Genomic DNA, 52,782 nt, shown 5'->3' with positions numbered 1-52,782 from the left:
TACTATCGGCAAACCCATGTGCCACTACACGCTGAAAAACTCCAAATCAGCCGCCAACCCGCGCCACTGCATCAGCCAATCGCCTCAAAAGGCCTTCGTGAGGGTGTGAACTGTCGAAGTTGGGAGGTCCTGGTATCGAATCCGGCGATGGGTACCTACCTTTGAGAAAGGAAGCTCGCCCCGCTCTAGAAGTTTGACGAGATGCGGCCGGGAGACATTGAGGATGTCTGCCGCTTCCTGCGTCGTGAGCTCTGCGTGGGTCGGCACGATCGTCACCGCATTGCCCTGGGCCATCTCGCCAAGCAGGTCACGCAGCAGCGCGAGCGCCTGGCGCGGCAGCACCAGATCGGTGCCGTCGAGCTGAACCCGGGCCCGGTCGGAGTCAGGCTGCTGAGCCAGAAGTCTGCTCAGCTCCGTCGCGCTGGCACGGGCAAGTGCAGCAGCCTCATGATCGGGGAGCTGGTTGTCGCCACTGGGTGTCTGCATCGGGTGCTCCGGAGTGCGTGTGTGCTCATTCGACAATAATCGCAATAACCGTTAAACGCAACAAACGAAACACGGCTTGCAACGCTAGACGCCAATACAGCGCGTGGCCCCGTCATGATCGATGCTTAACATCCCACCCTCTGCGGAGATATTAAGCCATGACCACCGCCAACCCGGCCCGCCAGCAGACAACCGAACGCACCCCTTGGAACAAGGGCCACCTGATTGGTCCGAAGCCCCCGCTGAAACTCCCTGAAGTCTGGGGAATTCGCATCCGACTCCAGCTCGACCAGAACACACGACAGCTCGCTCTGTTCAACCTCGCGATAGACAGCAAGCTCCGAGGCTGTGACCTCGTCAGCCTCCAGGTCCGTGATGTCGTGCATGGCGGGAAAGCAGTCAAGCGGGCCGCCGTCATCCAACAAAAGACGGGGCGACCTGTTCAGTTCGAACTCACGCCGAATACCCGACGAGCTGTCGAGGAATGGGTGGCCGAGGCCCGCTCGCAATTCGGGGATTACCTTTTCCCGAGCCGAATCCACGGTTCGCCGCACATCTCCACCCGACAGCCATGCCTCCCTGATCTCATAAAATCGAAACATTGTTGCGCTGCAACATTTCTTTTGCTATATTGCATCGCATCAAAGGCAAAACGTCTTTGCAGCATGTTCGACCCAAAGGATGATTGAAATGAGTAACGAAACCGTAAACCAGATGCAGCAGCAGTTTGACAGCACCTTTGCCGCCCCGGCTCGCACCTACGCCAGCATGATGCTTGACCACGTCGAGCAGCTCGCCAACCTGCAGTTCGAAGCCACCAAGGCCTTCGCTGAGACCGGTGTGAAGCAGGCTCGCGCTGCGCTGGAAGTAAAGGATCCGTCGGATGTACGCGCCTACATCGAGAGCCAGCAGAATGTGGCCAAAGAGCTTGGCGAGCGCATGAAGGGTGACGCCGAGAAGGTTGTCTCTCTGAACCAGGCCTTCGCAGAGAATGCGCAGAAGGTCACTCAGGAGAGCGCGCAGAACGTGTCCCAGGCCGCCCAGGACGTGACAAAGACAGCCAAGGAAGAGGCTAAGAGCACGACCAAGGCCGCCAGCCAGAGCAAGTAAGGCTCAACGCTGACGTTGTACCGAAAAACGCCACTCTCCGGAGTGGCGTTTTTTTTGTATCCATTCCCTGCGTGAAGGAGCCCCCAATTCAACCGGACACCTTGTTCGTTGACCTGCACGTATAGGCATGGGCTCAGTGCTTGGGCCAGCACCTCATCGCGTCACCGGTCAAGGCCCGAGAGCCTCGACCGGCGGGAACCATCCAAGAGGCTTAACGGCTCGTGACCGGCCGAGACATAGAGCTGCACTCAAGGGAGTGCCGTGGTTCATTGCCACTTCTTGATAAAGGCAACCGTTGCACGGTTGATCGCATGCGGATCAGACGCACTCAGGAAGTGCTGACCTCCATCGACAACGCTGAGCGAGGCGTCCGCAGCGCTGGTGAACAACCTGATCTCTTCCTCGGCGTTGGCGACCGAGTAGACCTGGTCCTTCGTGCCGTGCATCCATAGGACTGGGCAGTGCACACCGTCCAGGCGACCGTGCAGACCATCCCGATCCCGAAGGTTGATTGCGCACATACGAAGGCGCTTCCTCCCGTCATCCCCGCGGTAATGCGCCTTGTGCGCGGCGCGCACCCGGTCCTTTTCCTCCTGCGGGATATCGTCACCAATGCCGACACTGACGATAAAGTCGGAAAACGCGTCCTCCGGAACCCAATCATCACCCAGAGGCTGCGACAGCGAATCGATCACGGGCGAACACGCTTCACGGCCGTCCCAGCACCCCAAGTCCCGCGTGCGCTGACTTTCGTTATCCATGGAGGTGCCAAGGGGGATAATACCCTGGATCCGCTTGGGCTCGAGCATGGCCATGCGGGCCGCTATCCACCCGCCCTGAGAGGTCCCGAGAACAAACGCGGAGGAGATTCCCAGGGCGTCGAGCACCTGCAGATTGCCTAGCGCGGAGTCCCAGTAAGTGAAGTGCTCGTAGGCGGTTCGCGTCTGGCCGTGGCCAAACGGCTCAATGGCGAGCAGGTTGGCGTTCGCGCTCAGTTCCTCATCCGCGAACTGCGGACGGTAGAGTTCTGATGAGGTGCTAAAGGAGTTGACCATCACAAGCGTCGGTAGCGCTGGATCGTACGCCCGCCCAAAGCGGTACCCCATACGGGACTGTCCGAGATGCGGTATCGATACCGTCTGTACATCGGTCATCGCGAGACCCCTCCAAGAGTTCTATTCCCCGCAAGATAGCGGTCGTTCGAGTCTGCGCCGACCCTGCCGACCACGCAACATGGCTGGTCCCCTGTACGCTCGATCGGACGAAGCCGGCGAATGGCTTCGTCGTGGCATCCGCTATTGCCTGACACCGATAATGCACGCCGCCACTCGCTCTTCAATCGGGGAGGTCAGCTTGAGGCCCTTCATTGCCTGGCTGATCGTCTCGAAGGAGAGTTGATGCGACCCCGTCAGCGGCTTGCGCAGGTCTTTCAACAGTAATGGCCGGTTGCGCTTGCGCTGCGCCAGTTCGCTGTACCAGGCCGGGCGGATGAGATCGAGCCAACGCTCTGCGAGATCGTTCCAGTCCGGCACCTCGCCCTCCCTCGGACGCTCGACCAGATCAATCAGCCGACCGTAGAAATCGGCTTTCTCCTGTTGCTGTACCCGCGATGCCTCCTCGCGATACACACGAACAACCCGGACCAATTCGTCCAGAGCACGCTGCTTCTTCCTCGGGAGGAGCCTTTTCTCCGCATCGTGCAACCTGCCGAGGAACCTATCCAGAAGCTGTTGCGCCCCCTCATCGAGATCACCCGACTCCACGTCCGGGCCAAGGCGCGCACGCAATCCGTCGCATACCCTCCCCAGGGACGTTGTGGGAGTCGCCGTTGGTTCCTCGAAGAGCAGCCACTTCGGCGCACCCGACGACGACCCTCTGATGCAGAAAAACGCCCATGGGTGCTCTGCGCGAACCAGACTCACGCGTGACAGTACCGTCGCGTTGACTCCGCGGGTCGATTCATAAAGCGCCTCGCCGATGATGGCCTCGGAGCCAAGGACAAGATTTCTTACCGGCGCGAAGGCATCCTCGATCCCATCCCATCCGCTGTCGTTGAGCGATTCTTCGACCTCCCTGGCCATCTCCAACGGCTTCACTCTCGCGTCGTCGCGCTCGGTTCGCCCCTGGATGTATTCAGGCAACGGCAGGTTCGAACCGAGCAGCGCATCCACCTGCTCATAACGCTCGATGAAGCGTTCATCCGTGCGCAGTGCGAACTCGGACGCATCCTCTGGCCACCAGGCCTCGATGTCCTTGTGGGGGCTGTCCATGCGATCGACACGCCCCACCCGCTGCTCCGCGATTCTGATCACGCTCGGCATGTCGAGCAGGAACACGCACGACGCGCTTTGCAAATTGATCCCCTCAGACATGCTGTCGGAGCAAAGAGCGACCATCGCCTCCCTGTCCGCGGCTTCAGCCCCAGGCCTGAATTTCTGCGTCACCTGATCCCGGCCACCTCGCTCGCTGCCCGTTGCAACAACCGCATCGACTCCCCTGAGTTCAAGCCGGGACCGCATGTCGGCAAGCGTGATCGGGCGGCTGTCAAACGCGACAATATGCGCATGCTTCTTCGCAAGGGCCGCCAGTTTGTCGGCTTTGGCGTCCTCCCGCCCGCTCGACAACTTGTTCGCCAGACGCCCGATCTCCATATAGATCTCGATTTCTTCCCGGCAGGCTTTCTCGTGCTCCTTTTCATCGCTCAACCAGGAAGGAAGCGGGATGCTGAGCCTGTTCGTCGGTGGCTGTCCTGCGCGCTCCTCGAGCTGACCCAGGACGTTGCCGGTCGCGTTCTTCCTGAGATGCTTTGTGGCCGGCACGTACTGCTGCGCCCACTGGGTACCCCGGAGATGTTCCATGAGCGCGACCCATGACGACCGCAGCGTCGCCATGACCAAATACGCAGGCAGGCGCGCTGCACTCTTCAGGCGTGCATCGAGGTACTGCTCTTCGGTCATGCCGTCGGGGCCTCTGAGCACCTGCGGCATCTCGATGGGTTTGACGAGGTAACTCAAGCCTCGGAGTTGGGCCGCCAGCCCCCGAATCTCCCTGGCGATGGCCCGGTCCTCGTCCGACTCGGCCAGCCCGTAGGCGAGTGGCTGGTGGCGCGGAAAACGGCACCGGTTGCCTGCACCATCCAGATAGCTATCCGGGGATTGATCCACAAGTCGATTCAACGCCGCCTTGGTTCGCCGGACCGTGAACGTCTGAATCTCTCCTCGGAGCGCGGAGAACTCGCCCTCGGTCAGCGAGCGGTCCAGCTTATTGCTGCGCAGAAGCGTCTCGAACATGTCCAGCGTCTGCTCGCTGAGGTTGTCTGCACCCAGCATGTCGGCCAGGCGTAACAGGTCGGAGACGCCGCGGTTGATCGGCGTGGCAGTAAACAGAGCGGTGTGATCCGCCATGTTCCCAAGCAACAGCCGTGTCCGGTTCGAAGCCAGGTTGAGGAAATTGTGCGCTTCGTCGACGGCGAGGACCTGCGAGCGCCGCAGTGCTTCAGTCGCATCATCGCGGCGACTCGATCCCGCATGGCTCAGAGTCCCGTGCGAGTAACTCTTCAGCGGCAAGTTGCACAGGTTCGCCTCGCGCTCCCACGCGTCCACAACAGCAGGCGGACAAACCATGATGGGCCGCCCTTTGCGCGCCCGTCCGGAACTCCAGATGCGATCGAGCGTGGCCCGGATCAGATGCGCGCCCATTCGGGTCTTCCCTGACCCCGTTGCATCTGCCACCAGCACACTGCCCACGGTGTCGAGGAGCCACAATGCCTGCGCGATGCCCTGCCTCTGACTGGGCCACAGAGGCGCATCGGTTGGCATTAGCTGTTGCTCGATATAGGCCTGCGCCCACTCCCCGTCCAGCAGCTCGGCCGCCGCCCGTGCGATCGCCTCCTGCCACTCGACCAGTCGCAGCAGCTGCTCCAGGAGCGCTATGAGCTGCGCGTTGAAGTCCTCGCCGTGCTCCCAATAACGCTCCGCGAGCTGCCAGGCCTCCTGGTGGCGTTGATCGGAGGCCACGAATCGCGCATTCCCCTCCAGTTGTCCGCGCAACCCACTGGCGGAGAAATTACTCGACCCCAGCGTCACCGCCTTCTCGGTGCAGTACATCTTGGCGTGCAGCCGAACGCCTTCGACAAAGCGCGCCCGCACCTTTCCCGATCGCAAGAGATCGATCACGGAGACGATTGTCCCGCTCAGGCGTAGCGAGATCCCCCTCTCCAGCCAGTACTCCATCATTTCCTCGGAGTACGTCTGCTCTCCCATGGAGACATGTCCACGCTGAGCCGGGTAGGGCTCACTGCCCAGCAGCAGGCGTATCTCGTCGGCAGCCGGCCCAGCCTTCGCCAGGAACGGGATCAGCTCATCCAGCGACGCATAGCCTGTGATGATTAGCGGCCTGTACGCCGCGTAGAGGTCGCTGAGGACGGCCTCCCCTACTTTCCTTCCGCCCGCTGTATAGGGAAATCGCTCGTGTGGGGGCCACAGCCCGGACGTCATACGCCGCAAGCGGTCTTCGGGCTGGTCGAAGAGCCGGAACTGCTCCATGTCCTGTTGTTGTTCACTCATCGAGCAGCTCCGGCTCGCCTGTGCTTCAGATAAGCAATAGCACGCCCATCGAAAGTCAGAGCAGATTCAGAGTTATGGCAACGAGTTGTGTGCCACCACCCCACCCGGGCGCTGATGCTTGTCCAGCAACAGCCTCAACACCAGATGCGCCAGCTTCACCTCGTTTTCCGGCGTTTCCATCGCCTTTTCCGCCATGTCCTGGTGCTCGCTCATGTCATCCAGCACGAGGTCCTGCAGCCTCTGCGCGAAGAGCGAGCCACGCATGATCTGGTTAGGATCGTTATTGAGCACCTGGGTCATTACCGACTCTTCCCGCTCCAGGCGCCCCATGAGCCCTTTGGCGTAATGGAGCTGATCGTCCGCCGTAGTATCGCTGCCGAAGATCTCGTTCAGTGACTCGATGATCTCCGAGAGGCGCTTGGTTTCCGGATCATGCGCCTTTCCTGAGCCCACGTCGCTGACCGGCTTCAGGGTGTACTCCCCCGGCTCTTCACCAAGCTCAAGGCGGTTCTCAGCCTGTTTGGTCAGGCGGTAGTGGGTCAGCTCCAGTTCGGATACGTCGATGTCTTCATCCAGCCGCTCAATACGCAGCAATGGATGGAGACTCCGGGCAAACACGCAAAGCTGCTCCAGATCCCGGTCGTCGTAGAAGACGATCTGCGAGAGGAACTCGTAGGCGCGCACAAAGCTCTGCAGGTCCTTCCGGAAGGTATCGAGCGCGTCGCGCTGCTCACCGGCCTGTTTGAGGTCGTGCTCTGCTCGCTTCTGACCACGCTGGTCGCCCTTTCTCTCAGCTTCCAATGCCTGGCGGCGTGCCTCGTGCAACTGATTCTGGGCATCGTCATAACGGGCCTTGAAGCGATCCTTGGCGGGCTGGCAGGCGTTGGTGAGGCGCGCTGACTTCGCCTTGGGGTCGAAGAACGCCCTGGCGAATTCCTCAACCTCACTCCAGGTGTAGATGTCCGCCTCGTTGAGCTTGTCGAACAGGTCGTACACCACCTGGGCGTCGGAGACGTTGGCCAGCTCAGTCTGCTGGTAGTAGGGCTCAAAGGCCGCCTGGATGTCGGCGACGTCGTTGACGAAATCAAGAATGAAGGTCTCTTTGCCCGGGAAGACGCGGTTCAGGCGGGAGAGGGTCTGCACGCACTCCACACCCTGCAGCTTCTTGTCCACGTACATCGCGCAGAGCTTGGGCTGGTCGAAGCCGGTCTGGAACTTGTTGGCAACCAGCATCACGTTGTAGTCGTCGGTGTCGAACGCGTCGGAGTGGTTGCGGCCGTGGAGGCCGGGGTTGAGCAGCTTGCCGGTCTCGGTCACCGACTCCGGTATCACCTCATCAGCGGGCACCTCACCGGAGAAGGCAACCAGCGGGAACACATCCTGATAGCCCTGCTGCTGCACATACCGGCGCATGGCGAGCATGTAGCGCACGGCTTCCTGACGGCTGGCGGTGACCACCATGGCCTTGGCCTGTCCGTCAAGCAGATGCCGCACATTGGCGCGGAAGTGCTCGACGATGACCTCCACCTTCTGGTTGATATTGTGGGGATGCAGGCGCACCCAACGCGCCAGAGTGGCCGAGGCCTTGCGCGACTCCACTTCCTCCTCGTCGCCGTGGGGATGGGCCAGCCTCCAGGCGACGTTGTAGGTCACATAGTTCTTGAGCACATCCAGAATGAACCCTTCCTCGATGGCCTGGCGCATGGAGTACAGGTGGAATGGCTCGGGGAGGTTATCCTCACTCTTCGGTTCGCTCGGGTTCGGTGGCCGGCCGAATAGCTCCAGCGTCTTGCCCTTGGGCGTGGCGGTGAACGCGTAGTAGCTCAACTGGGTGGCCGGCTTGCGTGACGACACCGCTGCATCCAGCACGTCCTCAGCACTGACCTCGTCTTCGTCGCCCTCCCCGTCCCCACCGCCCAGCAGGGCTTTGAGTTTGGTCGCGGACGCGCCGGTTTGAGAGGAGTGGGCCTCATCAGCGATGACGGCGTACCGACCCTGGGCGAGCGCCTTATCCTTCTCCAGCGCGTCATACAGCGCCGGAAAGGTCTGGATAGTCACCACGATGATGCGCGTCCCCTTGCGCAGCGCATCCGCCAACTGCTCGGACTTGCTCTGGGAGGTTTTTTCATCCCGGGTGATGGCCCGGACCATACCCTCGGTGCGCTCGAACTGGCGGATGGTGTTCTGGAGTTGGCTGTCGAGCACCGTGCGATCGGTGATGACGATCACCGAGTTGAACAACTTAGCGTCATCCTCATCGTAGAGCCCGGCAAGCTGGTGCGCCGTCCAGGCAATGGAGTTGGACTTACCCGACCCGGCGCTGTGCTGAATCAGGTAGCGCGCTCCGGCACCCTCTTCCCGCGTCGTCTCGATGAGCCGGTTAACCACCTCCCACTGGTGATAGCGCGGGAAAATGAGGTTTTCCTTCGTCGTGATGTTGCCGTGGAAGTCTTCCTCCTCTTTCTGCTCCAGGTGCAGAAAGCGCTGCAGGATCCGCAACCAGGCATCCGGGGCAAAGACCTCATTCCAGAGATAGCCCGTGGCATAGTCGTCGGGATCCGTAGGGGTCGGGTTGCCGGCACCGCCCTCTGGAGTGCCCTTGTCGAACGGCAGAAAGCCGGTGTCCTTGCCGGCCAGCCGAGTGGTCATGGCCACCCGGTCCTGGCTGACGGCGAAGTGCACCAGCGCGCCGGTCTTGAACGCCAGCAGCGGCTCCACCTGCTTGTTGGTGGGCGCCTTCAGCGGCCGATCGTGCTGATACTGGCGCTTGGCCCGCTCCACAGACTGCTTGAACTCGCTCTTGAGCTCCAGCGTGGCCGTAGGCATGCCATTGACGAACAGCACCAAGTCCAGCCGGGGGTTGTAGTTCTGCCCGGCATGGGGCGAGTAGGACACCTCCGGCACCACCCGTAGCCGGTTGGCGTGGTAGCGCTGATCGGCCTCCGGGTTCATGCCGTGGTCCGGCTTGAACGCGCAAGTCTCGATGACGTGGCCCGGCAGGCGTACGGAATTGCGCAGGACAAAGAGCGTACCCTTCTTGCGCCGCTCCCGGTCCACCGCGACGCACAGCTGGCGCTCCGGATCAGCGGGATACGCCTTGGCAAACTTCTCCCAGCGATCCGGATAGGCCTCCTTGAAGAAATCGACCAGATCCTGCGTGTAGAGCGCCAGCTCGCGGTCGTAACCGTCGGCTCTGCCGGTCTGCCACCCCTGGGCCGTCATCTCGTTGATGATGTCCTTCTGGAACTGGTGTTCTCGCTCGTCAGCCATGACGTTACGCTTCGCCTAAATCGGGATCGTGGCTTTGCTGGCTGATGATCTCATCCTGCCAGTCGCTGTAGCTCTTCCTGGTTCCCTCAACGAACCAGCTCGTGCGCCCATTGGCATTTCGGCCCGAGACCACGGCAGCTGCGGCACTTGGGCTGGAGAAGCTGTGGTCCTTGGTGAACCGGCGCTTATCTGTCTCATTCGACACCAGCACGCCATCCTGAACCAGTTGCTGAAACAGGTCGCTGTAGCCCTTGTGCTCCGAGACCCAGCTGTCACGAGCCAGTGATCCCTCAAGCACCACAAACTCACCGTCGATTTCCCGCGCCCGTGCATTGATGCCGTACTTGGGAATCGCCATTTCGAAGACCGGCGACTCCGGCGAGGCAGGTGTCTGCTGGGTGGAACCCGTCTCAGCAGGAGCCTTGAGAAAATCAAAGCCAAGCACCGGCAGGACGATCCGGATCTGCTCTGCGAAGAACGCCATATCCGACTGATCCGCCTCGGGCAATACGCCATACTCGTGCGCGGTACCGTTGACCAAGCCGCAGCGCCCCGCGTGCTTGGCTTGCGCCATCAGCCGACTCTCCAGGTACTTCACATGGGCCTTGGTCAGGTTCTGATCCTTGCTGGTCACCAGACAGACCTTCTCCCAGAAATCCTTGCCGCCTTTGCCCTCTTCGCGATTGTGCTGCTTGAGCCGTGCCGCGACGTCGTCGCTTTCGCCAATGTAGACCAGAGGCCGCATGCTGTTGCCCGGGTCCGGCCCGACGAGAAAATAGATGCCGGTGCGGACACACTCCGGCCGCTCTATGATTTCAGGCAGCTTGCTCCGCGGGCCGGTGAGCACGTGGCCGGTCCAGTTCATGATCTCGGCCGTAAGCAGGCCGTTCGGAGCGCCATCGACCAGGAACAGGCGGATGCTGCGGCCCTGGGTCATGCGGTGGCCCCTTCGCTTACCGTGGCTTCACCGAAAGCCTCTGAGGTTGGTGGCAGCCAGTCACGGACGTCGATTTTGCCGGTTACGGTAGCGGAGATAAGAGCAGAGCGACGCTCCTGAAGATGTCCAATCGCCTTTTGAGCTTCTTGCGATAACTGATCAATCTGACCTTTCGCCGCATTAATTCTATATGACAACTCTCTCTGCTCAGAAAGTGGAGGAATTGGAAGCAATATCTCCCTAAAACGCTCCCATTCCAAACGCCTTGTGCCATGTGCGGATGAGTCTACAAATTCAAAAGCAACATCCTTAATTCCAGACAGGAGGTCAAACAGGTATTCTGAATCCATGAATTTTTCTGTCTTAAGAGCTTTCATGTCCTGATTTAAAGCGACTTTAGAAGCCGTGATTGCCAACGGTAAGGAATGCGCCAAAATCATCCCTCTTACAACGACCAGAACCATCCCGGGGTCGGCCAACGAAAGGTTATTCTCCAGGACTGCTTCCTCTGTGATCTGATCAATCGTTTGGTTGATTACTTTTACCTTCATGTCTTTGGGTGACACCCAAGGGATAGATCCATCCCAAAACTCGGGTCGGTCTTTAGAGGGGGTCGATCCACCGATGGCCGAGGTTATGTGTTTCAAGCGTTTTACTTGCCAGTGGGCTGGCAGCTCCCCAAACCACTCCACCCCGGAATCCCTCATCGGCACATCCGGATCCAGCCCCTTGGTCACGGCATGGGAAATCACCGCCTGGCGCTTTTCCTTGAGCAACTCGATCAGGCGCTGCTGTTCGGCGATCAGGGCGTCGATACGGGCGGTTTCGTGGTCGAGGAAGCGGGCGATTTGGGTTTGTTCTGAAATCGGAGGTGCCGGAATCCGAATTGAGGCAATAGTTTCTTGGTTGATATTTGGCTGTCCCCCACCCGTCGCAAACATCTCTATGATCGGGGCCTTGAATACTGAGAACCAATAAAAGGTATATTTAGGATCAAGCTTTATCGGGGAAGATAGCGCGCAACACGCTTGGTTTGTTGTTGCATGAACCCCTAAAACCCCCATTCGGCCAATCGTCGCTCCATACATGGCTATTAGTAATGAGCCGGGTGGGTGGACCCTTAATGAGGAAAGGCGAGCTAGAGCTTCTTTGGTAACGTAGCTTTGCGTATCAGAAATGGTGTTTTCCCGGAGTTCGCTGGTCGTGACCCACGGGATAGTTCCATCTGTATACCAATCGGCCTCGTTGCTCGGTGGAGTCGTACCACTCCCAATCTCTTTAAACGCGTGAGATATTTTCCAAGTTTCCCAATATGCTGGGATCGCTCCCACCCACTTGATCCCTGATTCCGCGTACTCCGGATAACTCGGATAGCTCATACCGCCATCTCCTCGATCATCCGCTTGATGGTGTCCGTGCATTCCTTGAGGTCAGCGTCGATTTCCTCCAACGGCCGCGGCGGCTCGAACACGTAGAAGTGGCGGTTGAAGGGGATTTCGTAGCCGACGATACCGACTTCGCCGTCCTTCTCATCCTTCTTGGACTCATCGATCCACGCATCCGGCACATGGGGCAGGACTTCGCGCTCGAAGTAGTCGTAGACGGACTCGCCGAGCGGCACGTTCTCGTTGTCGCGCAGGCTGGTGTCCGGCTCCGGGTTGCCCTTGTTGTCGGTACACGGCTCGGCCTCCGGGTCGCGCTCGGACAGAGCATTGAGCACAGACTTGAGGTGCGGGGCACCGAGCTTGACGTCCCTCGCCTTCAGCGCCTGCTTGAGGGCCTTGGTGAACGCCTCCCGGTCGCGGTAGACGGTTTCTCCGTCCATGGCATCAACCGCGGCGAGAATACTCACCTGGGTGTCCTCGTCGAGCTTCTGGATCGGTTTTTCCTCCAGGATGCGGCGGATGCGGTCCTCGCTCGCCTGGAAGTTGAGCCGAAGAGGTCGCTCGACGGTGATGCGCCGGTAGCCGAACGCCCGGGTGGGGAAGATCTTGCTTTCGTCGGTTTCCTCAAATCGACCGTAGAGGCGCACGATCTCGTCCTGGTCGGACTCGGGGATGTAGTTGCGCTTGCTGCCCAGGGATTTGCGCATCTTGGCGTAACGGTCGGCCGCGTTGATGAGCTGGACCTTGTTGCGCCGCTGCTCGGGCTTGTCGTTGGACAGCACCCACACGTAGGTGTTGATGCCGGTGTTGAAGAACGCATCCGACGGCAACGCGACGATGGCCTCCACCAGATCCTTCTCCAGCAGATAGCGCCGGATCTCGGATTCACCGCTGCCGGCGCCACCGGTAAACAGCGGCGAGCCGTTCAGGATGATGCCGATGCGCGAGCCACCCTTCTCCGCCGGGCGCATCTTGGCGACCAGGTGCATGAGAAACAGCAGTGAACCATCCGAGACCCGTGGCAGCCCGGGGCCAAAGCGCCCTTCGTAGCCGCGCTCCTTGTGTTCCTTCTGGACCTGGGTCTGCACCTTCTTCCAGTCCACGCCGAACGGCGGATTGCTGAGCATGACGTCGAACGTCTGGCCGCGCAGCTGGTCGTCCGCGAGGGTGTTGCCCAGTTTGATGTGCTCAACCTGCTCGCCCTTGATGAGCATGTCGCCGACGCAGATGGCGTAGGACTCGGGGTTGAGCTCCTGGCCACTCACCGACACATCGACTTCATTGCTGATGGACTTCACGTAAGCTTCCGCTTCGGACAGGAAGCCACCCGTGCCGGCTGTTGGATCGTAGATGGTGAGGATCTTGCCCGGCTGAAGCTGATGTTCCTCGCCGGTCATCACCAGCGACGTGGCCAGATGCACGATGTCACGCGGGGTGAAGTGCTCGCCGGCGGTCTCGTTGGAGCTCTCGGCGAACTTGCGGATCAGCTCCTCGAACACACTGCCCATGCCGAAGTTGGAGATGCGCTGTGGGCTGAGATCGACGGCGGCGAATTCCTGCACCACCTGATACAGCAGATTGCTGCTCTCCAGCAGCTGCACGAAGTCTTCGAAGTTGAAATGATCGAAGATGGCCCGCGCCTGGGGACTGAACGCATGCACGTAGCTCATCAAATCCTGCCCGGTCTGGGTATCGGACAGCGCCGCCAGGCTGAGCGGGGAGCTGTTGTAGAACGGCTGCTCCGCGGCGCGATGCAGCAGGCGATCCTGCACGGTTTCGGATTTGTCCGCATGCTGTTTTGCGGCTTTCAGCACCGCGTCCTTGGTGGGCTCCAGAACGCATTCCATCCGGCGCAACAGTGTGAACGGAAGGATGACCCGACCGTATTGAGACTGCTTCAGATCGCCGCGCAGCAGATCGGCGATGGACCAGATGAAGGAGGCAATTCCGGAGTGGTTTTCCGTGTTCATGGATGCGGTGTTCCTTCCTGCATGACCGTGCGGCAATGGAAGCTTGGCAGTGGTGGGCGACAAGTGGTGTCGTTGGGCGCAATCGTGCCCGGCTCCCGCGCATATCTTTCGTATTCTCCTGACAGGGTGCCCAACCATCCAGTCAGCGACAACAGTTTGTGCAGTGCTTGCCTTTGGAGCGCCGCCTGAGCCGGTTTGCAGAGTGGTATGGCGATTGATTTACGGCGAATCGCAATTGAGCCAGTATCTGCCGCAACAAGCGCGTAATGACAAGGATCAACGATGTCCGACACCCTTCTGCGGCAGTGGACCATGCTCCGACATATCCCCCGCCACCCGCGCAGGATCTCCGTCCACGACCTTCGGGCACATCTGGCGGAGCAGGGATACGCCACGACGGAGCGCACCATTCAGCGGGATCTGCTGGAACTCTCGGGCCGGTTATTCGGGCTGTCGGTGGACGACCGCTCACGCCCTCATGGCTGGTTCTGGGAGCGTGATGCGGCACAGTTGGATATCCCGGGGATGGAGCCGCAGACCGCGCTGGCGTTCAAACTCGCTGAGCATTTCGCAGGCCCACTGATGGCTCCCGCGACGCTGAGCGCACTCGCCCCCTACTTCCAGCGGGCCGAACAAGTCCTCGGGGACAAATCGAGCCCGGTGAGCGCCTGGCCGGGCAAGGTGCAGGCCGTCACTCGCGGCCAGACGCTGATCCCGCCCAGCGTCGACGCAGCGATCCTGGACACCGTCTACAGCGCCCTCTTCGACGACCGCCAGTTCCATGCCCGGTACCGGCGCCGTCACAACGGCACCGAGGCGGAGTACGTGGTCAACCCGCTCGGCGTGGTCTTCCGCGACGGCGTGGTGTATCTCATCTGCACGATCAACGACTACGACGACATCATGCAGCTCGTCCTCCACCGGCTCCTCGCTGCAGAGCCCATGGAGACACCCGCCCGGCGGCCGGACGATTTCGATCTCGTTCGCTACGTTGACGAGGGTGGTCTGAATTTCAGGCTGAGCACCGAACCACTGGGATTGGAGTTATTGCTGGAAGAACAAACGGCGTTCCATCTGCGGGAGACGCCGCTGAGTCAGGATCAGGCTACACAGGTCGAACGCGACGGCCGCGTGCGGCTCTCCGCCACTGTTGCCGACACAGCGCAAGTGCGGTGGTGGCTCCTCGGGCTTGGCGCGAACGTGGAGGTGGTCAACCCGCCGCACCTGCGCAATGAGATAGCACAGGCACTTCGGCAGGCTGCCTCCCGCTACGACTGACGCAGGCCGGGCATAAGCGAAGCGGCGAGACGCCATCCGGCGATGCAACGTCGCGACCTTGCGTGCCGCAGACCTGGCATGTCTCGCGTGCGGTCACGCACAGCGCGTGAACGACTCGCGCACACGCCTTGCGTTCAGCCGCCGCCAGTCCATCCATGCGGCAATGCACGACAAGGCGCCCGGGCCGCTCGCGGATCACTCAATGCGAAGCGACGCCGCTGCGCGCCGCGCCAGCGAAACCAAACTGGGCTGTGAACCTGCACGCCCTCGTACGCCGCGTTCTCGATCATGATTCACCAGAAAACTGTATATTTATACACTATCATGATGAACGCAAACCGCTCGGACAACCACCCCCGCCCCCGAGCCCGTCACGACACGACGCGTCACACGGCAATGCAATACTGCGCGCCGACAGACAGGAGAACACCATCACCGTACGCGGCTGTAGCAGGGTGGAGTTGACCCGCTTCGATGGACATCTGACCCTTTGAGGAAGAGCAGGAGGTCAAGATGCCACGAAGCCGACCACCGTATCCGCCGGAGTTCCGGCAACAGATGATCGATCTGGTACGCAGCGGGCGTACGCCCTGGGAGCTGGCCCACGAGTTTGAGCCCTCGGCGCAGACCATCGTGAACTGGGTTGCCCAGGCCGACCGCGATGCCGGCGTCCGGCATGATGGTCCCACGTCGGCCGAGCAGGATGAGCTGCGGCGCCTCCGCCAGGAGAATAAACGCCTGCGTGAGGAGCGGGAGATCCTGTCAAAGGCCGCGGCCTGGTTCGCTCGGGAGACCGATTCTGTGCCACCGAGATCTTCAGGTTCGTCGAAGTGAACCGGGCCTTTCACAGTGTTGCCACCATGTGCCGGGTGCTGGGCGTCTCCCCCAGCGGCTACTATGCGTGGCGCACCCGTGTGCCGTCCCAGCGGGAGATCACCGATGCGGTGCTCACAGAGCGAATCAAGGCCCTGCACAAACGCTCTGATGGCAGCTACGGGGCACCGCGGCTCCATGAAGATCTCAAGGACGAGAACTGGCGCATTGGCCGTAAGCGGGTTGCCCGGTTGATGCGTGGTGCCGGAATTCAGGGCGTGAGCCGTCGCAAGGGGGTGTTCACAACGGTGCGCGACGAAGGCCGCCGGGGTGAGCCGGATCTGGTTGAGCGGGATTTCTCGGCCGATGCCCCCGACGAGCTCTACGTCGCCGACATCACCTACATCCCGACCTGGAGCGGTTTTCTGTATCTGGCGATCGTCCTGGACGTGTTCAGCCGCCGTGTGGTCGGCTGGGCGATGGCCACGCACCTGAGAACGGATCTGGTGCTCGACGCCCTGGAGATGGCGCTGTGGCAGCGTCAGCCTGATGGAGTCATCCATCACAGCGACCAAGGTTGCCAGTACACCTCGATTGCGTTCGGCACTCGTTGCCGGGAGAAAGGCGTCCGCCCTTCGATGGGCTCCGTCGGTGATTGCTTCGACAACGCCATGGCGGAGAGCTTCTTCGCCACGCTGGAGTGCGAGCTGCTGGATCGCCGTCGATTCCGCAACCCCACGGAGGCACGGCTGGAAGTGTTCCGGTTCATCGAAGGCTGGTACAACCCGCATCGGCGTCATTCCGCAATCGGGCAAATGTCACCCGTGAACTACGAGCGACTGCATGCTGAACGTGTCCACGAACTCAAATCCGAACCTGTCCACTGAGGCGGGATAACTCCAGTTTCGACCTGGCCCGCTACGTCGATGAGGGTGGGCTGAACTTCAGGCTGGGCAATGAGCCCCTGGCGTTGGAGCTGTTGCTGGAAGAGCAGACGGCGTTTCACCTGCGGGAGACGCCGCTAAGTCAGGATCAGATGACCCAGGACGAACGCGACGGCCGGGTGCGCCTCACCGCCACTGTCTCTGATACCGCTCAAGTGCGCTGGTGGCTCCTGGGGCTCGGTGCGAACGTCGAGGTGGTCAACCCGCCGCACCTGCGCGACGAGATTGCACAGGCACTTCGGCAGGCTGCCTCCCGCTACGGCTGACGCAGCCCGGGCATAAGCAAAGCGGCGAGACGCCATCCGGCGATACAACGTCGCGACCTTGCGTGCCGCAGATCTGGCATGTCTCGCGTGCGGTCACGCACAGCGCGTGAATGACTCGCGCACACGCCTTGCGCTCAGCCGCCGCCAGTCCATCCATGCGGCAATGCACGACAAGGCGCCCGGGCCGCTCGCGGATCACCCAATGCGGCGCGATGCGAAGCGACGCCGCTGCGCACCGCGCCAGCGAAACCCAACCCGGGCTGTGAACCTGCACGCCCTCGTACGCCGCGTTCTCGATCATGATTCACCAGAAAACTGTATATATATACACTATTATGGTGAACGCGAACCGCTCGGGCAACCACACCCGCCCCCGAACCCGTTACGTCACGACACGACGCGTCGCACGGCAATGCAATACTGCGCGCCGACGGACAGGAGACCACTATGCTCGGAGCCATCGCTGGCGACATCATCGGATCCATTCACGAGTTCGGGCCACCGGCCGTTCCCGGGACTCCCCTTATCCAGACGCACAGCCATTACACCGATGACACGGTGCTCACGCTTGCAACCGTCCGTTGCCTGCTCGACGGCATCGATTACGCCAAGGCGTATCGGGAGGCCTATCAGGCAAACCGGGAGCAGTCGTGGGGGCTTCGCTTCAAGCAATGGGGAGACAACCCGGAGATGGGGCCTTACAACAGCTTCGGTAATGGCTCAGCCATGCGCGTTAGCCCAATCGGCTTTCATGCGCCCACGCTGGACCAGGCTCTCGCGGAAGCCCGGCGCTCCGCCGTCGTCACACACGATCACCCCGAGGGCATCCGCGGTGCCCAGGCAACGGCTCACGCTATCTTCCTCGCCCGCAATGGCACCTCCGGCGACGCCATCCTGCATGCGATCCGCACTGATCATGGCTACCCACTGGATGAGCCTGTGCCCGTCATCCAACGCACCTCACGCTACAACGAGATCTGCCAGGGCACGGTGCCACCAGCGATCCGCATCGCCTGTGATGCGACGAGCTTCGAGGAAGCGATGGCCATTTGCATCACGCTGGACGCCGACACCGATACCCTCGCTTGTATCGCAGGCGGGATCAGCGAGGCCCGATTCGGCGTGCCGGACTGGATCAAGGCGGCGGTGAAGCATCGCCTGGAAACGCACCAGTGGGCATTAATTGAGCGCTTCTACAAAACCACCCGCATGGGAGAGTCAGCCGGGGTATCGGTCGTGTGACGCGGCTCCACGGGCAACGCATTGGGATGACACTATGCGGCGCTTCTTCAACCTGGGCAGCACAGACGAATACGGCCGGCAGCGGCGGATTGAGCACCGCGGCCGCTATCTGCGGGCAAGCCAAACCGGGGGCGTGGCGCTACGAGCGCAAGCGAAAGCCGCGGGCGTGAGCCTCACCGGCAATACACGCCGCGGCGTGCGCGTGTCCGCTACGCCACTGAACAACACGCAGCTTGCCTTGCAGAACGGCCGGTTCGTATTGAAAGGCCGGTACGGCCAGGGCCCCACCCGCCTGAACGTCTCCAAAACAGGAGCAACCATCTCCACCCGCAACCGGCTTGGGTCGTTCAACTGGATCAAACCCAACCGCTCCTCCGCTCGCATCGCCGGCGTGCAAGTCCGGGGGAGAACGGCTGCGCAGCTGCAGCTGGTCTACATGGCCTTTGCCGCTGCAGGGATGGCGGTCAAGGCAATGGTCTGGCTGCTCATGGGGTTCGCACGGATCACCACGACGGTGGCAGCCGAGCTCTATCGAATCAGTCTCACCACCCCGCATATTCTCAACGGTATACGCCGCCGCCTTCGCAACCGCCAGCTGGCACGGCAGGTTCCCGGTTTCGAGCGCGATGAGCATCGTCCCGCCGCCGACGAGAGCGGTCTCAAGGCCGCATTGGTTGTGGCCTATTGCGCCTGGGGGCGCGGACAAGACCCTAGCACTGTCACCTCCGCACTACAGCAACGCCTGGGCGCAGCCGGCGGGGACTTCCCCCGGCTGCAAGACGCCATGGGACGACTGCCGCATGCCATGGGTGCCCTGGAGCGACAACGCAGACAGGCCGAGGCGCCTGCAATCTGGCCACTCCTCGCCATCGCCGGCACAGCAAACTCTCTCGCGCAAACGATGCCCACTGAGGCGCTCGCCGCCCTACTCTACGAGCTCGACGAACTCACCCTGATGGACGGCCATCGCACCCGTCTGCAGCAGGACATGGTGGAGGTCTTCGCCGACTTTGCGGGCCTTCGGGTCGAAGCCGCGCCCGATGATGAAGCCCCAACGCACCCCGAGGAAGGTGGCGACTCCACCAGCAACCCCGAAGACGCGCCGGTAATCGATCTCAACTCCGCTTCCTTAGGCGCACTGCAGGCACTGCCGCATGTCGGACCGGAGCGGGCCCAGCAGATCATCACCATGCGCCCCCTCAGGGACGTCGCGGAGCTATGCGCCGTCGACGGAATCGGGCCGAGCCGTCTGGAAGACATTCGAGCGTACGGGGTGTACTGCTCGACGCATTGACCGACGCCGGCGCGTCTGGGTGAGGGTGCAGCAGAGCGGGTGCTCCATGTGTTCCATATGTAGCGGAACTCAGTATCGCCCATGACACGAAGATGCGGGCTTTCGTCACGATCGTACGGTGTTCCCAGGGTGTTCCATCCCTGTTCCGACGTTGCCAGAGGTGTTTCCAGCGGCTCGTTTTCCTTACTCGCGAGGCGTTATTCCAAAGCGACACGATGTGTCGTACCAGTCAATACACTGGACGTCCATACGCTGAGGAGTGACGACCATGCCCTGTCGAAAAACAGACGCTAATGAGGGGCTGTTCCCGTCACCCGCCGAGCCAGGGGTGGTGAGAACGCCCGACGGAGGACGGATCGCGATGACCGGGTATCCGCTGGTGACGGGTGATACCAGCAACGAAGGGATTGACCGCGGCCTCGCCCACCTCCGCGACAGCGGCGCAACGTGCCTGGTTACGGTCGCGGAGGCACACGAGCTCAAGGATCAGCAAGCAAACGACCTGAGCAGTCGAGCGAAGGCCCTATTCGGGAGGCACGGATGGCTTCATGCGCCCATTCAGGCCGGGCAGACCCCCGACGATCTGTGGGAGCTCTACTGGTCCGGGCTCGCTCCCTTGCTCCTGCACAAACGCCTTGCCGCGGGCGAGATGGTGGTCGTTCAAGGGCTCCGCGGGCGCGGCCGCACGGGCGTTGCGACATGCCGCCTACTCGTCGAGTCCGGCGTCCCGCCTGAAACTGCCCTTGCAACGGTGCGAAAAGTCAGGCCCGGCGCGGTCAGAACCGCCGAACAGGAAGCCTATGTGCAGGGGCTTCTCGATCACCAAAGCGTGATCGACCAGATCAATACCTGCCCAGAGGTGGCGAACCGTCTTACGGCGACGGCTCGAAGAACGCAGTCCTAAGCGCCCCCATCACAGCGTGGGCGGGCCTCGCCTCACCTGGCCTTATGTCCCTGGACTGAACGGCCAGTCACGACCCGAAGCCGCCGGTAACCCAACTCACGCGGATGTCCGCTTTCGCGATGCGCTTCTCTATTCCATGTCTCCCTTGGCCTGGCACGGGTGAATTGGATACGTGCAGGCGTTCTGCAACTTCATGACCGGAATTGCTTGGGAGGGCTATTGATCGGGTGCGCGACCGCACTGACAAAGCGTTCGCCTCGCCCCATGCTCAGATGGCATTTCCTCCAGCCGGGAACTGCGCTCTAGTCCGTCCTGAATAACCCGTCACGCGACGGCCCGCATTGAGGGATCGAAGTCCTGATCCTGGATTCCGGCACCGATCATCGCCAGGAGCCGGCGGAGCAATTCGCGCAAAAGGATGGCCATGGCCCGGAGCAGTAACCGGATGTTGTGTCCGGCAGCCACCAGCACGGCATTGAGCGCATCACCCAGAGCGCCTTTCAGCCGGCAGCGGTCCATTCGGCCATCGGTTTTCATGTGTCCGATCACCGCCTCGACGGCACTGCGGCGTTTGAGCTCCCTCTTCAGCGTTCGGGTGTTCACACCACGCTTCTGGCCAGAGCGGAAGATCTGGACGCCGGGGATCGCCGCGCCCTTGTAACCACGATCCGCATAGCAGCGCTTCGGTGCCACACCCCTCAGGATCTCGGTCTGCTCCAAGGTTTCGGCCAAGGTGTGGCCGTCGAATGGGTTGTTCGGCATGGAGCGGCAGCCAACGACAAAGCTCTCCTTGTTCGTGACAGCAACGGAGACCTTCACGCCGAACTCCCAGGGCTTGGCCACCTTGCCCCTGCCGATGACCTCGACCTCCGGGGCGTGCCAGGACAGCAGCTTGTTCTTGCTCTTGCGGGTCTGGCTGAGCAGCCTGTTTGCCCGGTGCAGCGGTTCCTGGAACGCCGCTTCAGAATGCCGAGAAACACCACAACCTACGCTGCATCAGCGGGTTGCGATTTTTTCAGGACCAACGCTCTAGACTCAAGAGGGTCCGGCAGCCTGCCGTTTGACAGAGGAGAAACAACGATGAGCAACGAAACCGTTAACCAGATGCAGAGCCAGATTGAGAAAACCGCCGCCGGACCTGCGCGCACCTATGCCAGCCTGGTGCTGGATCACTTCGAGCAGCTAACCAGTCTGCAACTCGAGACCGCGAAGGCCTGCGCTGAAACCAGCATCCAGCAGGCCCGGGCGGCACTGGAAGTGAAGGACTCGGCCGACCTTCAAGGCTATGTCGAGTACCAGCAGAAGGTTGCCAAGGACCTGAGCGAGCGCGTCAAGGGTGACACCGAGAAGGCCACTTCTCTGAACCAAGCCTTTGTCCAGAACGCGCAGAAGCTCACGCAGGACAAGTGCCCGCGAGATGTCCAAGTCCGCAGAGGAAGGCACGAACAAGGCGACTCAGGGTGCGGAGAAAGTCACCAAGAAGGAGGCTCAGGCCGAGGCAAAGAGTCAATAAGTAACGCGCCGCCGCTTTATCGTAGAGAGGCCGCCATTCCGAGTTCGTCCGGAGGGCGGCTTTGAACTGCTATCAGTTTCGTGATTCTTCCCGTGTGGCCCGATCTCGTCACCTCGGTGACGGGACGTTTGCATCTGTAGAGTTATCGGAATCGGGATCGGTGTGCCTTCATGCTCCGGGGCGTTGTCCCCGTGTAGCGCGGGATGGGACTCCACATGTGCGCTACCAAACCGTCTCTGCACTCGTCCATCAATAGCGAATGGCAAAGGAGCGTCTACGAGCGCTGTGCACGCTCGACAAAGACCGCTTGCGGGTCCTCTCGATGACTACTCCTGCGACATCAGGTGCAGCGAAGCCGAGATCTCGGCACTGCTCGAACGCTTCGATCTTCGCTACCAAGGCGGGTGCTTGCCGCAACAACACCCAACGAGCCTCCTGAACCTGGGACGACGTGTCCCCGCAGAACATGGTGGCTGTGACAGCCGTCGAGTGGTTAGTCCATCACGCGCACATGCCCGAAATCGGCGGCCTCGTGGCAACCATCACCAACCGGCCATAATCGGTGCCATTGGCCGCTCAGGGTGGTCGACATCAGTTTCACCATGCCGTGTGTTCTTTTCCCCGTTCTGGGCGGCAGGCCGCTTAAGGAACACGAGCGTGTCGACACCGCTCTCGTTGCGCTCGCGCAGTTCTTTTGCCACCTGCCGCTGGTTCAGGTCATGGCTTTTGGTCGTTTCGTGGCTCATTGATTGATTCCCCGCTGCATGACGGCAGTCTGCCGGACCCTCTTGGGTCTAGAGCGCAGTTCCCGGCATTAGGAAATGCCATTCGAGCATGGGGATGAGCGAACGCTTTGTCCGTGCGGTCCCGCACCTGATCAATAGCCTTCCCAAGCAAATCGGATCATCTGGTTACATCCGCGGCGATCAATTCGAAACACAGGCCGAGCGTCAGTGTCGGCTCTCATGCGCAGAGTGTCGGTACGCTGGGGCTGCCAGGGCCAGCCGCGGTATCGTCTGTGATCGAGAACGCTGTCTTGGTCGCTCCGAAGATCAGACGCTCCCGTCGGAGACCCCATTCTTCCGACGGCAACGAGCCGAAGTGCTGGTGATAGCACTTAGTGGAGTGCGGTGGTGACGCCCGAGGTGCTCACGAGGTTCTTTAGCGCCCTTGGGCGCCCCGGCGGAGCCAGTCGTGCACGAAGGCCAGCTTGCGGCGCGACGCGTCCGACAGGGCGAAGGGGTAGAGGTCTTCCAGACCCATAGCGCGGTTGACGTTATTGACGCCGACGGCGATGGAGGCTGCCACTTGGATCAGGCGGTCGGGATCCGATTCCGCGTAGGGGTCCCAGCCGCTGACGGGCAGTTGCGGCGTGGACAGGCCGGCGGCGACGAAGCTGTCGGCAATGTCCGTCAGGTGCAGCAGGTGCGCAGCGGTCTCGGCCCAGTCCTCATGCGGGTGGGCAGACGCATAGGAGGTCATGAAATGTTGCCTCCAGTCGAGCGGCGGCCCGTAAAGATAGTAATGCTGGAGCGCGGCGGCGTAGTCGGCCCGTTCGTCACCGAACACGCTGCGGAAGGCGTCGAGAAAGTCAGCACGTAGGCTGAGCCGCCACCACAGCATGTGCGCGATCTCGTGGCGCATATGGCCGACCATGGTGCGGTAGGGCTCGTCCAGCGCCTCGCGGCGGGTGGTGCGCAGCACCGGGTCCGCCTCGGCCACGCTGATGGTCACAATCCCCTCGACGTGGCCCATGAGTACGGGCGTGGGGCCCTCCGCGAGCATGTGGAAAACGGGGGGTGCCCCCGAATCTTCGGGCCGGAACCATTGCCAGCGCCCGAGATTGTCCAGCACCCAGCGCTTGGCGGCTTCCGTCTGCGCCCAATTGGGAATGGCGTCGGGCGCCGAGGGGTCCGGGGCCAGTGCGGTCATGGCGCAGGACCGGCAGAAGGCGCCCTGTTCAGGGGCGATCCAGTTGCAGCCGATACGCTCGCGATTGACGCAGAAGGGCGGCATGGGCAGGAAGGTCCGTGCCTGCGGATCGTAGGCAACCGGGGTGCCGTCGGCCGTGGCTAGGTTATCGAACCAGAGCGACCCTGAGCCGACGGGATTAGCGAAAACGCGCATAGGGCGGAGCTCCGGAAGCGCAATGGATCAACAACTGTGGAGCTAGCGTCGGATGGTTCTCTTCTGCCAGCCACGGGTCGAATCAATCGTAATAGTCCGTGACTCCGAGGCTTTTCCTCAGTGCGCCTGCGCACAGACGCCCGAGCGGCCCGGCACCGAATCCGCCTCCTCGGTGCACTGCCCATGGCAGCGTCCGCGCAGTCCACGAGTTTCGGCCCGGAAGAGGGTGATCGGGAATTCTCCATCTCCGGTACCGGCAGTAGCGACCAGAGTTTCGATAGCGGCAGCTTCGGCGTGACCGGCGACCTGGGCTGGTATCTGCGGAACAACGTCGTTGCCGGTATCCGGCAAAGCGTTAATTACGCCAGCATCGAAGGCGAAGACATCACGGACGATTTCTGGAACGGCACAACCCTGGTTACCTCAACTATCAGTTCAACCTCGATCGTGCCCGGCCGTTCCTCGGCGCCAGCCTGGGCGGCATCCACGGCGACGGCGTCAAGGACAGCGGCTTCGGTGGGCTGGAGCTGGGCTTGAAGTACTACGTGCGGACGAAAACCTTTTTCCTCGCCCGGGTTGATTACCAGTTCTTCTTCAGCAGCACCAGTGATGCGTCCGATGCGTTTCAGGACGACGGAGCATGGGCCTACTCGGTGGCCCTGGGTTACAACTTCTGAGCGACAGCAACGCTGACGGAGAAGAATTATGCGTCCCACGGGTTCCAAGCCGGCGGGACGCAGATCCTCGTGTCTCCCCATTGTGTCTGAAGCGTATGAGTAAGGTTTTGATGGTGGTGCTGACTCGATCATGACCTTTGGGAAGCTGCCAGAGAGGCTTTCGCGTGTACGTTGCCGGACATACGCTATTCGGTTTCGGAGATAAACTAATGGTTTCCAGATAAGCATATTGGCACGAGTGTTACGCAGATGGCTATTTCAATATTGACCACAACGGAAGAAGAATTCTTGCAATCCCAGAAGGCTCTTTCGAGATGGGACAACGAGGGTGGCGCGCTTCCAGACAACACACAAGCTGACACCCACGAAATGACGAACGCCGAAATGGTGCATCTGCGGGTTCGTGTGATCGCACTGGAGAACCTGATCATATCGCTGCTCGCTGCAGGGTCCGATCGACAACTCGAAGTTGCCCGGGAAATGGCGACCTATATCTCTCCGCGAATAGGCTTTACCCAACACCCGCTCACCATCAAAGCGGCGGAACAAATGAAGGATATGGTTCATCGGGCTGAACATTTCCGGGAACCGCCTTCATCATGAGTGCCGCATCTATCTCTCCGCGAATAGGCTTTACCCAACACCCGCTCACCATCAAAGCGGCGGAACAAATGAAGGATATGGTTCATCGGGCTGAACATTTCCGGGAACCGCCTTCATCATGAGTGCCGCATCTCCATACAAGTGCACGCCGGTATGCGGCATTATCGATTCATATCGCCGACGAAGTAATGCAACCATGAATCACGTCAGTATTGCCCGCCGTCTGGCCGTTGCTGTCGCCCTGGTGACGCTTGCCGGGTGTACAACGCAGCCCCCGACCGCTGCTGACCGGATGCGCGGGCACGCCTCCGACGAACGCGCCCTGGCCGATAATCAGTCCGAGATCGCGTCGGATTGGGATGATGGCCAGAAACTGGTCGATTCCGGCAATCGGAAAATCCTGAATGGGGAAAAAATGGTCAAGGAGGCCCAAGAGAGTCTTCGTAAGGGTGCGGCGCTGATTGATGAGGGCAACAGCGAGGTGGCCGAGGGGGGACTGCTGTTGCGCGATGCTGAAAGACGTTTTCGAGCCGCGTATCCTGAACTCGAAATCGATACTGATCAGTAGTAATCCAGTGACGGAATCATCGCTGGGGCGTGGGCTCGACTCATCCGTTTCTGCACGTGTGAGGCGGCAGGAAGTATTCGGTCTGGCGTTCCACGGGGGCGAAACGGCTCTGGCAACTTTCCTGTCGCACTGGAAGACAAACACTGTCTCCCAGTGCGCGGCCAAAAATCCGACAGACTGCTAGGCGCGGCAGAGCCCGGTGCGTTGCACCACGGCAAGGGCGTATGTTTTCCCATTTTCACGCGAACCGGGGAACCATAATGCCCGCAGACGTGGGCAAGCGCGCCGGCGCCAAGGACGCCTTGAGCGTGTTCATGGCGTTCTTTTCCAGTTGACGGACTCGCTCGGCGGACACGCCGTACTTTGTGGCCAGGGCCTGCAGCGTGGTCTTACGCTCTGCCAACCAGCGCCGCTCGACGATGTCGCGGCTACGATCGTCCAGGCGCTCCACTGCTTCGTGCAGGGAATCCACCTGGTGCTCGTCCCAGTCATCCGCCTCGATCTGGGCGGCGGGATCCATGCGGCTGTCGCTCAGGTACTGCGCCGGCGAACGGGTGATGTACTCGTCGTCGTTGTCCGCGTCCGGCTGCGGATCGAACGCCGTGTCCTGACCGCTCAGGCGCGACTCCATCTCCAGCACCGTCTCGGGCTTGACGCCGAGATCACTGGCAACATTCTGTACTTCCTCGTGGGTCAGCCACCCCAGGCGCTTCTTGGAGCTGCGCAGGTTGAAGAACAGCTTGCGCTGGGCCTTGGTTGTGGCCACCTTGACGATGCGCCAGTTGCGCAGGACGTATTCGTGTATCTCGGCACGGATCCAGTGCACGGCGAAGGACACCAGGCGCACCTTGACGTCCGGATCGAAGCGTTTCACCGCCTTCATCAGGCCGATGTTGCCTTCCTGGATCAGGTCCGCCAGCGGCAGGCCGTAGCCGTTGTAGCCGCGGGCGATGTGGACGACGAAGCGCAGATGCGACAGTACCAGCTGCCGAGCGGCATCGATGCTCTGGTGGTCGCGATACTCCACCGCCAGCTCGTTCTCCTGCTCGGCGCTGAGAACAGGAATCTGCTTGACCGCCTGTATATAGGCCTCTTCGCTGCCAGCGCGCAGCGGCATGTTGTGCAGAGTCACCTTAACGGGTTCCTTGCTCATCGCGTACATCCTTTGGGTCCTTCATCCTGCGTGGGAAATTCTGCCGACAATGCGTTTTAGAAACGTTCTGAAGACGCATTTCTTTATAGCGCTTGTGACAAAGCTCAAGACTATTCCTGATACATCAATGATGTCTGTACGCTAGCGACCACGTGGTGTTCCGTGAAGCAGTTCCCGACCTGTTGCGACCTTCGGCCGATTTCAATGGCGACAAGAGGTTTAGCGTTTCTGAGAGTGCTTAATCCGACGAAAGCAGATGTTTCCAGCCGTAGGTCGAAGGTCCGCAAAGGGCGTTCGCGATCCCCCGTTCCAACTCTACCATCGCAATAGGATCTCGGGCCCCGTCGGCAGGCCGATACACCCTATCGCCGCAGGCGCTCACTGGACGACTACTGGGGATGTCATGGTGTGGTTCGTTGAGTGGCGAAGGGGACGGTCGCAGCGCTCTGGGTTGCTGAGCCACGACAGCGCAACCCCGGGCGCACGAGGGCAGGCGTGAGCGCTCGGCAACGGAAGGGCGCAGGCGGTTCTCCATCGCGAGTCTGCCACACTGGGGGCAGGGCTTTGACAAGGAGTAACGGTCTGGATGGTCTCAGCTTTGCGATCTGCGCTGTTTTTCGCGGGGTTCTTCGCAATCACACCGCCCTTCGCTCTGCTGATCTTCGCCTTCTGGCGTTTACCCTATGGCGTGCGCGAGGATACGGCGCGCCTGTGGTGCCGGGCAAACCTGCTGTGGTTGCGGGTCTGCTGCGGTGTGCGCTATCGCGTCATCGGGCTGGAGCATCTGCCGCCGGGGCCGGCCGTGGTGATGTCGAATCACCAATCGGCTTGGGAGACCATTGCCTATCGGACGATTTTCCCGACACGGCTGTCATGGGTCGTCAAGCGTGAGCTGTTCCGGCTGCCATTCTATGGCATGGCGCTAAAGGCACTGGAGGAGATCAGCGTCGGCGAACAGTCCCCCCGGGAAGCGATGCGCGAGGTTGAGGAGCACGGGTCCACGCGCATCCGAGCCGGGCGCTGGGTGGTGATCTTCCCGGAGGGGATGCGGGTGCGTCACGGTGAGCTGGGTCGGTTCCTGCAAGGCGGGGCGCGGCTCGCCTGCGCCAACGGCGTGCCGGTGGTGCCAGTAGCCGTCGATTCGGGCTACTGCTGGCCGACCCAGGACTGGCGAAAGCGGCCGGGTCTGATTACGGTTCGGATCGGTCCCCCCATTGCGACGACACAACGCAGCCCGGCCGAGGTCAGTCGGCTGGTGCGGGACTGGATCGCGGGGGAGCTGGTCGATGTCGGCAATGCGCGACCGCGCCGGGGGACATGACTAACCTTCGGAATGAATAACACTCCCAGCTCGTCCGCGTTGGTTTGGGCAGAGCCACGGGGCCCCTAAAGAAAGCGGCCATAGGATCAGCACTCACGGAAGGGCCGGCAAGGGTCGGTGAGTGCCTGACGGCACGAGGACCCACGCTGCCGCAGGAATGCATGGGAGATTGGGCGACCCTGGCGAGAAGGCGAAGACGCACCTGGAAACAACCGCTCACGCCTCCGCCGAAAATCGCCAGAGGAGGCGTCTTCCGAATGTTGGATGGAATCAGCTTGCCACCCGAAACTCCTCCAGCGAGCGCCCCGCCTGCTCGTGCGCTTTGAGCCAGGCCGGCTTGCGGCCACGGCCTGACCAGGTCTTGCCCGTCTCCGGATCACGCAACGGCGCACCCGCTGTTGTCGCTTTGGCGGGCTGGCGGACGACGTCGTCAATCTCCAAGCCATACAGAGCGTTGCATGCATCACCAGGGAAGCGGGCGGTGTGTCTGAATTACGCCAGTGGGGTTGCATGTCACCGCATGGCGACCTATAAGTCACCGTGTAGTGACATGTTGGATTTACGGGAGAGCATCAGTGGGGCGGGACCGCGAATACTCGGAGCAGCGATTGATTCAGGCCGTCGGGCAGATTCTTGCCCGGGACGGCTTCGGGGGGCTTGGTGTCAACGCCGTGGCCCGGGCCGCCGGCGTGGACAAAGTACTGATCTACCGTTACTTCGACGGCCTGCCCAACCTGTTGCGGGCCTACGGGGAAGGCGCGGACTTCTGGCCGACAGTTGACGAGGTCCTGGGGAGCGATATCGACGCGGTGCGTAGGTTGCCCCCGGAGCAGCGCGTGGAGCACGTCGTACTCGCGCTACTCGAGGCGCTGCGCAACCGGCCGCAGACCATTGAGATCCTCGCCTGGGAGGCGGTGGCGGACAACGCGCTCACCCGCACCCTGGCCAACATCCGTGAACAGTGGGGGCGCGATGTGATTGCCCGGGTGTTTCCTGATGCGCGGGAGCACCCAGACGATGTGCTCGCCCTCGCGAACCTTATGGTCGCCGGCTTTCAGTATCTGATGATCCGGGCGCGCAAGAGCCCGGCATTCGGTGGTGTGGACCTTCGCTCAGAGGCGGGCTGGGAGCGGATTCGCCAAGCGATTCGGTTCGCCTGTCGCGCCTAAGTGAATTGTAACAACGCCACCCCTCGGGTGGTATCGAGGGGACACTGCGATGAAGCGTCGACGTTTTCTGCAAGGGGCGGCAGCGATCACCGTTGTCGCCGCCGGCGGGACGGTGTGGCGGGCCGGCGATCAGGGTGTTTTCCGGGCCGCGCAAGGCTCGGCCTACGAGCCTTGGCACGACTGGCACAAGCCCGGGGAACGGAGCCCGCTCGAGTTGGTACGCGCCGGCATCCTGGCAGCCAATCCGCACAACACCCAGCCGTGGGTTTTCCATGTGGAGGGGAATACGGTCGAACTCTACGCCGACTGTGATCGCAATCTGGGATCGTTCGATCCCTATCTGCGGGAGATGCACCTGGGCCTTGGGTGCGCGCTGGAGAACATACTGCTGGCTGCCCGGGCGAACGGCTACGAACCAAGGCTTGAGCTCGCCGCAGGGCAACTGAGGCCGATCGAGGAGCAGCCGCAGCGCCAGCGCGTGGCGCGCATCACCCTGACGGACAATCCCGCCCAGGACAGTCCCCTCCATGCGGCGATCCCGCACCGCCACACCAACCGTGGCCCGTATGAGGCGCAGCGAGCCTTGCCCGATGAGGTCACCTGATTATGTACCTAGCTCCACCCAGCTCTCGGCAGGCAGGTAAGTGTTGTATATTTATCCCGCATCAATGGCCTGAGCAACAGCTATCCGACCGGCTGCTGTAACAACGATATCCCACACCCCACTACACCCCCCGTCTTCCGGCTAGACGCACTGCCTCCCTATCCGCCGTGCTCGCTCTTGCTGTGAAGAAAATCCAGCGGCTCAACATATAGATACGTACGGAACCGAACGGTGCTGTCCATTAAACCCGTGGTATAGGTGAGAGGAGTCTAAGGAGGTCTCCCATGACTACACCCTTTGATTTTTGGTGCGCTTATTGGTCTGCTTTCGCATCCGCTTGGTCTGCTTTTGACTCCGCAACGACAACAGACCCGCCCGCGACACCAGCTTCAACCAGGGATGACTCCCGTACCGGTGTCGTCGTCGACTACCGTGCCTACCGTACGACGCTGAACAAGTGGGCAAAGCATGGGTGACGTACTCGGCACACAACCTTTGACCCGAGAAGAGAAACGAGAACGCTACCGTGCCAGAAGCTATTACTGTAGCGTTTCGCCGTTCACCACCTTTGGCTGGTACGAGGCTGACTGGATTGCCTGGATCGATAAGTACGGTACCTGGGAGCCGCGTCCGCTGTCGATCAGCGCAGTGGGAAATCTCTGGGGCCACATGGGAGGCGTTCCTGGAGCCGTTCGGTGCGCTGGTGCGGCGTGCCGAAAGTCGGCATGCGCTGGAGCGCTACACGACGGGGCTTCTGGCGAACATCCCGCACAAGACCGCCACGGCCATGGGTGAGGCGTTGCCGGGGACCAACGGCCAGCGGCTCCAAGAGCTGCTCACGCGCACGCAGTGGGATGTCGCGGCCATGGACCGGATACGGATCGCGCACATGAGCGCCCATGCGCGCACCGGGGCCGGGGCGTTGATCTTTGATGACACGGGTCTGCCGAAGAAGGGCGACGCCTCGGTGGGCGTCGACCGGCAGTACTCGGGCACGCTCGGGCGCGTGGATAACTGCCAGGTGCTGGTGAGCAGCCACTATGTCGACCGCGCCTTCGACTGGCCGGTCAATGCCCGGCTGTATCTGCCCCGGCGCTGGTGCGACGATCCGCAGCGGCTCGCCAAGGCGCAGGTGCCGCCCGGGACGGGTTTTCAGACCAAGGGCGAGATCGCGCTGGATCTGTTCGACCGGGCCCGCGAGGCGGGCCTGGCGGTCGGCGCGGTGGTGGCTGATGCGGGCTACGGCGATCAGGGGGCGTTTCTCGACGGGCTTGAGCAGCGTGACCAGCCGTATGCGGTGGCTGTGGCGCGGCGAGTGCACTTCCGGGATGCCGTGCAGGTTGCCGCCGACCCCGGCGACCCACCGCCTCCGCCCCGGCAGGGCCGGGGGCGGCCCCGCAAGGCAAGCCGGCTCGAAGAGCGTGTCGAGAAACAAAGCGCCGAGGCGCTGGTGGCCGCCCAGCCGGAGCGCGCCTGGCGCCGGGTGGCCTGGCGTCAGGGCCATAAAGGGGCGCTGACCCGGGAGTTCGTGTCCATCCCTGTCCATCGCAGCGGAGGGCGTGGCAAGCATCTGCCCAGTCGCGGCGTGCTCATCGGCGAGCGCCCCTGCCCAGGGCATCGGGGCGACGTGAAGTACTACTACGCCTGGGGTCTCGACGCCATGCGTCTGCCCGAGCTTGTGGCACTCATTCACGTCCGCTGGGCGATCGAGCGCTTCTACCAGGATGCCAAGGGCGAGCTTGGGCTCGACGACTACGAGGGCCGCCGCTGGCCGGGACTGCACCGGCATGTGGCGCTGGTCATGCTCGCGCACAGCTACCTCGCCCTGCAGCGCGCTTATGGGCCTTTCCATGATGCGCCACCCGATGAGGCTGCCTCGCCGCAGGCAGCCCCCGGCCCCGGGGGTTTTCCCCCCACGGACACGCACGAGCATCACCGCCCTGCGGCGCCGTGTGCTGGAGGCCTTGTTTGAGCAAGTCGTCATTGAGGCGTCTCGGGCTCGTGATGGGCCATAAATAACAAAGTAATACTAAAAGGCACCCGCTCACGCAAAAAGACCGTAAGCGTCCGGTGAGCACCGCCTTCCTGTCGTATCGGTGATTGCCGATGATCGCGTCTCCATGGGTGAAGTGGGCACCGGGTAGGTGTCCACCTGGAGGCGAAGTGGACACTAACGAGGAACACACTCGGGCCGCTGGCGGCGACAGGCGCCGGCGTTTCACGCTCGGCTACAAGCGGCGGGTGGTCGAGGAGACGCTCGCCGAGGGCGCCTCAGTATCGGTGGTCGCCCGCCGCCACGACGTCAACGCCAACCAGCTCTTCAAGTGGCGCAAGCTCTATCGTGAAGGCCTGCTGGAGGAGACGACGGGCACGAGCGCGGCGGCACTTGTGCCCATCCACGTGGCCGACACGGCTGTCGCTGCGGCTACCGAGCCGAAGCGTTCCCCAAGGTCAGGTAATGGGGAGCTGGAGATTACCTTGAGCGGCGGCCATCGGGTAGTTGTGCGCGGCGACGCCGACGGTGCGGCACTGCGCGTGGCCCTGGAGGTCCTGAGCCGATGATGGCGCCACCGACCGGCACGCGCATCTATCTGGTCGCTGGTGTCACGGACATGCGCAAGGGCTTCGACGGGCTCGCGGCGATGGTCGCGCACCGGTTGAGCAAGGATCCGTTCTCGGGGCAGATCTTCGTCTTTCGAGGCCGACGCGGGGACCGCATCAAGGTGCTGTGGTGGGACGGCCAGGGACTGTGCCTGTACGCCAAGCGCCTGGAGCGTGGCCGGTTCGTGTGGCCACGCTTTGAACACGGTGCGGTTCATCTCACCACGGCGCAGTTGGCGATGCTGCTCGAGGGCATCGACTGGCGTACGCCCCAGCGCACGTTCGACCCGCAACACGCCGCCTGAGAGATGCCCCGCGGGGCGGTCGTCGGTATAATCCGCGCATGCTGACGACGCCCGCCAACACCCCGGAGCCGCCCGAGGATGTCGCCGCCCTGCGGGCGGAACTGGCAGCCAGCCGTGCGGAGTCGGCGGAGCTGCGCAGCCAGCTCCACCACCGTGACTGCGAGCTGGAGAAGCTCAAGCTCGAACTCGCCCGACTCAAGCGCAAGCAGTTCGGCCGCTCCTCGGAGCGGCTGGATGCGCAGATCGCCCAGCTCGAGCTCACCATCGAGGAGATGGAGAGCGTGCAGGCCGAGGAGGCTGCCCGGCAGCCCCAGCCATCGTCATCCTCGCAGTCCTCATCGAGTCCCCGTCCGGCACGCCAGGCGTTGCCGGAAGACATCCCCCGCGAAGACCACCGCCACGCCGCTGCCTGCACGTGCCCGGACTGTGGTGGTGCGCTGACCTATCTCGGTGAGGACGTCAGCGAGGTGCTGGAGTACGTCCCGGCGTCGTTCAAGGTCATCCGCCACATCCGCCCCAAGCACCGGTGCGGGCAGTGCGGGACGATCAACCAGGCACCGGCTGCCGAACGGCCCATCGAGCGCGGACTCGCCGGCCCGGGGCTCCTTGCCCAGGTGCTGGTGGCCAAGTACGCGGATCATCTGCCGCTGTATCGTCAGTCGGCGATCTATGCCCGCGAGGGCGTGCATCTCACGCGCTCCACGCTCGCCGACTGGGTCGGCGCGAGCAGTGCGCTGCTCGCGCCTCTCGGCGAGGCGCTCCAGCGCCACATCCTCGCCGGCGCCACGGTCCACGCCGATGACACGCCGGTGCCCTTGCTCGCCCCAGGCCGCGGGCAGACCCGCACCGCCCGGCTATGGACATACGTGCGCGACGAGCGCGCCGCGGACGGCGAGATGCCGCCGGCGGTGGTGTTCCGCTACTCACCGGATCGCAAGGGGCTGCATCCGCAGCGCCACCTGCGGGAGTTCACCGGTGTGCTCCAGGCCGACGGCTATGCCGGCTTCCGGCCACTGTACGACACCGGCCGTGTCCAGGAGGCGGCCTGCTGGGCGCACGTGCGGCGCAAGTTCCACGATATCGACCAGGGCAACGGCTCGCCGCTCGCCCGTGAGGCGCTGGAGCGCATCGGCGCGCTCTACGCCATCGAGGCCGACCTCCGGGGCAAGCCGCCGGATGTTCGCCGCGCTGAGCGCCAGGCCCGGGCGGGGCCCGCGCTCGACGATCTGCACACCTGGTTCACCGACAAGCTCCAGCGCGTCTCTGCGAAGTCGACCTTCGCGGTGGCGGTGCGCTATGCGCTTGAGCGGTGGACGGCGCTAACGCGCTACCGGGATGACGGCCGGGTGGAGATCGACAACAACGCTGCCGAGCGGGCGCTTCGCACCGTGGCGCTGGGCCGCAAGAACTACCTCTTCGCCGGCTCCGACCGGGGCGGGGACAGTGCGGCCCTGATCTACAGCCTCATCGGCACCGCCCGGTTGAACGGCGTCGATCCCTACGCCTACCTCCGGGCCGTGCTCGAGCGCATCGGCACGCACCCGATCAACCGCATCGACGAGTTGCTGCCCTGGAGCATCACCCTCGGTGATCCGCAGTCCCAGGCCGCGGCCGCCTGAGCAGGGGACTCCATGGCACACATCACCGATCTTGATCTGCCGAACATCGACGCGCTGCTTGCCGACGATGGCGACATCAACATCGGCTACCTGCATCCGGTCGGCCAAGTGGCCGTCGCCAGCGACCCCCATAACGCCCTCGCGATGCTCCGCCGCCGTCCGGACGAGTCCCTCGCCGACGTCCTGCTGCGGCTCGACGCGGCGGTCGCCACCGCAATCGAGCACGGCGAGTTCACCGACGAGATCAACGCGTAAGCATCGCCGAGGCCCGGCGACAAGACGGTGCTCGGCGGACGCTTACAAAAGACCGCCACCCGGACGAATCCGGAGTGGCGGTCTTTTTGCAACAAAGCGCCGGCTCAGCGCTTAGTGGTTCTTGGCTAAACGGCCTGAGTGTCCTTCTTGCTGCTTTCCTTCGCGGCCTTGGACTCCTTCTGAGTGTTGTCCTGAGTGTCGTTCTTGGAACCTTCCTGCGCAGCCTTGGGGTCCTTTTGGACACTGTCCTGGGTGTCCTTCTCGGAGTCTGCCTGCACAGCCTTGGACGCCTTCTCGGCGCTGTCCCGCGTGACGCTCTGCGCGTTCTGGGCGAAGGCCTGGTTCAGGGACACGAGCTTTTCCATGTCGCCCTTGATGCGCTCGTTCATCTCCTTGGCAACCTTCTGCTGGTTTTCCATGTAGGCGCGGACGTCCGACGAATCTCTCACTTCCAGCGCGGCGCGGGCCTGCTGCATGCTGGTCTCGGCATAGGCCTTGGCGGCTTCAAACTGCAGGTTCGCGAGCTGCTCGAAGTGATCCAGCATAGAGCTCGCGTAGTTGCGCGCCGGGCGAGCGACGGTGTTCTCGATCTGGGTCTGCATCTGGTTAACGGGTTCGTTGCTCATCATATACATCCTGTGGGTCGTGCATTTTACTTGGGAATTTCCGTCGACAATGCGTTGTGCGAATGTTGTGAAAACGCAGTTCTGTACAACGCTTGGTTCAACCATCAAGACTATTCCTGACAGTACCTGATGTCTGTGCGCTAGCGTCCACGTGGTGTTCCGTGAAGCAGTTCCCGACCCGGGGCGGATCTTGCCCCACCATCGATCAGTGTCCGCTTCGTAGGTGACGGCGGGAAAACACGCCGTCGAATTTTTGGTTGGTGTCCTACGGCCAATTCGCGCTACGCTCCTGTATATGCCGCATAAAGCCTGTCGACTCCAGCGACGGCTTCGTAGATGTCACGCCGGTACACTGCCCTAATCATGGTGAAGGGGGCTCACGCACTGTTAGCAGTAATATATGCGGACAAATCAATTAGCGACTCGGAGCAAAGATGAATAAAACGCAAGGTATTTCTGATTGGATAGGGCGTGCTGTTTATGGACTCATCAGTTTAAGTTTGGGTGTTATAAGTCTCACGATGATGGGTGTCGCCTTTTGGGATATATGGCTCTCGATACACGGAGACACCTTGCTCGTTACAGCCCTTCTTAATGCCATCGGCTTGATCGTGATTGGAATGGCTGTATTTGATGTTTCCAAGTTTTTGTTGGAGGAGGAAGTTTTTAGCAGCAGTGCCACGAAATCGCCGGCAAAACAGAGGGGGACTTTATTGAAGTTTCTCGTCATAATTGCTATTGCCGTAAACTTGGAAGCCCTGGTGTTCGTTTTTGACGCTGGGACAAAAGATATTACTACGTTGATCTATCCCACTTTTCTATTAATTGCAGCTATTTTTGTGGTGGTAGGTCTGGGCGTCTATCAGAAGTTGACTCGGGATGATGACAAGTAGCCGCGATAGAAAATCATTACGATTGCTACTCGAATATTGAAAGTGCCGTGATTTGTTCGCCGCCGCTAAAGGGTCGTTCAGCACGGAGTGGCTAGGCGGGCTTCTCGGGGGAAACGGAGGCGGTGACCGTCGTACTGTATTCACCGTTGATGGGTGCCCCAGAGAAGCTACGGGAACCCGTCCGGCTTATATCCCCTCGACTCGCCGCCTGGCAGCTTTCACTTTCCACTCTTGTCTATTAGGCGCTGAGATGCAGTAGCGGCACGTCGGTGTGGAGGAACCACTTCTCCGTGACCACCTTCCGGGTAAACCAGTCCGTGCGCATCAACGGGGGGGCCACCGTGGCTTTCAGCCATTCGGGCAAGCGCACACCACCGGATTCGTCGCCACGCCGGCCGAAACGAGCGCGAATGGCCCGATCGTATTCCGCGACCACCGTCTCCGGCCGATCTCCCAGGCGTGCGAGCAGATCCGCCGCCAGCAAGGAGGATTCCACCGCCGGGCGAATCCCCTCGCCGCTCTGGTCATAGGCCAGGCCAGCGGCATCACCGACCAACAGACAATGGTCGTCGGTCAGTGGACGACGGGCGTGGCCGTGCAGCAGGTAGGCGTGCCCCTTGTATCGCCTGGGCAGATCCTCCGGGATACGGCCGGCGTCCTGCATGAACCGGACGAACTCTGCCAAGTGTACCGAAAGCTGGTGGTTCTCCTGACGGCCCAGTCCGATATTAAGGTACTCCTCCTTGCGAAACACCCAGCCATAGCCCTTCAGGTCCCGGCAGAACCACAGCTCCGGGGTATCGCCTCGGGCCCGGCAGCGCTGCTGCTGCTCCGGCGTCATTTCGAATTCCACTTCCTTGGCGGTCACAGGCTGCTCGTACCCACCCGGGCCGTCTCCGAGACGGGCGGCAACGGGACAGAAGTGACCACCCGCGCCCACTAGCCAGGCGGCCCGGAAACGTTTATTAAGTTCCCAGGCCCCCTCCCTGCGGCGCAGGTCGTGGAGCTTCTCGCCCAGCGCCATGTCGGCTCCCGAGCGCTCTAGCAGATAATTGTCGAACTCACACCGACGAATGCCGTAGCTCACCGGCTCCTCGCCGTGATCAGTCTCCACGGGCTCCTGACCCATCAACCCCACCCGAAACGAATGAATGGGCTGGAGCACATGATCGCGGCCATAGGTCTCAGGGTTAACGTCGAGGGACTCCAGCACCGGCGGGGTCACCCAGCCCGCGCAGGTCTTGTCCCTGGGAAACCGGGCCTTGTCCATGACCAGCACCCGCCAGCCCCGGTGGGTGAGGGCGTGGGCGAGACTGGAGCCGGCGGGTCCGCCTCCGACAACGATCAGGTCGTATTCATCCATCGGCCCACTCCCGAGGCGCCGCCGTGGTTTCGTATAGATGCGCGCGATTGCGGGGTACGTTGTTGGACCGGGCCGGCGCGAACACAACCTGGAAGAGTTGCATCCCTCCCTGCGTGAAGGTGGCACTGGAGGTGGCCAGATACAGCTCCCAGGCACGAGCAAAGCGCTCGTCGTACTGTTGCGCCACCCAGTCTCGATGGACCCGGAAACGCTCCAGCCAATTATCCAGGGTCTGCGCGTAATGCAGCCGCAGGTTCTCCACGTCCAGCACGGAAAGATCATCATACTCGAACAGCGTCATAAGCTCCGCCGCGCTGGGTACATAGGCGCCCGGGAAAATGCGCTGCTCGATCCACTTGTTAACCGGCCGCGGTCGATTACGCCCGATGGTATGGATCAGGCCCAGACCCTCCGGATGCAGGCAGCGCCGTGCCACCTTGGCCAAGGCCTCGTAGTTCGCGGGTCCCACGTGCTCGAGCATACCCACCGAAACGAAGTGGTCGCAGGAGCCGGAAATATTGCGGTAGTCGTCCTCAACGTATTCAACCAGATGGTCCAGGCCCTCCCTACGGGCCTGCTCGCGGGCATACTCGATCTGCTCCCGGGAAATGTTGAATGCGCGTACCTTTGCCCCGTACTGCTTCGCCATGTAGCGTGCGAGCCCGCCCCAGCCACAGCCGGCTTCGATGACCGTCTCGCCGGGCTGCAGCCGCACCTTGCGACAGACGTGTTCCAGCTTGGCCAGTTGCGCTTGCTCGAGGGTGTTGTCGGGGCTTTCGAAATAGGCGCAGGTATATTGCATGGCCGCGTGGTCCAGCCAGAGACTGTAGAAGTCATTGCCCAGATCGTAGTGGTGATGGATATTGCCCCGCGCCCCGGAAACATCCGCGCCACTGCTCGGCTTATCGCGCCAGAGCCACTCCAGCCAGGCAGGCTTGCGGCCTTCGTGTTCATTCGCGGCTCGTACCAGGATATTCATTACTTCCTTGAGCTCGCCATGCACCTCGATACGCCCGGTGCTGTAGAGATCCCCGTAGCCCAGGTTCGGGTTACGAAGCAGCTCGTACAAGGCGCCGCGATCCATGATCTCGACCGCCAGAGTACTGTCGCCGGATCCAAAGGACGAACCGTCCCACAAGCGTACCTGCAACGCTGGTGAGCCCACCAGCTCGTAGAGCCGACGGGTCAGCCAACGCTCCGGTGCTGCCGAGGGCCCGCTGGAAACGCGCTCGCCTTGGGGTACCGCCAGAGGATTACGCTCGTTGACATAGGTGTGTTCTGCATCGTGCGGCATGGCTACTTCCCTCGTCCTTGCCCATTATAGTCCCCTCCGGCGAGATCGTTTCAGAATGGTGTCCACCTCACGCGGAACGCGGGAGTCCGCCAGCCACCGCAGCGGGCGGGTGATGCGCGGCTCGAAATGCCCAGCAGGTTGTCCTCGCCTTGCACGCCGGGATCGAACTTCGCCAGTCTCAGCTCGATAAAGGATTCCAGGCCCTGCACATAAGAAAGCACGAAGTGCGCGCCCTCAAGATCCCCAGGGCTACCCATTGCGTTTCCGCATTTCTCGGGGCACAAGGCGGCTGACGAACAGACGCCTTTTGGCGACCGCGTCCTGTCGAAGGGGGAGCACCTTTCTTGCGCCGGCGTATCGGTATCCAGCCAGGCCTTACATGGTGATTTCAGGGCCTTCAAGCGCTGCAGCACAGACAGCAATGGCTGCGCATCCGTCTTGCGACTCTACGCCGAGGGCGACGTGCTTGGTATCGCAGGGGTCGTCCAGCATCCGGCCTTAGATGTCCTTCGCCGCCCTGGGCGCGGCAAAAGTCTGGAAGATGAGCGAGAAAGCGGCGGCCGGCAAGGAGTCGGGAACGCTGCCGGTTAATGACGTTGTCCTGATGTCGGTATATACCGTCCACCTTGGCCATAGGCCAGTGCTTATGCATTTCAGGTCATCGAACGAGGTGTCTGGAGATCTTCAGCACCGCCCAGGGGGTGTCCGCCCCCGGCGCGGTTACGCTCTGCCTCTTTGAAGGAGACCAGGCGCCGCTGGTCCTCATCCCAGAGGGCAAGCGGTACGCCCGCCAGGCTTTGGCGGAGGGTGATGCGCCCCACGTCCCGAAGTTCCGGATGGTCCTGCAGCACTTCACGGAGCCGGTATGACGGAATGCGACTGGACAGGTGATGGACATGGTGCACGCCGATGTTGGCGCTGAACCATCGCAGCAAGCCCGGTAACGCGTAGTACGAACTCCCATGAAAGGCCGCCTCATGGAACTCCCACTCGTCCTGGTGCTCCCAGTAGGTCTCTTCGAATTGGTGCTGGACATAGAACAGCCACACACCCATTGCCGAGGCAAGCAGCGTAATGGGAAGCTGCACCAGCAGAAAATCTCCAACACCAACGAGCGCGATCACGCCGGCCGCCACCAGAACGATGCCTGCATTCGTGCCCATGGTGCTCACCCACGGCATCCACCCGGAGCGCATAAAACCCACCGGTAGCCGCTGATCGAGCAAGAACACGTACGCCGGGCCGATCCCGAACAGGACAAGTGGATGGCGGTACAAGCGATAGCGCAGTCTTTGACGCCTTGGGAGCGCTTGGTACTCGCGCACGGTCAACGTATCGATACCGCCGACATTGGGTCGGTCCAGGTTGCCGGAACTAGCGTGGTGGATCGCATGGCTATGGCGCCAGAAATCATACGGCGTAAGCGTAAACACCCCGATGACCCGGCCGACCCAGTCGTTGGCACGTCGAGAACGGAAAAACGACCCGTGGCCGCAATCATGCTGGATCATGAACAAACGCACGAGGAAGCCTGCCGCCGGCAAGGCAAGCACCAACCCAACCCAGTGGCCTGCGCTCACGGCAAGCCATGTCAGCCCCCACAGGAGCGCGAACGGGATTGCCGTAATGAAGATTTCCACAACGCTTCGCACGATGCGGGGTTCACGGTAGACACTCAGTTCGCGGCGCCACGCCCGCGGGTCGTCCGTGGTGTCGATATTCGACGCTTGTACACTCATCCAGCGACTCTCTAATTACTAATACGGACCATGCAAGTCGCAGTGCGATTCCGGTCTTACTGACCTTTCCCGGCTGAATTGGACACCTCTTCATTTTTCCAATTGATGAGGTGATCCATGAAGTACCGCCGCTACGACGACCAGTTCAAGGTTGAGGCCGTGGAGCTCGCGCTGCAACCCGACGTCCAGACCCAGGCCGTGGCTTCACGGCTGGGCATCCACCCGTTCATGCTGTCACGCTGGAAGAAGGAATACCGCGAGGGTCGATTCATGGCAAAGCCTCCCAAGGGCAGCGACGCGGAAGCCGCGGAGCTGCGCCGGCAAATCCGGCAGTTGCAGCGTGACAACCACAAGTTGAACGAGGAGAAAGAGATCCTCAAGGAAGCGCGGCGTTTTTTCGGACAACGCCAGCCGGGAGATACCGATTCATAGCCGAGCGGCGGGACCGCTTCTCGGTGAAGCGCCTGTGTGACGCTCTGGGCGTGCCGCGGAGCAGCTTCTACGAGTGGTCTCAGCGGATGCCGAGTGCCCAAGCGATTGAGGATGCCGTATTGCTCAAGCCCATTCGCCAGGCCTTTGCTGCCAATCGAGGCATCTATGGCAGCCCGCGCATCAAGCGGGCGCTGGATACCATGGGGTACCCGTGCGGCCGCCATCGCGTGGCCCGGCTGATGCGCGAGGATGGGTTGGTTGCCCGCCAGGCGAAGAAATACCGACCGCGGCCAGGACGGGCCGCTCAATACCAGGTGCCGAACAGGCTCCTGGAGCAAGGCCCGGCGCGGCGCCGCGGCGAAGTCTGGGTGGGCGACTACACCTACATCCACACACAGCGCGGCTGGCTGTTCCTGGCTGTGGTCATGGACCAATACACCCGACAGATTCTCGGTTGGGCTACATCGCAGCAGCGCACGGCTGAGCTGACCTGTGCGGCACTCCGAGACGCGTTGCGCCATCACCGCCCGCGCCGTGGGGCACTGTTCCATTCGGACCAGGGCATTGAGTACGCCGCCAACAGCTTCAAGGCGCTGCTCGCCCGCCACAGCCTGACGCAGAGCATGAGCCGGAGAGCCTACTGCTACGACAACGCCCATGTGGAGTCCTTCTTCGGCACGCTGAAGGCCGAGTCCGACGTCACCGAGGCCCACCTGCAGCAATCCGTGTCCGCGCTGGTCAGCCATGTCGATGACTACCTCCGGTTCTACAATCGGCGGCGGCTGCATTCAGCGCTGGGCTTTCAATCGCCGGCCGCCTTCGGAATACTGGCCGCATGAACGTGTCCAATTTGTCCGGGCAAGGTCATACCGACGGGATCCGGCGGCAACCTGCTTAAGCGTTAGGTTAATTCCGTCAATGGATGTTGTCTGTGCGCTACAGAACGCACCGTGAAGGGCTTCGGAAAAGGGCCGGAGAAGTGATGTCGGCTCGACCTATCGGCGATCAGAAGTGTTCTTACCCACGGCGTCAAATCGCGTTCGTGTGTCCACGGACAGCGGTGTTGCCGGTCGCAGTCGCGGACGGTTCGATTGACCGGGATAATCCTGCGACTCCCCTCCGGCGCTGCAACGTCTACGTCGCGGCTGCGGTGGCGGCTGGCCGGGTGTTGTCTAAACTCCAGCGGAGAAGGTTGGGTGTCGCGAATTCTGGTCGGGAAGCGCTTCAGGGGAAGGTCTCGAGAATCCTCAGCCAGTGGCGCCGTCTCTCTCGTTGACGTCGCTTCACTGCTTCGACGGCTGTGCCGCACCTCGCCCACGGGGTCCAGGAGAGATGCAATGTACCTGTCTTGCGCACGAGCGATACTGATCGGCGTCGGCCTATGCACCGCCGGGGCCACCCTCGCGGAGACGTCGGCGCCGCCGGCATCGACGGTTCAAGAGGTTGAGGCTGGTGAGCTATTCCCTCTGGTCCCAGGTGAAAGCACGTTTGAGGTGGTGGACGGAGACGGAGAGGGACAGCAGGTCATGCTGGAGCTGAGTTCCGCAGACGGTGAAGGTCGCTGGGAAGTTCGATTCGGCGACTACAACATCCTCCATCTTCAAGAGCTCCGGGATGGCACCCTGCTGCTCACCGGCCTGGACGTGCTGACGCAAGGCCAGACCGTGCTGTACGAGCCACCCGTGGTGCTGCTACCCAACAGGATCGTGCCCGACCGGACATGGAGTGCCTCCGGCACGGCTACGGTCGTTAACAGAGAGACGCAAGAGGCTGTACACAAGGGTCAGTACCAGCACCGAGTCATGCCCATCACTCGAGAACGGTACGCGACGCCGGCGGGTGATTACGAAGGCTTCCTGGTGCCAATCGAGCAGACCATCGATCTTGAGGCGCCGGCTGTGATCCGGCTGTGGCTCGATCTTGGTTTCTTCCCCGGCAAAGGTCTGGTGAAACGTTCGATGAAGTTCGTCGTCGACAAACCCATGTGGTTCGGCTCGACCACACGGCGCACCGCAGAGCTTGTCCGTTAGAGCCAAGCTTTGGCAGATCAGACAGGGATGACCAGCCTTTGACGACCGGCTGCAGGGGAGAAGCTGGTCGCTTCGTATCGTCCGTAAAATGATGACGAATGACGGGAACAACGCCTCGGTGATTTCTAGAAGAACTTGGGAATCCGGTGGACGTTCACGTCCACCACCGGGTGCGGAATCGGCACAAACCCGAGGTTTATTAACGACGCAAGCAGACGTTCCCAACCGTTGATCGAAGGTCCGCAATGGGTCGAAAGCGGACCCTGACAGGGTTTCGCGGAACGTACTTTATCGGAAAGCGGCTTGCGCAACCGAGTGTGGCTCATGAACGGATGCACCTATTGCACAGCAACCGACCTCGGACGTTCGCCAAGGGCCTGCGATAGGAAAGTATGCGCCCACTAAAGGCGCCAGGCCGAAGGCCACCGGCCCCGTTCGTGCGGACCAATTGTGTATCCCTGTAAACACAGGTGACGCCAAAGTGGCGTCAATGTGGCATCAAACTGGTGCCAGACCGGTGTCAGTCTGGCCCTCACCGGGTGGCACATCGTAAACCTCAACGCGCTAACACCCAGGAGACAGACCTACCTCGCGGCACTGCGGGACGCCGATGCCGGGGATATTCAGCCAATGCTGGCGCTGCTCACTGGCGAATAAGAGTGGCCGGGAAGACCCTCCACGGGGGATGATCGATAGGCGTCCCCCCTGGAGGAAGCCTCCGAGCCAGAACCATGTCAGTGGAGCATGGGACTGTGACGATTGGGTTCGGGACCCGCGGGTCCCGAACCCGATCACCGCATCCGCGCGAGCACCTCACCGACCCGTGCCGCAGCATCGAGTCGGACGCCGGGGTGGCGCAGCATGCGCGCAGGAGCGCCGCGATCGGCAAGGCGACGCTCCAGGCCATCAAGCGCACCCACAGCGGCGACGAAACGCCGCACCGCCCAGCACCGGTCGCCCGCATAGAGGGTCAGCAACCGCGCATAGTCTGGCGTGCCTCCCTGCCATACGGCATCGCCGCGCCATCGGGTCGCCCACGATACACCTTCCGGATCGAGCACCATCGGCGCGAGGTCGTAATAGGGCGCGAGGTGCACGCCGATATCAGTCGTCACTATCGCCACGTTGCGACCATGGTTGTCGCTGTTGCCGACCATGGTGTTCACGATATCCAGCGTCAAGTAGTCGACCAGGGCCGCATCACCCCATGTCACGTCCGCCAGCCGTTCCACCACGTCCAGATGATCCAGCGCCGCGCCGTCGCCGAGCATCCCCATCGCCGAGTACACCGACTCCACTCCGTGGTGATGGCCACCGTCGCGATCAAACCGCGGCAGCCATAATGACAATGTGGAATCCTTTTCCACCAGTACCGACCCAGATACGGTATTAAGACCGAGGCCCTCCAGGGCCTGGTGGACGGCGGCCTCGCCCTGCAGCACAGCCACATCATCGGCAGACTTGCGCCCACGAGGCATCTTGACCAGCCAGCGCCCGTGTACTTCGGCCTCAGGGACCGTGCCCTCCAGGGCATACCGGCCGTTACCGTCCTCAACAAGAAGAACCTTCGGAGCCTCGCCCCCAGCGCCCAGGGCGGCTGCGACCGGCACACCGGCCCGTAGCCCCTCATCAATCATGCGCTCCCCTAGCCTGGCTACATCCTCCCGCGTATACCGGGGCGCTCTGGCCGGTTCCAGTGCCGCAGCAAATGCGTCAGCGGCAGGCTTGACCCGCAGATGACCAACCGGTGCCACACTGCCCTGCAGCAGGAGCGGGAGATCCGCCCGTGGCCCGGGGTCGCGACAGTATCCCAGGACCTCCAGCATCCGACGTCGGCCGTAGCCCTGCGGGATGATGTCCCGAAGCACGGCCGCAACGACGCCATATTCGTAGGTTGCATCGAAACGAACCGGCAAGTTCACACCAAGGGCGTAGAGGCCACCGACCACCTGGCCATCCGGCCAGCCGGCGTCATCCAGCGCACGGGCAACGTACTCTGGTTGGTAGCTGAGCCGCATCGGGCTCCGCAGCCCTTTCGAAGGATCAGAGACTGTGACCACAGCGGCATCGTGCCACTGGCTCCCCCAGTGAACCTGGACCGTCAGACGCAACAACTTAGCACCCATCGCCGGCGTCCCGGTCGAACGGATCGCACCCCGTCGCGGTGACGGCGGCGTAGACCGCGCGCAGGCGGTCCGCATCGCTCAGCGCGTTGTGAGCACCCCACTGCTCGTCGTGGCGCTCCATCACGGCGCGCGCCGTGTCACGCGTGAGCCCAACGGGGAGGCCCGCGGTGTCGAGCCTCAGAGCCCGCCGAGCGAGATTCGTGGGCCAGTGCTCCGAACCGAGCCATTGCGCGAACAAGGCCATATCGTGCTCCGGGTAGTCGGTAACAATGCGGTGCGCGCCGGTCAGGGTCTGAAACCACGCTTGCACCCGCGAGCGCGCGTCTACGGAGGCCATCGCGTAGCTCCCGCCCATCAGCGCCGGGAGCACCACCTTGCGCACGTACGAGGAACAGTCTGCCCGGGCGTAGGTGTCCGTGAGTTCCACGTAGAGCGTGTCCACTGGTTCGCACCCCGCGACGAGGCCGAAACTGATGAGCTGCGGTGCGTCCTCGTGCGTAAATTCAGTGTCCAGAAACACGTACATCCCGCGCTCTCCTCACGCTCCACCGGTTACCACGCGCCGGAACAGCGCGTTCAGTGCATCCAGCACGGCCGGGCGCGTGTCGATGTCCGGGCGGTCCAAGTCGTCGAAACCTGCCTCATGCCGACCGAGTTCGTCATGGATAAAAGCCTCGAGCGCCGGGATCGGTGGACCGGTGTCGTGCTCTCCCGCGCGACGCTTTCGCGCGAGGAGCGTGTCGATCTCCGCAACCAGCGCCTCTGGCGCGACGGTATCCACCAGCTCGCGGAACACGACCGGCGGGAGCGCTCCCGTGGTCTCGATATGGCGAATTGCAAGGAGTGGCCGGAGCACGTAGAGGTACTTCTTCAGCCGCACCTGATCACCGCCCAGGAAGTTTCGAGCATTGCCCCGGGCCATGTGCGCGTAGTGATGGCAAAGGCCCCGCCGGTCGAACGTCGTCGCAACAAGCGCCGCAAGCTGGTCACGGAACACCCCGCACTCCCTGTACCGAACGGGGCTGTGCAGCCACTCAAGCAGCGCGCCGTTACTGGCCCTGAAAAGCCGCAGCGCCTTGCGGATATCCCACCCGGCGACATCCAGCGCATCTGCAATCGGGCGCTCGATCACATCCCGCCGGTGCTCGACGTCGATGGCGAGATACCAGTCGTGCGGGTGTGCGTAGATAAAGCGCACGTCGTAGTCCGAATCCGGCGAGGGAAATCCCCATGCGCGGCTGCCCGACTCGCAGGCGTATAGGACACGCACGGACTCCTCGGCCTCGATCCGCTTGAGAGCCGTTTGAATCTGTTCATCCATCCCCGGGCCCGTTCCTCTCCGTTTCACGCTCGTGTACGGCGGCCAGAGTAAGCCGGTACACCGCCATGAGGTACCGCACGTCACTGTCCGCCTCGTGCTGCCGTCCGCCACGCTCGGCCTCGGCCTGCTGAAGGATCTGATCGACCCGCCGGGGCGGCAGGCTCGCCGTCGCATCGGGGTGAATCGCCCAAAATGAGCCAAGTTCGAACGCGGGCTCGACACCCGCCGCATCGAACAGCCGATTCATCCAGAAACGATCCATGCCCGGGGCATCGCAGTAGACAGTGTGCCCCGCGAGCACGGCGTTCATCCGCTCCGCGATCCACGCCACCGGCCTGCCGCAATCACGCAGTAGATGGCGTGGAATCCAGTGTATGGCTTCCGCCTCCGGGTCCCAGTAATCCCAGTGCGGTGCCGGGTCGATGTAGTGCGACTCCACGGTGCCATCCGGCATCGACCAGGCGACTTCGATCGGATAGCTCTCCGAAGTCAGCCCCGAAGCCTCGAAATCGATAAAACAGGGCAGCAAGTCCTTTGGGCTTGCCGCCTGCTCCTGGCCCCTGTGGTAGACGGCCGTGAGGATCTCGGCATCCTGTGCCATGCTATCCCTCGGAGACAGATCCGGCTCCACGTCGACCCGTCGACGGGCGAGCCGCAGCCCGTCACGCTCGTCCTCGGGTAAATCCCAGAGCGAAGCTAGTTCAAATGCCGGCGCGACGCGGGCGGCTTCGAACAACCGCCGCATCCAGAACCCATCCAGGCCAGGATCGGCCAGATAGACCGTGCACCCAGCGAGGACTGCATTCATGCGCTCCAGCACCCACGTCGCTGACTGGCCACGCTCGAACAGCACGTCACGCGGGATGCGGTGGATCGCTTCGGCTTCGGCCTCCCAGTGCGTCCACTCGGGGTCGGGCCGGATGTAGTACCCTTCCCTGCTCCCGTCAGGCAACGTCCACACGACGCGAATCGGGTAGCTGTCACCCGCGAGTCCCGATGCCTCAACATCCAGGAAGTACGGTGTCACCGGCATCACTCCCCCTCTCGCACCGTAGCGATCACGTCGCTTTTGCTACTTTGATGGTCTTGCATTGCCAGCCTCCTCGCCTATCACAAAGGGGTTGCCGGGTCCTCGATATCCACGATGGTGAGCCCCGGCTCGCCGCCGCCCGCCTGCTCCCGCACGCGGCGCCATTCGGGCTGGGTAAGGAAGGCACCCGAATCGATGTGCCAGCGGTTACCCATACGCCATGGCCGGAAGCCATCGCGGATCGTGTGCCCATGAATCACGTGCGCCACATCCGGCAGCGTCAGCGAAGCGTCGTCCGAGGTCGACGCTTCGCCAGCCTTGATGGCCTCAAGCAGCCGGCGCCCGCGCACAACTGGGCTTAGCGTGTTGAACGGCATCTCGCCCTTGAGCGCACGGAGCACGCCACTTTTCAACGCGGCCCACGTCTGGCAATCGGCGGGAACCTCCGCGTGGACGATGCCCACAAGCCCGACCCGGGTCTCGACCTCCACCGTCCACGGCAATGCGCCGAGCCGCGCAAGCACCTCATGGTCTTCACGCGCAGACAACGCCTGCAGCCAGCGCTCCGCGGGCAGCCGCAGTTCCCAGGACTCACTCGCGCTGACAGGTCCATCTCCCGCCAGGATGTTGAGAATGGCCGCCAGATCGTGATTACCCATGACGCAGTGAAACCAGGGCTCATCCAGAAGACGCACCGCCCGCTGGGATGCGGGCCCCTTGTCGACAAGGTCGCCCACGGCGATGAGCCGATCCACGGCCGGATTAAACCGAAGGCGGTCCAACGCCGCATCGAGCAGTTCGACCATGCCGTGGATGTCGCTGACGACGAGATCACGGCCTTGCTCGTTACGACCGAGCTGATGGCAGGCCACACCGATCATTCGCACTCCCAAACGTAGAGAAGCCGGGTCGGGGCCCGGCTTCTCGTGAGTCGCTACTGCTCGCACACGCACCTACCCCTAGAGCGGCCATCGGATAAGCTCCCATATACCTATGAATGAACGCGTACTCCGGGACATTTCCTGTGCTTCCTGGGTCGGCGTCAGGTACGATTTCCAGAGACGCTAGCACGGCCAGCAGGGAGTGCAAACCATTGATTTTTCAATTGTGTTTGCATGACAACACAATCGGGGCACACGAAGTGAATGACCGCACCAAAAACATCGACGTCCTCGCACTGGATCTGGAGGGCACGCTGATTTCAAACGCCGTGAGCCAGATTCCGCGTCCGGGGTTGCACATGTTCCTGCTGGAGTGCGCGGCGCGCTTCCCGCGCGTGGTCATGTTCACCACCGTTCCTGAAGCGCGGTTCCGTGCCATTGCCCGAACACTTGCGGACGAGGGAGCCGTACCCGCGTGGTTCGCAGATATCGAGTATGTCCACTGGCAGGGGCCCACCAAAGATCTACGCTTCATCGCCGACGCGCACCTGGGCCACACGGTGCTGGTGGATGACTGTCGGGACGTCATCCACCCCGCACAAGTGGAGCAGTGGGTACCGGCGCCGCTATTCAGGCATCCCTACGCAGAGTCTGGAGGCAGCTTCCAAACTGTCTTGGACGCCTTGTCGAACTATCGGGGTTAGCGAACGAGCTGCCACCTGATCCCCGGGGCGCCGAGGACCCGGACAGACCTACGGCTTTGGTCCCGGCTGTCTAGCTGACGGGGCGTCCGCACAGGGCCGACATACTGGGACAGGCGGCTTCCCGCTACGACTGATACAGGTCGTACACAGCCGAAGCCGGTTGTAACCATCGGGGGACGTAACGGCCTCGTCCTGGCTGCCGCAGGCCTGGCAGGTCTGCATGGCGGTTTTCTGAAGCCAGATAATCACCCGGGCACAGGCCTTGCGCTGAGCGACAGCGAGTCCCGTCACGTCGCAGTGGACCATGAGCCGTCCCGGCCTCTCGCGGATCACCACGCCACGGCCCTCGCGCAGGGAAGCGGCCCCTGCGCGGGCAAACCGCTGCCAGCCGGGGCTGTGGACCTGAACCGATTCAAAGGCAACTTTCTCGATCATGCAGCTCACCATGGATGCTGTAATTATATACACTATCATGACGAACCATTGAGGATACAGGCAACCCGATGGGTGTCGTTCTGCGACACCACGCGTCGCCGTGCAGTGCCACACTGGATGCCCAACAACAGGGGAAGATCATGCTCGGAGCCATTGCCGGCGACATCATCGGATCCATCCACGCGCTCGGCCTGTCGGCGGCGCCGGGGTGGACCCGCCTGGGGGCGGAGTGATCGGCACGACACCGTGCGTGGGGAAGATCGGCCCAGGGAGCCGGCACCCCTCGGTGCGGAACCTGGAGCTGGATTTGAACGCTCTGGACGCTTGGGGCTACCAGTGCGTGATCACGCTCATGGAACTTAATGATCTGATCGACTATCAGCCCCGGAATCTGGCAGCGCGGGCCCGAGCCCGTTACGGTGAGTCGAGTTGGACACCTGCCGATCGTAGACGGCAGGACACCGGCTCGACGGGTTGGGGCGCACGCGGATTGTCGCCTACCCGTTACAGTTCACTTTTGGCCAGCCCGGAGTGGCGCTCGTAGACGCCCGCGACCCGATGATACCACTCCAGGAGGCAGCCCATGATTCACGGACTGACACCGCCTCGGCCAATGGCCGACTCACGACAGCGGACAGAGCTCCTTCAGCAATGCGAGGTACTGATCGCAGCCGATTCCGTACTCGCCTCTGCTGTCCCAGCGAAGCCTGCGCGGACCAGAAGGCTCGCAACGGTTGCCATCCTGGCCTCCAATCGGATTGAGGGTTGGTCGGGCCCTGTCGCCTTCAACGCTCTCCTGGCAGCCCGGAAGGCACTGACCGGAACCGACCCGCTGGACCGGAAGGCTGCGCTGTGCCACGCACATGGCCGGCTTACCGACCACAGAGTTGTCCACGGTAAGTCTGCCGGGGAACTGCGTAACCAGGAGGTGATGGTCGCCCGCCACAAGGCACCATCCGCGGCGCAGGTGCCCGCTTTAATGGATGCCTGGCAACATCTGTACGGGCGCCCGGCCGGGTCGCAAACGGCGCGGCTCCTCGATGCCTTGTGCGCCCACCACCGCCTGCTCTACATCCACCCCTTCCGCGATGGCAACGGCCGACTGGCACGGCTCGACCTCGAAGCGCGGCTCCAGGCTGCGGGCCTGCACTGCAGCACTCACTGGGCTGTCGCCACTGCGCTACTGCGCCACGAAGCTTCCTACCGCACCGCGCTGGCGTGGGCCGATGCGCCGCGCCGTGGCGATCTCGATGGCCGCGGGGCACTCTCCCACGCCGGGCTCGCTGCTTACTGCGCGACAGTACTCACCGCGCTCGCGAGTGAGGTTCACATACGCTGCCGGCAGGCTGGCGTCGCCCCCCCGGCCGTTTGACGTCATCGGACACGGACAGTCCAAACGAGCCTCGACCATATGAGCGATATTTTTCCGATTAAGCTCGTTTGGCTGTACACTACAGGAGCACTGACCGAAATCTCGGGTATACGCCATGCAACAGATGACCGCTCAAAAGCAGCACCAGCTCGGTGCCGCAGGACTCCGCGCCTACCCCAACATTGCCCGCGCATGGGGGCTGACTGAAACCCAAGCCGCGCGGCTACTCGGCACCCCGGAAAGCACCTACCGGCGGTGGAAGCGCAACCCTGAGCGCGCCAATCTCGATGTGAACCACCTGGAGCGGCTGTCGTTGATCCTGGGGATCTACAAGAATCTGCACATCCTGCTCCCGCGCGAGGACGCTGCGAACAGCTGGGTGCGGCGCCCGAACACGAATCCGTTGTTCGGGGGGCACACCCCGCTGGAGCGCATACTGGGAGGCCAGGTGGGCGATCTCGTGGCGGTGCGACAGCATCTGGACGGTGCCCGTGGCTGACGAGTGCAACCTGTTCCCTGTTTCCCCGGTCCGCTGGCCGCGGTCGTACCGCATCGTCCCCGCTCGCTTCCCCCCAATCGCCCTGTTTGAGGGCATCGCCGGTGATCCCGCCGATCTCGATGCATTGAACGAACTCGAAGGCCTGACATCGAACCGCTTACGCGAAGAGGCGGGCGAAATCCACCTGATCAAGCAGGAGGATCGTCGTTACGGGCCGGGATGGTCACCGATCATGGCCGCCCTTTGTTATCCGCGGCCCAGCCGGTTCACCGATGGCAGCTTCGGCGTGTACTACTGCGCTGACAAAGAGCGCACGGCCGTCGCTGAGACGCGATACCACCGCGAGCGCTTTCTGGCCGAATCCAATGAGCCACCCATGGCGGTGGAGATGCGCATCTACATCGCGGAACTCGACGCCGACTTGCTCGACCTGCGCGGTGATACCAACTTGGCCACCTCGTACCTGGACCCCGACAACTATGCCAACAGCCAACGGCTCGGCGCGGTTACCCGCATGCAGGATCATTACGGACTGGTCTACCCCAGCGTCAGAGATCAGGAGGGCGGCGAGTGTGCCGCCGTGTTCCGCCCTCCGGCGCTTGGCTCGACCCACCAGGGGAAGCACTTCGAGTATCGCTGGGATGGTCAGCGGATTACGGCGGTCGTCGAACTCCGGGAGACGAGCTACTAGCCAAACCATACCGCTGTTGACGACGCACGATGTTATAGAACACCAGACGCGGAGAGCTTGAGCTGCTGCTTGCAAGCGCTAACCGTAAACGCATGCGGCAGAGCAGGCCGACCACTGTTATGTGTGGGGGATTGACGTTAAAACAACCACCCGAAATCCCCGTCGGGCACTACGCTGGTCGATGCACCATCGGCAGGATCGTCAGATGGTACTGCGCGCCGTTGAGATGGCGATCTGGCAGCTTAGGCTCAACTTTCAAGTGCAACACCTGACCCCTTCGGAGGTAGGCTGTTGCGATGAATACTGGATACCGACACCTCAGCAGTGAAGAGCGCGCCGTGATCTTCTGTGAACACCAACGGGGCAC

At 62.2% G+C, this 52,782-nt stretch carries 50 protein-coding genes and 2 pseudogenes; 28 read left to right on the top strand and 24 right to left on the bottom strand.

The window, feature by feature from the left end; all coding sequences use genetic code 11:
- Positions 1-84: 84 nt before the first annotated feature.
- On the bottom strand, positions 85-486 hold the full coding sequence (locus tag ACNSTU_RS16380) for a helix-turn-helix domain-containing protein (RefSeq protein WP_418212715.1): 402 nt from the start codon (positions 484-486) through the stop codon (positions 85-87).
- Between the two features lie 158 nt (positions 487-644).
- On the opposite strand from ACNSTU_RS16380, the gene ACNSTU_RS16375 reads away from it, so the two are divergent.
- Both ACNSTU_RS16375 and ACNSTU_RS16370 read left to right on the top strand, forming a co-directional pair.
- Positions 645-1,175: a hypothetical protein gene (locus tag ACNSTU_RS16375; RefSeq protein ID WP_418212714.1), complete on the top strand. Its 531-nt coding sequence runs from the start codon at positions 645-647 to the stop codon at positions 1,173-1,175.
- Position 1,176: 1 nt separating this feature from the next.
- On the top strand, positions 1,177-1,596 hold the full coding sequence (locus ACNSTU_RS16370; RefSeq protein ID WP_418212713.1) for a phasin family protein: 420 nt from the start codon (positions 1,177-1,179) through the stop codon (positions 1,594-1,596).
- Between the two features lie 266 nt (positions 1,597-1,862).
- On the opposite strand, the gene ACNSTU_RS16365 is transcribed toward ACNSTU_RS16370, so the two are convergent.
- The 6 genes from ACNSTU_RS16365 to ACNSTU_RS16340 form a co-directional block, all read right to left on the bottom strand.
- Positions 1,863-2,750 carry an alpha/beta fold hydrolase gene (locus ACNSTU_RS16365; RefSeq protein ID WP_418212712.1) on the bottom strand — a complete coding sequence of 296 codons (888 nt, stop codon included), beginning with the start codon at positions 2,748-2,750 and terminating at the stop codon, positions 1,863-1,865.
- 141 nt (positions 2,751-2,891) lie between these two features.
- The gene (locus tag ACNSTU_RS16360; RefSeq protein ID WP_418212711.1) at positions 2,892-6,161 is read right to left on the bottom strand and encodes an SNF2-related protein; all 3,270 of its coding nucleotides are present in this window, start codon (positions 6,159-6,161) and stop codon (positions 2,892-2,894) included.
- Between the two features lie 72 nt (positions 6,162-6,233).
- A complete protein-coding gene (locus ACNSTU_RS16355) occupies positions 6,234-9,431 on the bottom strand; it encodes a type I restriction endonuclease subunit R (protein ID WP_418212710.1) in 3,198 nt (1,065 codons plus the stop codon).
- Between the two features lie 4 nt (positions 9,432-9,435).
- Complete coding sequence (locus ACNSTU_RS16350; protein WP_418212709.1) at positions 9,436-10,368, bottom strand: GIY-YIG nuclease family protein; 933 nt, start codon at positions 10,366-10,368, stop codon at positions 9,436-9,438.
- Positions 10,365-11,747, bottom strand: a complete 1,383-nt coding sequence (locus ACNSTU_RS16345; protein ID WP_418212708.1) for a restriction endonuclease subunit S — start codon at positions 11,745-11,747, stop codon at positions 10,365-10,367. The genes ACNSTU_RS16350 and ACNSTU_RS16345 overlap by 4 nt, the downstream gene beginning before the upstream one ends.
- On the bottom strand, positions 11,744-13,723 hold the full coding sequence (locus ACNSTU_RS16340; protein WP_418212707.1) for a type I restriction-modification system subunit M: 1,980 nt from the start codon (positions 13,721-13,723) through the stop codon (positions 11,744-11,746). The genes ACNSTU_RS16345 and ACNSTU_RS16340 overlap by 4 nt, the downstream gene beginning before the upstream one ends.
- A gap of 282 nt (positions 13,724-14,005) precedes the next feature.
- On the opposite strand from ACNSTU_RS16340, the gene ACNSTU_RS16335 reads away from it, so the two are divergent.
- The 6 genes from ACNSTU_RS16335 to ACNSTU_RS16310 all read left to right on the top strand — a co-directional run bounded on the left by ACNSTU_RS16335 (position 14,006) and on the right by ACNSTU_RS16310 (position 20,464).
- Positions 14,006-15,001: a helix-turn-helix transcriptional regulator gene (locus ACNSTU_RS16335; RefSeq protein ID WP_418212706.1), complete on the top strand. Its 996-nt coding sequence runs from the start codon at positions 14,006-14,008 to the stop codon at positions 14,999-15,001.
- Between the two features lie 513 nt (positions 15,002-15,514).
- A protein-coding gene (locus ACNSTU_RS16330) for an IS3 family transposase (protein ID WP_418212705.1) occupies positions 15,515-16,701 on the top strand; the annotation gives its coding sequence in 2 pieces (ribosomal slippage) (positions 15,515-15,773 and positions 15,773-16,701; 1,188 coding nt in all).
- Positions 16,683-17,024, top strand: a complete 342-nt coding sequence (locus ACNSTU_RS16325; RefSeq protein WP_418212717.1) for a helix-turn-helix transcriptional regulator — start codon at positions 16,683-16,685, stop codon at positions 17,022-17,024. Before ACNSTU_RS16330 ends, ACNSTU_RS16325 begins: the two co-directional genes overlap by 19 nt.
- A gap of 447 nt (positions 17,025-17,471) precedes the next feature.
- Entirely contained in the window at positions 17,472-18,266 is a 795-nt protein-coding gene (locus tag ACNSTU_RS16320) for an ADP-ribosylglycohydrolase family protein (RefSeq protein ID WP_418212704.1), read from the top strand.
- A gap of 34 nt (positions 18,267-18,300) precedes the next feature.
- On the top strand, positions 18,301-19,560 hold the full coding sequence (locus ACNSTU_RS16315) for a ComEA family DNA-binding protein (protein WP_418212703.1): 1,260 nt from the start codon (positions 18,301-18,303) through the stop codon (positions 19,558-19,560).
- A 361-nt stretch (positions 19,561-19,921) separates the two neighbouring features.
- A complete protein-coding gene (locus ACNSTU_RS16310) occupies positions 19,922-20,464 on the top strand; it encodes a phosphatase (protein WP_418212702.1) in 543 nt (180 codons plus the stop codon).
- A 324-nt stretch (positions 20,465-20,788) separates the two neighbouring features.
- Here the strand turns inward: ACNSTU_RS16310 and ACNSTU_RS16305 are convergent, their stop codons facing one another.
- Complete coding sequence (locus tag ACNSTU_RS16305; protein WP_418212701.1) at positions 20,789-21,307, bottom strand: transposase; 519 nt, start codon at positions 21,305-21,307, stop codon at positions 20,789-20,791.
- A gap of 237 nt (positions 21,308-21,544) precedes the next feature.
- On the opposite strand from ACNSTU_RS16305, the gene ACNSTU_RS16300 reads away from it, so the two are divergent.
- Complete coding sequence (locus tag ACNSTU_RS16300; RefSeq protein ID WP_418212700.1) at positions 21,545-22,042, top strand: phasin family protein; 498 nt, start codon at positions 21,545-21,547, stop codon at positions 22,040-22,042.
- A 477-nt stretch (positions 22,043-22,519) separates the two neighbouring features.
- Here ACNSTU_RS16300 and ACNSTU_RS16295 read toward each other — a convergent pair whose 3' ends face one another.
- Both ACNSTU_RS16295 and ACNSTU_RS16290 read right to left on the bottom strand, forming a co-directional pair.
- The gene (locus tag ACNSTU_RS16295; RefSeq protein WP_418212699.1) at positions 22,520-22,723 is read right to left on the bottom strand and encodes a hypothetical protein; all 204 of its coding nucleotides are present in this window, start codon (positions 22,721-22,723) and stop codon (positions 22,520-22,522) included.
- 415 nt (positions 22,724-23,138) lie between these two features.
- A complete protein-coding gene (locus ACNSTU_RS16290) occupies positions 23,139-24,104 on the bottom strand; it encodes a zinc-binding metallopeptidase family protein (protein ID WP_418212698.1) in 966 nt (321 codons plus the stop codon).
- A 183-nt stretch (positions 24,105-24,287) separates the two neighbouring features.
- Between ACNSTU_RS16290 and ACNSTU_RS16285 the strand changes: the two are divergent.
- The 3 genes and pseudogenes from ACNSTU_RS16285 (at position 24,288) to ACNSTU_RS16275 (ending at position 25,952) form a co-directional block, all read left to right on the top strand.
- Positions 24,288-24,781: pseudogene (locus tag ACNSTU_RS16285) on the top strand (hypothetical protein).
- A gap of 249 nt (positions 24,782-25,030) precedes the next feature.
- Positions 25,031-25,384, top strand: a complete 354-nt coding sequence (locus ACNSTU_RS16280; RefSeq protein WP_418212697.1) for a hypothetical protein — start codon at positions 25,031-25,033, stop codon at positions 25,382-25,384.
- Positions 25,385-25,580: 196 nt separating this feature from the next.
- Complete coding sequence (locus tag ACNSTU_RS16275; protein ID WP_418212696.1) at positions 25,581-25,952, top strand: hypothetical protein; 372 nt, start codon at positions 25,581-25,583, stop codon at positions 25,950-25,952.
- A gap of 238 nt (positions 25,953-26,190) precedes the next feature.
- Here the strand turns inward: ACNSTU_RS16275 and rpoH are convergent, their stop codons facing one another.
- Positions 26,191-27,105 carry an RNA polymerase sigma factor RpoH gene (gene rpoH / locus ACNSTU_RS16270; RefSeq protein ID WP_418212695.1) on the bottom strand — a complete coding sequence of 305 codons (915 nt, stop codon included), beginning with the start codon at positions 27,103-27,105 and terminating at the stop codon, positions 26,191-26,193.
- Between the two features lie 586 nt (positions 27,106-27,691).
- Between rpoH and ACNSTU_RS16265 the strand changes: the two genes are divergently transcribed.
- On the top strand, positions 27,692-28,426 hold the full coding sequence (locus ACNSTU_RS16265) for a lysophospholipid acyltransferase family protein (protein ID WP_418212694.1): 735 nt from the start codon (positions 27,692-27,694) through the stop codon (positions 28,424-28,426).
- Positions 28,427-28,696: 270 nt separating this feature from the next.
- Here ACNSTU_RS16265 and ACNSTU_RS16260 read toward each other — a convergent pair whose 3' ends face one another.
- Positions 28,697-28,810 (bottom strand): H-NS family nucleoid-associated regulatory protein, encoded by a 114-nt coding sequence (locus tag ACNSTU_RS16260; RefSeq protein WP_418212716.1) that lies wholly within the window; start codon positions 28,808-28,810, stop codon positions 28,697-28,699.
- 191 nt (positions 28,811-29,001) lie between these two features.
- Between ACNSTU_RS16260 and ACNSTU_RS16255 the strand changes: the two genes are divergently transcribed.
- The 7 genes from ACNSTU_RS16255 to ACNSTU_RS16225 all read left to right on the top strand — a co-directional run bounded on the left by ACNSTU_RS16255 (position 29,002) and on the right by ACNSTU_RS16225 (position 34,979).
- Complete coding sequence (locus ACNSTU_RS16255; RefSeq protein WP_418212693.1) at positions 29,002-29,595, top strand: TetR/AcrR family transcriptional regulator; 594 nt, start codon at positions 29,002-29,004, stop codon at positions 29,593-29,595.
- A gap of 49 nt (positions 29,596-29,644) precedes the next feature.
- Positions 29,645-30,199, top strand: a complete 555-nt coding sequence (locus ACNSTU_RS16250) for a twin-arginine translocation signal domain-containing protein (protein ID WP_418212692.1) — start codon at positions 29,645-29,647, stop codon at positions 30,197-30,199.
- Between the two features lie 703 nt (positions 30,200-30,902).
- Positions 30,903-32,171 (top strand): IS701 family transposase, encoded by a 1,269-nt coding sequence (locus ACNSTU_RS16245; RefSeq protein ID WP_418212691.1) that lies wholly within the window; start codon positions 30,903-30,905, stop codon positions 32,169-32,171.
- 191 nt (positions 32,172-32,362) lie between these two features.
- Positions 32,363-32,761 (top strand): IS66-like element accessory protein TnpA, encoded by a 399-nt coding sequence (tnpA, locus tag ACNSTU_RS16240; RefSeq protein WP_418212690.1) that lies wholly within the window; start codon positions 32,363-32,365, stop codon positions 32,759-32,761.
- Positions 32,758-33,105 carry an IS66 family insertion sequence element accessory protein TnpB gene (gene tnpB / locus ACNSTU_RS16235; protein WP_418212689.1) on the top strand — a complete coding sequence of 116 codons (348 nt, stop codon included), beginning with the start codon at positions 32,758-32,760 and terminating at the stop codon, positions 33,103-33,105. Before tnpA ends, tnpB begins: the two co-directional genes overlap by 4 nt.
- 38 nt (positions 33,106-33,143) lie before the next feature.
- Positions 33,144-34,724, top strand: a complete 1,581-nt coding sequence (gene tnpC / locus ACNSTU_RS16230) for an IS66 family transposase (protein ID WP_418212688.1) — start codon at positions 33,144-33,146, stop codon at positions 34,722-34,724.
- Between the two features lie 12 nt (positions 34,725-34,736).
- Positions 34,737-34,979, top strand: a complete 243-nt coding sequence (locus ACNSTU_RS16225; RefSeq protein WP_418212687.1) for a hypothetical protein — start codon at positions 34,737-34,739, stop codon at positions 34,977-34,979.
- Positions 34,980-35,104: 125 nt separating this feature from the next.
- On the opposite strand, the gene ACNSTU_RS16220 is transcribed toward ACNSTU_RS16225, so the two are convergent.
- The gene (locus ACNSTU_RS16220) at positions 35,105-35,605 is read right to left on the bottom strand and encodes a phasin family protein (RefSeq protein WP_418212686.1); all 501 of its coding nucleotides are present in this window, start codon (positions 35,603-35,605) and stop codon (positions 35,105-35,107) included.
- Between the two features lie 434 nt (positions 35,606-36,039).
- Here ACNSTU_RS16220 and ACNSTU_RS16215 point away from each other — a divergent pair, with 434 nt between their 5' ends.
- A complete protein-coding gene (locus ACNSTU_RS16215; protein WP_418212685.1) occupies positions 36,040-36,498 on the top strand; it encodes a hypothetical protein in 459 nt (152 codons plus the stop codon).
- A gap of 238 nt (positions 36,499-36,736) precedes the next feature.
- On the opposite strand, the gene ACNSTU_RS16210 is transcribed toward ACNSTU_RS16215, so the two are convergent.
- From ACNSTU_RS16210 to ACNSTU_RS16195, 4 genes are all read right to left on the bottom strand, one after another.
- Complete coding sequence (locus tag ACNSTU_RS16210) at positions 36,737-37,861, bottom strand: NAD(P)/FAD-dependent oxidoreductase (protein WP_418212684.1); 1,125 nt, start codon at positions 37,859-37,861, stop codon at positions 36,737-36,739.
- Complete coding sequence (locus ACNSTU_RS16205; RefSeq protein ID WP_418212683.1) at positions 37,854-39,155, bottom strand: class I SAM-dependent methyltransferase; 1,302 nt, start codon at positions 39,153-39,155, stop codon at positions 37,854-37,856. The genes ACNSTU_RS16210 and ACNSTU_RS16205 overlap by 8 nt, the downstream gene beginning before the upstream one ends.
- 50 nt (positions 39,156-39,205) lie before the next feature.
- Positions 39,206-39,412 carry a hypothetical protein gene (locus ACNSTU_RS16200; protein ID WP_418212682.1) on the bottom strand — a complete coding sequence of 69 codons (207 nt, stop codon included), beginning with the start codon at positions 39,410-39,412 and terminating at the stop codon, positions 39,206-39,208.
- A gap of 396 nt (positions 39,413-39,808) precedes the next feature.
- Positions 39,809-40,894, bottom strand: coding sequence for a fatty acid desaturase (locus tag ACNSTU_RS16195; RefSeq protein ID WP_418212681.1), 1,086 nt, complete (start codon positions 40,892-40,894; stop codon positions 39,809-39,811).
- 117 nt (positions 40,895-41,011) lie between these two features.
- Between ACNSTU_RS16195 and ACNSTU_RS16190 the strand changes: the two genes are divergently transcribed.
- From ACNSTU_RS16190 to ACNSTU_RS16180, 3 genes are all read left to right on the top strand, one after another.
- Positions 41,012-41,326: a transposase gene (locus tag ACNSTU_RS16190; protein WP_418212680.1), complete on the top strand. Its 315-nt coding sequence runs from the start codon at positions 41,012-41,014 to the stop codon at positions 41,324-41,326.
- A gap of 23 nt (positions 41,327-41,349) precedes the next feature.
- On the top strand, positions 41,350-42,165 hold the full coding sequence (locus ACNSTU_RS16185; protein ID WP_418212679.1) for an IS3 family transposase: 816 nt from the start codon (positions 41,350-41,352) through the stop codon (positions 42,163-42,165).
- 687 nt (positions 42,166-42,852) lie between these two features.
- Complete coding sequence (locus ACNSTU_RS16180) at positions 42,853-43,356, top strand: hypothetical protein (RefSeq protein ID WP_418212678.1); 504 nt, start codon at positions 42,853-42,855, stop codon at positions 43,354-43,356.
- Positions 43,357-44,147: 791 nt separating this feature from the next.
- Here the strand turns inward: ACNSTU_RS16180 and ACNSTU_RS16175 are convergent.
- The 5 genes from ACNSTU_RS16175 to ACNSTU_RS16155 all read right to left on the bottom strand — a co-directional run bounded on the left by ACNSTU_RS16175 (position 44,148) and on the right by ACNSTU_RS16155 (position 48,714).
- A complete protein-coding gene (locus ACNSTU_RS16175; RefSeq protein ID WP_418212677.1) occupies positions 44,148-45,374 on the bottom strand; it encodes a HipA domain-containing protein in 1,227 nt (408 codons plus the stop codon).
- A gap of 97 nt (positions 45,375-45,471) precedes the next feature.
- Positions 45,472-46,008, bottom strand: coding sequence for a hypothetical protein (locus tag ACNSTU_RS16170; RefSeq protein ID WP_418212676.1), 537 nt, complete (start codon positions 46,006-46,008; stop codon positions 45,472-45,474).
- Positions 46,009-46,020: 12 nt separating this feature from the next.
- Positions 46,021-46,803: a nucleotidyltransferase domain-containing protein gene (locus ACNSTU_RS16165; protein ID WP_418212675.1), complete on the bottom strand. Its 783-nt coding sequence runs from the start codon at positions 46,801-46,803 to the stop codon at positions 46,021-46,023.
- Positions 46,796-47,836 (bottom strand): hypothetical protein, encoded by a 1,041-nt coding sequence (locus tag ACNSTU_RS16160; protein WP_418212674.1) that lies wholly within the window; start codon positions 47,834-47,836, stop codon positions 46,796-46,798. The genes ACNSTU_RS16165 and ACNSTU_RS16160 overlap by 8 nt, the downstream gene beginning before the upstream one ends.
- Positions 47,837-47,913: 77 nt before the next feature.
- Complete coding sequence (locus ACNSTU_RS16155) at positions 47,914-48,714, bottom strand: metallophosphoesterase (RefSeq protein ID WP_418212673.1); 801 nt, start codon at positions 48,712-48,714, stop codon at positions 47,914-47,916.
- Between the two features lie 212 nt (positions 48,715-48,926).
- On the opposite strand from ACNSTU_RS16155, the gene ACNSTU_RS16150 reads away from it, so the two are divergent.
- A complete protein-coding gene (locus tag ACNSTU_RS16150) occupies positions 48,927-49,418 on the top strand; it encodes an NIF family HAD-type phosphatase (RefSeq protein ID WP_418212672.1) in 492 nt (163 codons plus the stop codon).
- 1,018 nt (positions 49,419-50,436) lie between these two features.
- Positions 50,437-50,907 (top strand): annotated as a pseudogene (locus ACNSTU_RS16145) (hypothetical protein); the annotation flags it as partial.
- Here the strand turns inward: ACNSTU_RS16145 and ACNSTU_RS16140 are convergent.
- Together ACNSTU_RS16140 and ACNSTU_RS16135 are read right to left on the bottom strand one after the other, a co-directional pair.
- The gene (locus tag ACNSTU_RS16140; protein ID WP_418212719.1) at positions 50,830-51,015 is read right to left on the bottom strand and encodes a hypothetical protein; all 186 of its coding nucleotides are present in this window, start codon (positions 51,013-51,015) and stop codon (positions 50,830-50,832) included. The pseudogene ACNSTU_RS16145 and the gene ACNSTU_RS16140 overlap by 78 nt on opposite strands.
- Positions 51,016-51,033: 18 nt before the next feature.
- Positions 51,034-51,231, bottom strand: coding sequence for a hypothetical protein (locus ACNSTU_RS16135; RefSeq protein WP_418212718.1), 198 nt, complete (start codon positions 51,229-51,231; stop codon positions 51,034-51,036).
- A 109-nt stretch (positions 51,232-51,340) separates the two neighbouring features.
- On the opposite strand from ACNSTU_RS16135, the gene ACNSTU_RS16130 reads away from it, so the two are divergent.
- Together ACNSTU_RS16130 and ACNSTU_RS16125 are read left to right on the top strand one after the other, a co-directional pair.
- Positions 51,341-51,724 carry an antitoxin Xre-like helix-turn-helix domain-containing protein gene (locus ACNSTU_RS16130; protein ID WP_418212671.1) on the top strand — a complete coding sequence of 128 codons (384 nt, stop codon included), beginning with the start codon at positions 51,341-51,343 and terminating at the stop codon, positions 51,722-51,724.
- Positions 51,717-52,415, top strand: coding sequence for an RES family NAD+ phosphorylase (locus tag ACNSTU_RS16125; RefSeq protein ID WP_418212670.1), 699 nt, complete (start codon positions 51,717-51,719; stop codon positions 52,413-52,415). Before ACNSTU_RS16130 ends, ACNSTU_RS16125 begins: the two co-directional genes overlap by 8 nt.
- Positions 52,416-52,782: the final 367 nt, after the last annotated feature.

It is taken from the genome of Aquisalimonas sp. APHAB1-3, assembly GCF_048323695.1.
In the GTDB taxonomy this organism is placed as follows: Bacteria; Pseudomonadota; Gammaproteobacteria; order Nitrococcales; family Aquisalimonadaceae; genus Aquisalimonas.
Note: the sequence above shows the minus strand (reverse complement) of the source record. Positions and strands in the feature narration are given on the sequence as shown.

Excerpts from the sequence above, each read along its gene's own strand:
- ACNSTU_RS16160 (WP_418212674.1), bottom strand. The coding sequence starts at position 47,836 with ATGCCGGTGACACCGTACTTCCTGGATGTTGAGGCATCGGGACTCGCG.
- ACNSTU_RS16130 (WP_418212671.1), top strand. The coding sequence starts at position 51,341 with ATGCAACAGATGACCGCTCAAAAGCAGCACCAGCTCGGTGCCGCAGGA.
- ACNSTU_RS16320 (WP_418212704.1), top strand. The coding sequence starts at position 17,472 with ATGCTCGGAGCCATCGCTGGCGACATCATCGGATCCATTCACGAGTTC.
- ACNSTU_RS16335 (WP_418212706.1), top strand. The coding sequence starts at position 14,006 with ATGTCCGACACCCTTCTGCGGCAGTGGACCATGCTCCGACATATCCCC.
- ACNSTU_RS16340 (WP_418212707.1), bottom strand. The coding sequence starts at position 13,723 with ATGAACACGGAAAACCACTCCGGAATTGCCTCCTTCATCTGGTCCATC.
- ACNSTU_RS16215 (WP_418212685.1), top strand. The coding sequence starts at position 36,040 with ATGAATAAAACGCAAGGTATTTCTGATTGGATAGGGCGTGCTGTTTAT.
- ACNSTU_RS16170 (WP_418212676.1), bottom strand. The coding sequence starts at position 46,008 with ATGTACGTGTTTCTGGACACTGAATTTACGCACGAGGACGCACCGCAG.
- ACNSTU_RS16155 (WP_418212673.1), bottom strand. The coding sequence starts at position 48,714 with ATGATCGGTGTGGCCTGCCATCAGCTCGGTCGTAACGAGCAAGGCCGT.
- ACNSTU_RS16225 (WP_418212687.1), top strand. The coding sequence starts at position 34,737 with ATGGCACACATCACCGATCTTGATCTGCCGAACATCGACGCGCTGCTT.
- ACNSTU_RS16365 (WP_418212712.1), bottom strand. The coding sequence starts at position 2,750 with ATGACCGATGTACAGACGGTATCGATACCGCATCTCGGACAGTCCCGT.
- ACNSTU_RS16280 (WP_418212697.1), top strand. The coding sequence starts at position 25,031 with ATGGCTATTTCAATATTGACCACAACGGAAGAAGAATTCTTGCAATCC.
- ACNSTU_RS16310 (WP_418212702.1), top strand. The coding sequence starts at position 19,922 with ATGACCGGGTATCCGCTGGTGACGGGTGATACCAGCAACGAAGGGATT.
- ACNSTU_RS16200 (WP_418212682.1), bottom strand. The coding sequence starts at position 39,412 with ATGGGTAGCCCTGGGGATCTTGAGGGCGCGCACTTCGTGCTTTCTTAT.
- ACNSTU_RS16220 (WP_418212686.1), bottom strand. The coding sequence starts at position 35,605 with ATGAGCAACGAACCCGTTAACCAGATGCAGACCCAGATCGAGAACACC.
- ACNSTU_RS16275 (WP_418212696.1), top strand. The coding sequence starts at position 25,581 with ATGAATCACGTCAGTATTGCCCGCCGTCTGGCCGTTGCTGTCGCCCTG.
- ACNSTU_RS16180 (WP_418212678.1), top strand. The coding sequence starts at position 42,853 with ATGCTGGAGCTGAGTTCCGCAGACGGTGAAGGTCGCTGGGAAGTTCGA.
- ACNSTU_RS16360 (WP_418212711.1), bottom strand. The coding sequence starts at position 6,161 with ATGAGTGAACAACAACAGGACATGGAGCAGTTCCGGCTCTTCGACCAG.
- ACNSTU_RS16290 (WP_418212698.1), bottom strand. The coding sequence starts at position 24,104 with ATGCGCGTTTTCGCTAATCCCGTCGGCTCAGGGTCGCTCTGGTTCGAT.
- ACNSTU_RS16190 (WP_418212680.1), top strand. The coding sequence starts at position 41,012 with ATGAAGTACCGCCGCTACGACGACCAGTTCAAGGTTGAGGCCGTGGAG.
- tnpB (WP_418212689.1), top strand. The coding sequence starts at position 32,758 with ATGATGGCGCCACCGACCGGCACGCGCATCTATCTGGTCGCTGGTGTC.
- ACNSTU_RS16355 (WP_418212710.1), bottom strand. The coding sequence starts at position 9,431 with ATGGCTGACGAGCGAGAACACCAGTTCCAGAAGGACATCATCAACGAG.
- ACNSTU_RS16380 (WP_418212715.1), bottom strand. The coding sequence starts at position 486 with ATGCAGACACCCAGTGGCGACAACCAGCTCCCCGATCATGAGGCTGCT.
- ACNSTU_RS16315 (WP_418212703.1), top strand. The coding sequence starts at position 18,301 with ATGCGGCGCTTCTTCAACCTGGGCAGCACAGACGAATACGGCCGGCAG.
- ACNSTU_RS16350 (WP_418212709.1), bottom strand. The coding sequence starts at position 10,368 with ATGACCCAGGGCCGCAGCATCCGCCTGTTCCTGGTCGATGGCGCTCCG.
- ACNSTU_RS16300 (WP_418212700.1), top strand. The coding sequence starts at position 21,545 with ATGAGCAACGAAACCGTTAACCAGATGCAGAGCCAGATTGAGAAAACC.
- ACNSTU_RS16210 (WP_418212684.1), bottom strand. The coding sequence starts at position 37,861 with ATGGATGAATACGACCTGATCGTTGTCGGAGGCGGACCCGCCGGCTCC.
- ACNSTU_RS16265 (WP_418212694.1), top strand. The coding sequence starts at position 27,692 with ATGGTCTCAGCTTTGCGATCTGCGCTGTTTTTCGCGGGGTTCTTCGCA.
- ACNSTU_RS16370 (WP_418212713.1), top strand. The coding sequence starts at position 1,177 with ATGAGTAACGAAACCGTAAACCAGATGCAGCAGCAGTTTGACAGCACC.
- ACNSTU_RS16345 (WP_418212708.1), bottom strand. The coding sequence starts at position 11,747 with ATGAGCTATCCGAGTTATCCGGAGTACGCGGAATCAGGGATCAAGTGG.
- ACNSTU_RS16205 (WP_418212683.1), bottom strand. The coding sequence starts at position 39,155 with ATGCCGCACGATGCAGAACACACCTATGTCAACGAGCGTAATCCTCTG.
- ACNSTU_RS16135 (WP_418212718.1), bottom strand. The coding sequence starts at position 51,231 with ATGACGTCAAACGGCCGGGGGGGCGACGCCAGCCTGCCGGCAGCGTAT.
- ACNSTU_RS16195 (WP_418212681.1), bottom strand. The coding sequence starts at position 40,894 with ATGAGTGTACAAGCGTCGAATATCGACACCACGGACGACCCGCGGGCG.
- ACNSTU_RS16295 (WP_418212699.1), bottom strand. The coding sequence starts at position 22,723 with ATGAGCCACGAAACGACCAAAAGCCATGACCTGAACCAGCGGCAGGTG.
- tnpC (WP_418212688.1), top strand. The coding sequence starts at position 33,144 with ATGCTGACGACGCCCGCCAACACCCCGGAGCCGCCCGAGGATGTCGCC.
- ACNSTU_RS16165 (WP_418212675.1), bottom strand. The coding sequence starts at position 46,803 with ATGGATGAACAGATTCAAACGGCTCTCAAGCGGATCGAGGCCGAGGAG.
- ACNSTU_RS16250 (WP_418212692.1), top strand. The coding sequence starts at position 29,645 with ATGAAGCGTCGACGTTTTCTGCAAGGGGCGGCAGCGATCACCGTTGTC.
- ACNSTU_RS16375 (WP_418212714.1), top strand. The coding sequence starts at position 645 with ATGACCACCGCCAACCCGGCCCGCCAGCAGACAACCGAACGCACCCCT.
- ACNSTU_RS16175 (WP_418212677.1), bottom strand. The coding sequence starts at position 45,374 with ATGCGGCTCAGCTACCAACCAGAGTACGTTGCCCGTGCGCTGGATGAC.
- rpoH (WP_418212695.1), bottom strand. The coding sequence starts at position 27,105 with ATGAGCAAGGAACCCGTTAAGGTGACTCTGCACAACATGCCGCTGCGC.